This is a genomic window from Candidatus Kuenenia sp., from assembly GCF_039794105.1.
Taxonomy (GTDB): Bacteria; Planctomycetota; Brocadiia; order Brocadiales; family Brocadiaceae; genus Kuenenia.
Window position 1 is genome coordinate 1 of sequence record NZ_JBDIWA010000014.1, and the last position, 57,671, is coordinate 57,671.

The window sequence follows — 57,671 nt, forward strand, 5'->3', positions numbered from 1 at the left end:
ACCACAAGAATCCTTCTGCTTGCTTCTCTTACCGTGGCAAATGCTTCCGGCAAAATATCATCCATCGTTTCGCCTTTTGACAATCTTTCCTTATATTCATCTGTTTTTTGACGTAATTCGGAATCAGTCAAAGACTTCATTTTTGGTTCAAGGGAATTTATTTGCTTTACAATTGGGTATATCTTTTTTAATACCCGATCGTTCGATGTCCCGAATAATTTTGTTATCATAGTTTCAAAATAATGCTAAAAAAGAATTTTTATAATTAAACAACGACAGATTTCACCTGTAATTGTTATTTCGCCCCCCCTCGCTTTTATCATTTCAGGAAAAGAAATGACAAGAAATCTTCCGCTCAAGGCAGGAGGCGGAGAAATCCTTATTCCAAATCTTAAGATTTCCCTCTCTGCCAGGAATGACTGTCAAAGGGGTATTTCGCGCTCCTTTGCAACCAAAGGTCATAGAAATTTCATTTTAAGCGAAGATGAATGTTTATGTCAAGGCATTGTTAACAAGGCACTCAAAAAAAAAGGCTGTGGACTTCATTATCATCCGCCAGCCTTCCTCTTGTGCCCTGAAATGTGTAATCTTTTAAATCATGCTGAAAAAAATTAATACAATATATCAGAAAAGCCCTTTTACCTTTCCGGTTTCCACATCAACATCCACGCGGCGATACGCCGGATCGGAACACGTTCCAGGCATCAGTTTAATATTCCCCGCAATAGGCACCACAAACCCTGCGCCCTTAAATGTCAGAATATCCCGGATACTCAGCCTCCAGTTCTTTGGCGCTCCCTTTATATTAGGATTATCCGTGAGTGAAAGATGCGTCTTCACCATGCATGTCCCAAGCTTTGAAGTTTCAGGGTCAGCTTCCATTGCCTTTACTTTTGCTAAAGCGTCCGGGCTGTAATCCACGCCGTCCGCACCATACACCTGCTCCGCAATTAACTCTATACGCGTTCTTAGCGGAGTGCTGAGTTCGTACAGAAATTTAAAATCATTCGGCTCATTGCAGGCGTCAATTACCGCATCGGCAAGTTCCACCGCACCATCGCCCCCCTTTAGCCAATGCTTTGACAACGCAACGCGCGCCCCTGCCCGCTCCGCAAGCCTCCTTACAGCATTAATCTCCGCCTCAGTGTCCGTATAAAATGCATTAATACACACTACCGGATTAATCCCCGCCTTTTTCACAACATTAATAAGATGGACCAGGTTTTCCGTCCCTTTTTCCACCCACCCGACATTCTCCTCCTTATAGCACGGGTCCAGCGGATGTCCCGGCACCGGCACAGGCGCACCCCCATGACACTTGAGCGCCCTCACAGTAGCAACCAATACAGCAGCATTCGGTTTGCTGCCAGAAAAACGGCACTTCAGATTCCAGAATTTCTCAAATCCGATGTCCGCGCCAAATCCTGATTCGGTAACCACGTAATCCCCTAGTTTCAAAGCAATCCTATCCGCCACAATTGAAGACTGCCCGATGGCAATATTGGCAAAAGGACCGGCATGCACAAAGACCGGCTGACCCTCCATAGTTTGCATCAGGTTCGGATTGAGCGCCTCCACCATCCATGCCGTCATTGCGCCGTCTACTTCCAGATCAGCCGTTGTTACAGGCTTTCCTGATTTGTCATACGCCACGACGATCTTTCCCATGCGTTCACGCATGTCTTTCAGGTCTTTGGCAACAGAGAGAATCGCCATGATTTCTGAAGAAACTGCTATGGCAAATCCGGACTCCATCATGAACCCGTCCATCTTGCCCCCTAATCCCATCACAATATGACGAAGCGACTGGGCGCAAAAATCCATGATCCATTTCATCTCAACCCTGTGGGGATCAATATTCAACCGCTTCAGGTTCTTTTTGGCAAGTGTCGCATCATCATAATTAAATTCGTGCTGCATTCTTGAGGTAAGCGCCACCATCGCCAAATTATGCGCGTTCATTATCGCGTTAATATCACCGGTAAGCCCCAAAGAAAAAGGCGTGAGGGGAATACACTGCGAAAGACCTCCTCCGGCCGCCGACCCTTTTATGTTCATCGTAGGACCGCCGGACGGCTGCCGTATTGTACCTATAACGTTCTTACCTCTTTTCCCTAGCCCCTGCACCAATCCTATCGTGGTTGTTGATTTGCCTTCACCAAGTGGCGTAGGAGTTATGGCGGTTACATCGACAAATTTGCCGTCAGGTTTGCCTTCATATCGCGTCAATATCTTCTTGTAATCAATCTTGGCTACATAGTGACCATGAGGAAGCAGCTCTTCTTTCGCAAGACCTAATTTATCAGCTAACTCATATACAGTCTTCATCCCCTTTTCTGCTTCTTCCGCTATCTGCCAATCCGCAAATTTGGTCGGATCTAATGACATAATATTAACGCCTCCTTTTAATGTAAATTTACCATTGGGAATATTAAAAATGTATTTTTACTATCCAAATGCAAACCTAAGTGTGCCTCTTATTGCTAAACTCTGTGGTATTCTGCTCTCAGCGGCACATAAATCGCCCAATTATACTAGCAAAACTGTTAAGGTCAAGAAAAATGATTCCCGAATCAATACCTTCCTGCGAATTTTGTTGACAAAAAAGTCAATAAGTGTAGAATACTCCCCTATAAATACTACGAAGTGTTGCCGGAGCATATCAACCACTCTTAATGGCAAATATATTCCATTTTATAAAAAATGACCAATTATATACTTACTTTCCATATAAATGTATGCAAAGTTTTTTTATTTTAACCTCTTTTGTATACCTATGCCATATAAGGTTATTTTGTAAGTAGTTGTATTTATTTTTTTTGCAAAAATAAGTTTAATAATAATAAATTATTCATATATGGTGATATATTATTGCAAGGGCACTCTCTTTGCTTGCTAATTATTTTCGCGGGACCAAGAAGTATTGTTTGGGCCTTTCATCTATTTCGTACATAATCTTATGTATTTTATGTAAAAGTTTTTTAATAGTAAAAAAGAGGAAGGGGAAAGGAGGGATATTTTACAACAATCTTACGTTTCATTAGAATTGGTTTTTAACAACCTTACAAGAATAGGAGAAAAGTAATTATGATACATAAAAAGTTTTCTTTTATGCTTCCACTGCTTGCTGCAGGAGTATTTTTAGCGAGTCAAACCACTTTTGCACAGGATTTTGACAGAGAAGCATTAAAGGCAGAGTTAAAAGAGGAAATATTAGCAGAGGTAAACGAAACTGTGTGGGATTCACCCTTATTAGGTGGCCTTAAAAACGTTTCTTTGAGCGGATTTTTGGATGTGAATTATTTTTACAGTTTCAGGAAACATAGCAATTCTCCTCAACAGGATGAACTTGCGAGTGGCTTGAACTTTATTGGTGAAAACGAAAATAATTCGCTTACCTTTGAGAGCTTTACGCTTTTTCTTGATAAAGAAGCCACAGCTGACCATCCAATAGGCTGGCAGTTGCATACGTATTTTGGTGAAAAGGCGAAAAGAATCACTTTTTTAGGAGAAGCAACTCCCCGGGGTACGAATGATCCTGACAGAGACGATATTTTTACCGTAGCCACAGCAAATATTTCATGGATTGCGCCAATAGGTAAAGGATTAACCATTACCGCAGGTAAGATGTACACATGGATTGGATTAGAGCTGGTGGAAAACATCGGGAACCCTAATTATCAGCACGGCACGCTTTATAACAATGCAATCCCTTTTACCCACACCGGAATTAAGGCAGGATATGATTTAACGGACAATGTGTATGCCGCACTTTATTTGGTGAACGGATGGGACTCTTTCATCGATAATAACTCAGCAAAGTCTCTCGGATGGTACCTTTCTTATACTTCACCATCAGAAAAGGCATTTGTTTCCTTAGCAGGTATTCACGGCGCTGAAGGTTGGGATCAAGAAAAGGGGCCGATTGCGAGCGATGCTCAACGAAGCAGTTCTACCGGCGGTTTGACTCAAATGTTTGACCTGGTAGCGTCATACCAGTTAACTGACAAGTTGAAGTTAATGTTCAATGCAGATTGGGGTGTTGCAGAAGATGCCGCAATGGATATTTCCAGCGGTTTGGCAACAGGTACTACCGGCCATTGGTGGGGTGTTGCCGGATATGCTTTGTATGATTTTACTGATTGGTTTCAGGGCGTAGTAAGACACGAATACCTCGACGATACCGATGGTGTGAGATTTTTTGATACTTCAGTATGGAATACAACCGTCACTGCAAACATAAAGATGAAGGAAAATCTCTTATTCAGGCCTGAATTCAGATATATTAATTTTGCCGGTGATGACAGCGCTGACGAAGAGGTAATTGTAGGGGCAGGTATAGAATACTTATTCTAGATCTAAAAACAAAGACATTCGATTATTGCTATTTGTAATGAAAATCCCCCTGAACGCAGAGTTCAGGGGGATTTTTCTTTTGCCAGGTATTTCGTTCTTATATAGCGCAGCAAAGCTGCAACCAATAAGTACCTTAGCAATCTACAATCTACAATCTACAGTCGGCAGATTGCAGATTGAGGACTGAGGACTGAGGACTGTTTTCTTGCTTGTTTGGTTCTGGCTTTTCCAGGTTCCGTGGTTGTTTCTTTTAACTGATTATGTTAAACAATATGTACGCTTCTTTCACCTTCAGTTACTTCGCCAATAACCGATACTGATTCACCGGCAACGTTTAGATCATTCATTATTTTTTTCACATCCAACGCAGAAACAATCAGCGCCATACCTATCCCCATATTAAAAACACGAAACATTTCCCGCTCGTTAATGTTGCCAATATCCTGCATTATTTTAAATATTGCCGGGATATCCCACCTGGCTTTGTTTATTCTCACCGAACACCCTTCCGGCAGGATTCTTGGTATATTTTCCAACAAACCGCCACCGGTGATATGCGCCATCCCCTTAATAACAGTTTTATTTTTATATTTATTTAATATTTTGAGAATTGATTTTACGTAAATCATGGTAGGCTTCAGAATCTCCTCTCCCAGGGTTGTTTTCAACCCATATTTCCGTAAACTCCGGGAAGGCTTCATTCCCGCTTCATCAAAAAAAATCTTTCGAACAAGTGAATATCCGTTGCTGTGAATGCCGTTGGAACCTAATCCCAATACGACGTCTCCCGGTGTAATGTTTTTACCATTAATAATCTTGTCTTTTTCTACCACCCCCACAACAAAACCAGCGATGTCATATTCTCCTTTTTGGTAAAATCCCGGCATTTCAGGCGTCTCTCCCCCGATAAGCGAACATCCGGCCTGGCGGCACCCTTCAACAATACCATCTATAACTTCATGAAGAACTTCAGGTATGATTTTGCTGCTCGCAAGGTAATCCAGAAAAAACAAAGGCTCGGCGCCCAAAACTACAACATCATTCACGCACATGGCAACTAAATCGATGCCAATGGTATCATGTTTCTTCATCATAAAGGCGATTTTTAATTTTGTGCCAACGCCATCGGTGGAAGAAACAAGGACAGGTTGCCGGTATTTTTTCAACTTGGAATTCAACGCAAACAACCCACCGAATCCCCCTGGGTTCTCAATTACCCTCGCATCAAATGTCGTTTGCATTTTCGAATAGATATTCGACGTAAAACAACCTTTCGTATCAATATCAACACCGGCATCTTTATATGAAACACTCTTTTTTGTTTTTTCTTTCATAATTTTTCCTTCCCCTGTTTCCTCTTCCATGAAGGTTTCAAGGCGGATGACTTACCTTTACAATAACCAAGAAACATGCCGTACACATACGCAAATTCCCGAACAATAGGCAAGATTGCCAGTATCGGCAACGTTTTTGCCAAGCCGGTATCCCCCGTTCTTATCATAACAATTGCGCCTATCGGGACATATACTAATGTTAATGCACTCAACAATGTTCCAAAAAACAATCCGGGCACAAAGTATACCCTCATTCCGCAGGGTATCGTTGCCAAAAATACAATAAGGCTCACAAAAAACGCCATAAATACGGCGGGACGTATCCATAATTTCAGTCTGAAAGGCATGTGCTGACGGAATTTCAATCCCATTGCATATCCCCAGTAAAACTTCCTCATCCATATGCCTTCCCATGTATCAGGATATTGTGTATATACAACATTCTCCGGATCATAAATGACCTTGCCGGTTTTATCCAGCTTCCATCCTAATTCGGAATCTTCGCTCCACCATGCGCTTTCATTAAATCCGCCCAAATCCAGTAGGATGTCTTTGCGTATCGCAGAGTTTACGCCGGATACTTTATTCGGAATGAACGATTTTCTGAATGTGCCGTTCAAAATCTGATCCAATACGCTTGTTGCATTTGCCAGCAGATTACCCTTGTTTTGCGCTTTATAAGCGCCTCCAACAGCAACGACCTCTTCATCTGCAAAATGACGTTCAAACAGTGCTAACCAATGGGGAGAAACATCGGTATCCGCATCGGTAGTAACGATAATCTCTCCGGTTGCCCGGGATAATCCCGAGTTCAAGGCAGCCGCCCTTCCGCCATTTTTCTCTCTTTTTATCAATATGACGCCCCTGTTGGCAAACGTTTCGACTTCTTTTACGGTATGGTCCGAAGAAGCATCGTCAATAACAATAATTTCTTTGTCGGGATAAGTCACGGAAAGAAGTGAATCAAGGCAGGTGGAAATGGATTTTTCTTCGTTATAAGCGGGTATGAGGATTGAAAATTTCATCGTTAGAAAAGCTTTCGAAACATCGCTTTCAAAGCATCAAGCGAACCGATTCTTCTGATATTTTTAAGAACAAAACGGGGGGAAAGGAAAAATGCAAAATTGGCGCTGCGCACCGCTCTTTCAAGGTCTGTTTTGCTCAGATGGGGATAGGCTATGTTGGCTTCCTTTGCCACATTCACCGGTTTATAGTCACCATAAACAAATAAATTGTTTTCTTTCGCCGTTTTATAAAAATCAGTCCCGGGAAATGGATTTGCGATATTATACATTACCTGATCTACCTTTAACCGTTTCACTTCTTTTGTATTTTTTCTTATGGTTTCCATTGTTTCTAATGGAGAAGCCCCGAACATGATATTTATTTTTGCGGATATGCCATATTTTTTTACCAGCCGTATCGCCTCTTCATTCTTTTTAACGTCAATATCCTTTTTCACATAATCCAGTATTTCCTGGTTAAATGATTCCACGCCAAGGTCGATAAACTTGCAATTTGCCGCAGCCATTGCCCTTACTATGGGTTCCGTCAGATGATCCGACCTTGCGGAACACCCCCATACTATGCCTAAATCTTTAATGCCCTCACAAATTTTAATCGTCCTTTCTTCTCCCCACACGAATTGATCATCTTGCATATTCACTGCCTTATACCCCTGCGATTTCAATAAGGCAAATTCCTCAATGATATTCTCAGGCGACCGCTTCCTTACGGGGGGTTTTTTGTCAAAGTAATGCTTGTATTCAAGTTCTCTTGAGAAGCTCAGTGAAGAAGGAACGCAGTAAATGCAGCGGTAGGAACAACCCCGTGAAGTACAAACGGCAGTAAAAGGCCGCATCCCCAGTTTAGGGTTATAATAGACGTCCTTCTCTTCCAAAAGATGTCTTGCAGGAAAGGGAAGTTCGTCCAGATTTTCTATTGGCTCTCTGGTATTATTATGGATAATTTCATTATTGCTTCTGAAAGACACGCTTTTGATACCGTTAATGGCTGATTTGTCCTCTAATGCCTTTACCAGTTCAAGTATCGTGTATTCCGGTTCACCCCTGACGACATAGGTATCGTCGTCCGCAACAAATTCCATCGGTCTGTCTGATGGTGCGGGGCCAAAAAATACAACCGGCATATCGCCCCTTATCTCACGGATGTCATGCAATGCCTGCATATCGGTCTTTTGTGAGAGATTGACTGAGTAGAAGCTGTAAATATCACTCAAATCCTCCCTGAGGAACGTCCGGAATTGTTTTCGGTCCCATTTTTTAATGGTAGTTTCAATATATCGAACTTCGCAACCAGCCTTTTCCAGAACAGCGGCGGCGCTGAGCAGAAATATATTCGGGACATAATAAAGCAGGTATGCACACCCGGCAACCCGCTCCGGGATATTTCCATCGATAGATGGCGGTACGAGAAAAGTGATTTTCATAATGGTATTTATTAATCAAATTCAGGAATAATGGTTACCTTCATCTTATACAAAACAACTTCTTTAGTTTATTATTTACTTCACTCAGAAATTTGGGAGATAACTCTCCCAATTCACGTTGGCATAGTGAAGTCGTTACCGTCATTAAACGATGCAATCGCAAAGTTGAAGCCACCTTTAAACCAGTTCCACTAAAGCCTTCGTGTGATGTATCTATTATTAAATCTGTTTCGAGTAAATCTGATTGAATTCTGCTACTTATAAATGCAAGTATCACATGAGAGTGTGAACCAATTGGATTCGTCAAACATACTGCTGGTCTTACTTTTGATGTTGAAAGATCGTCGAAAGGAAAATTAACTAATACTACTTTACCCCTAGTCATGAAATGATTTTCCATCAAAAGAAGTATAAATATCCTCTTCAGGTTCTTTTAAAAAATCAAACGCATTATTCACACTTGCCAACTTGAGCCATTCCTTTTCATCTATGTCTGTTTCTTCTTGCAATAATATAATAACACGAACTTTTTGGGGACCAGCAACAGGTAATGGTTCATCTAATACAAGTTGTCTTTTTGCATTAATAGTAGCAGTTGTTTCAATAGCTTTTTCTATTTTGTCCATGATATATACTTTCCATTGTTGTAATTATCCGATATCTTTTACTTCATAACCATGTTCTCTGAGAATTCCAGCATTCGTAAGAATTATTCGGTTTAAACTTAAAGGGATTGGCATCCCCCTTTGCCCCCCCACTGGGAAGGGGATTTAAAGATTTAACGAAATATGTCCCATGGATTTTTCAAAAAACTAAAGTGTTACTAAAATTATCATCCAAGCTGTTTCAGCCGCAATGCGTCACAATTGCCGCAAATATCATTCTGGTTTTTGCGAAAATACTGCATATTTTCACTATTCCAGATTTCGTCAATGTCTTCTTTTAAAATATTGCCGACTTCATGCCTGGGAAGGTCGCAGCATGGAGTAACCTTGCCGTCAATATTAATATACAAGTAATCATATGGCTTAGGGCAATATTTATCAAACCGGTACATTGCCGGACGCATTTTTTTATAGAGGAAACGGAACAAAATATTGTCAAATGCGGTATAATTGTTGTCCACCTGTAATCCATATTCCCTGGCTATCTGCTCCGATTTCTCATAAATTTCCAGTTCTTCTTTTAAGCCAGGCCTTTTAAAACCGCTTTTATCCATAGGCATATTTAACCGTATTAAATAAACACGGTCTGCGCCAATTTCTCCCGCTAAACGAACAGCATCCAAACACTGTTTCACGTCATGCATGGTGATTTGTATGGTAATAACAGGGCTGGATTTTTCCCCTCGCAACTTAATAAGCGACTGTACATTCTTTTGCACTACTTTGCTGGACGGGTGTCCCTCTTTTGCGCCAGATTCATCATCGATACTATCCAACGAGATGGTAAGTTTATCTAACCGTATTTCTATGAATTTTTCTGTATATTGCGCCAGCAATAAACCATTCGTCGTTAATCCGACTTTATGCCCTTTGTTTTTTGTATAGGCAATCATTTCTGTTAATTGCGGATGCAACAAAGGTTCTCCCCAGCCGGTTAGCGTAACGTTATAACGGGAATCAATCCTGTCAATGATATGTTTAAAGAGGCCAAAAGGAATGTCTTTTTCCGGCAGGTTGAATGTCTCTCTCGGGCACATACCGCAGCTATAATTACAGCGGTTGGTAATTTCTATCTGAATACGTTCCGGTCGTTCCGGAAAGATATAAAATGTTCTGCCAAATATACCTTTTATCAGGTAGAAGGGACTTATGAAATACATTTACCTATAATCCAGGGGAGAGTTTATTTAATTACACAATGTGCCGGTCTTTCCGCTTCATCAACGGAAAAACTATCCGTTACATTATCCATTTCTTCATTAACGTTTGTTGGGTAATCACTGGTAAAACACGCGTTGCAGAAATTCTGCCTCGGCTGCGTGGTACAGCTCATCATTCCTTCCACGCTAAGATAACTCAGGCTCTCTACATTCAAAAATTTCCTTGTCTCTTCAACCGTTTTATTGGCTGCAATAAGTTCGCCTTTTTGCTGAAAATCAATTCCATAATAACAGGGATGCCTGTGGGGAGGACAACTAATCCTCGCGTGTATTTCCTTCGCACCTGCTTTTCTTAATAAACCAAACCTGGATTTCGAGGTAGTACCCCGCACAATCGAATCATCTATTACAATAACACGTTTCCCAGCCACTGTCTCTTTCAGCGGATTTAATTTCAGCTCGACAAAACGATGTCTCATATCTTGCTGAGGCAGGATGAAAGTCCTTCCAACATAATGGTTTCTGATAAAACCTCTGTCAAAAGGTATTGATGCGGCGTGCGAATATCCAATTGCTGCGGAATTTCCCCCTTCAGGCACAGAAATTACCACGTCAGCATCGACAGGCGACTCTTCCGCAAGCTTCGCGCCTAATCTCTTACGGAACAAATGGACGCTTTCCCCGTACACGCTGCTATCGGGTCTGGAAAAATACACCAACTCAAATATACAGGCGGCATATCTTTTTTGATTACTATAAAATTCACTGCGAAGGCCGTCTTTACTTATAGTGACTATTTCCCCCGGCTGCACATCCCTAACGTATTCTGCGCCAATCTGGTCAAGGGCACATGTTTCGGAAGCAAAGACATATCCGTTATTCAGTTTCCCCAAAGAAAGCGGCCTGAAGCCATACGGATCACGCACCCCAATCATCTCATTTGGGGTTAAAATCAACAATGAAAATGCCCCTTTAAGTTGATTTAATACGCCTGGCAGCCCGCTTTGCCTTGAAACCGAAGGCTTCGCCATCAGGTGCACAATTACTTCAGTATCAGAAGTTGTATGGAATATCGACCCATTTCCTTCAAACTCATCCCGTAGTTTTTTTGCATTGGTCAATTGTCCATTGTGGGCAATTGCCACTTTCCCCCGATAATAATCCACCAGCATAGGCTGTGCATTTTCAATATTGCTCGAACCAAAAGTAGAATATCGCACATGCCCGATCGCAACAGGGTTTCTTAAGGATTTAAGCATACGAGCATCCAGGGCGTCACTAATCAACCCCATTCCTTTACGGCAAATGATATCTTTGCCGTCCGTTGAGGCAATCCCGGCACTTTCCTCCCCGCGGTGCTGTAAAGAATATAATCCATAATACACCTTCTCTGCAGCATCTTCACAACCGTAAACACCAAACAAACCACAATGTTCTTTTATGTAACCCATTTATCTATAAGCCCGTTAAAGTTGTTAAGTATTTTATAAAAATCCAGTACGATTTACGATTTACGATTTTAGATTTACGATTTATGATTTATGATTTATGATTTATGAATATTCCCCTCCCTCTTGGGGGGGATAGGGGGGGTCGTCTTACGATGAATTTTTCGGCAGGTTTGGTAACGAAATGAAATTATATCAAACATACGTTTAGTGTCAATATTATAATTATGTCTCAGGAGCGGGTACATGGAGAATAGTACGATAAAATATAAAAAAAGGTTTTCGGACGTCCTCCTGTATGTCATAATAAGCCCCACTCTTGTACGGAAAAACGGAGGAAACATCCTGCAGGAAGTCATCCGGGGCGGCGCAGATGCGGTACAACTCAGAGAAAAAACAATGCCAGACAATGAATTCCTTGCCATTGCAAAAGATTTCAGGGAAATAACCGGACAGACAAATACACTATTTATCATAAATGACCGGGCGAAAATCGCCGGCAAAGTAAATGCAGATGGATTACATATCGGGCAAACAGATATGAACATCAATAACGCACGCAAAATCATTGGAAATGACAAAATAATCGGACGCTCCACACACAACATTTTCCAGGCACGCCTGGCAGAACAGGAAGGCGCTGACTATATTAGCGTTGGTCCCTTATTTTATACCGCCACAAAATCCCATGAACCCCCCGTAGGCCTACGCTATTTGCAGCAAGTCCGTCAGGAAATTTCTCTTCCTTTTGTAGTGATTGGCGGCATTACTGCAAACAACGCGGGCGAAATAATACATGCGGGCGGAAACAGGATTGCTATTTGTTCTGCAATTATTTGCAGTAAAAATATAACGCAGGCAACACGCACCCTTAAAGACCTCTTAGTCAAAAATAATCCCTTTTCAGGACAGGAGAAAAAATGGCCTTTATGAAAAAACCGGGAAATATTTCACCATTGATGTTTTTTCCGCCGTCACGAAATGCAGGAATGAAGATTTCAATACAAGGCTGGAATAATATCATAAGTGTCTATTTTTGTAACAATTAAAAAATATTTTCAACCAAATGGCAAGGTAAGACCCTGCCGGTACTATTTAAGGCATTCTATTTGCTTCGCTATTTTGGTATTATTTTTCTAAGTGTAGGGACAGAAGCATTTGCTATAAACGGTTGCTGCTCATTCCTCACTTAATATCTAAGGCCGCTAAATCCATTTGTAGTGCGACGAGGTTCGTCGCACTACAAATGACGATTTCCAGTTTCGAAAGACTAAAGTGTTACATACTTTTTGATTTGGTACATAAAAACATCTACTTTACAGATAAGATTTTACATTAATAAGGAATACACCATGCAGAAATTTTTATTTTTACTTTCTCTGTTATCTTTTACGCTCTTAACCTGCCTAGGTTGTGAAAGCATTATGAAATCTTCGCTTTCAACGGAACCACCGCCCCCTCCGCCAAAAAGCAGTGGATATCTTACAGAAGGGGCTACCGTAAAAATAGATACCGGCTACAAAACCAATAGACTCTCTGTTCTGGAACAGCTTGATCAGGCAAATAAAGACCTTATAATGGAAAAAGAAAGGGTAGCTTCACTCGAAAAAGAAATAGCAGAGCAAATGGAAATTCGCAAGATGCTTGAATACAGGATTGAAGAAAACGAGCGGCACTTGCAGTTTCTGGAAACACTTCAACAGGAAAATGAACAACTGAGAAAACAACTTGTGAACGCCCAGGCGCCTTATGAGGATAAAATTAAAGAACTGACTCTGGAATTAGCCAGGTCAAGGCTCGAGGAAACAAAAGCGAAACAAGAGCTTGTTGGCCTAAAAATAGAATTACTGGTGGATAAAAAGAAAAACCAGTAAATGTCGTGTAAATCTCTTTAAAAATAGTGTAGGGTGGAGTCGGCAGTCAGCAGTCAGCAAATTGCAAATTGCTGATTGTGGACTGTGGACTGTGGACTGTGGACTGTGAACAGCCACTACTTTTTATAACGCATCTGGAGGTGTTTGTGTATCGTAGAATCAGCGTAAGTATCATATTTTTAATCCTTTTTTCCGGTTGTATAAGCAGTCCTAAAATTACCCGGTATTCAGGATTGAGTTATAACAAATCCGACGAATTAAGAGTAACCCATTTGCAACGGGTATTGCTTTTGCCCTTTGAATACACCATCGACCGGGAAGCCGTTATCGATGAAATTGCAGAAGCATTTTCTGTAGAGCTAAGGAAAATAGGCAGATTTGAAGTTGTTGTGCTTGAAGGAAAGGCAAAAATGTTATCGGAAAATAAGATATGGGATAAAGGGTCTATCAACCTCGACACTGTATTGCAATTAAGGAAAAAATACGACGTTGACGCCATTGTTTTTGGCGCCATTACTCATTATCGTCCCTATGAACCAATGCTGCTTGGAGTTAAAGCGGGAATGGTTTCCACCGATACCGGCACTGTTTTATGGAGCGCGGACGGTGTATATGACAGCAACGAAAATGAAGTCGCAGAACTGGTAAAATATTACTTTGAAAGCACCCACCAAAAAAGCGCTCTCTACGGCTGGAAGCTTATCCTGCTTTCCATGAGACGTTATTCTCAGTTTGTCGCCAACCAGATTACAAAGACGCTATTATATTAAATCAATCGGCTGTAGAGACAACGCATGCGTTGTCTCTATGCATCAAATCCTCTCCTTTTCAATCTGTGAAATCTGTGGTTTCAGTTTTTCATCATCGTACATCGTAAACGGAAATAATTACCTGCTCATAGGAAAAAAACGCCCTTGTTTCCCCCTTGTTTTCCCTACTCCACAAAAAAGTCCTAAAATTTTTCATGTAATTTTATATCTCCGGACAAACTATTTTAATACCTGAGAAATTCCATTAAACCCGCGATTTGTACTCAGGGGTATTTCGTCCTGGCAGCAATAATATCAAGGGTATCAGGAGTAAACCACCGTCAACATGGGAAAAGATTATTAAGGCTGATAGCGCTTTTTCTCTATCAAAAAGAACTGCATATGAAAGGATAAAACCGTGCATCCCCCCGCTCTTTTTCCTGAAAAAAATCATGGCATTATTCTTGCTCATGTTCATAAACAGGAATTTCAAACTGTTCATGCAGTTGCTACAAAGAAAAAAGAATTTTCCGTGTATTCCGTGTATTCCGTGGTTGTAACACTATACTCATTTTAACCAAAAAGGGGAAAAAACATGTCTGCAATACTCGAACTTTTTAACAGCGGCTATTCCTCGCCAAAGATGCTCAATGAAGCACGGCAAGACGCAACCAATGCCAACATCAGCACTAATGGCTCAAATACCGGTCTCGCCGATGATGAATTAGACGACCTTGCAGAAGGCGAAACCCTCCAGTTTGAAGAATTGCTTACACAGCACACTTCCCCGTCCGCAAAAAAGCCAGAGGGGAAAAGTGCAAAAAACACCGTTGAAACCCTGTCAAAAACAATTACTGAAAAAATCGCTAAAGGCGAAGAACCGGAAGGCGACACGATTTTTGCAAACATGTTAAATCCGGATACTCTGGCAAATACAATAATCAACGTACTTCAGGGAAATGCAAACACTGCGGAATCCGAAAAGCTTTATAATTTTTTTAATACACTTACCTCAGAAAATGCGTTGTTTTCTGATACTGATAAAGGGGAAATACTTGCCGCATTGAAACAGTTATTAAACTCACTAAAATCCCCCCCCTCCCCCCCCCAAAGGGAGGGGATTAAGTTGCTCGACACCTTAACGTCATTCTTTCAAACAACCCCCTCAAAGAACGATTGCGTTTCTTTGCAATCAGGTGTATTTGCAGAAAGGCTTCTCCCTGCTTTTGCCGGAGAGAGTTTCTCTTTGCATCCAAATATACTTGCGGATAATGATGGAAATACAAAAAATCCCCTCCTGGGCGGGGATTCAGGGGTAGTCGAACTATTACCACAAAACAAATCATTTGATACACGTTCAACCCCTTTAGAATCATTCATTTTTAATGCCTCCACTAAGAAAATGGCCTCATCAGGGAATTACTCGATAACAAACATGCCGCCTGCTACCGGCGAAGGTGTTGTTTCGCAATTGAATGGATTGCTCAATAATTATGAGGGGAATGTTACTGTATCAGAGATTTCTCTCACGGATTCAAAAACAAGAGAGGCACACAATGCGCTAAAATCCCTCCTGAAAACAATGGTAAACGAAGGCAGGAATAATGTATTCTCGTTTAACACACCTATGGACGCCGGTATTTCCATGCATGAGTTTTCAGGATTAACCATGAACAGGGCGTCAAAAACCTCTGAAACACAGAAGGCATTTTTACAGAATACCACAGGGGAAAACAATGGATTCGCACAGAAAATAACAAACGACCCCAATAATTCCGCGGGGAAGAATGAAGCAAAGGACGCCGGTACAAAAGAACAGACCTCTTCCCCTCTCAACACGTCTTCCGGTTCAGGTTCATTCATGGGAAATGAGGAGGGTAATTCATCCGGCAATCTTTCACAACAAGGGAAGGATACGTTTGCTTTTGCCCCCAATAATAATCAACAGGAAAAGACGCCGGTAAATAACGTACCTTTAAACAACCCTGATTTCCGGCAAAATATATCAGAACCACTCACTGGTTCAGCAACTACGATATTGTCTTCCGCTGAAAATCCAAAGAATGTTGCGTCCCCCTTGTTCCAGGGCAATATCCCTCCCGGTACAAATACCCTGCAAAACAACGTAATGGAACAACTATTGGAAAATATCAAGACGTTACGCAACGGCAATACGTCTGAAATCAAACTACAACTGACTCCCCCTGCGCTGGGTACGGTAAGGCTTCATTTCACCGAGGAAAACGATGAGGTCAGGGCAAAGATATATGTGGAAAATGCGGAGGTAAAGGCGGCAATACAAAACAATATCCATCGCCTGAAGGAATCAATCGCCACAAATGGCGTTGAGATACAGAGGGTAGAAGTGTATGTACAAAATGAAAGCAAAAACAACCACGAACGGCAATCCCAGGCATATTTTGCCGAAGGCGATTCACCGCGCCGGGACGGAGCCAGAGACGGAAGCCATAAAGAAGAAAACCCTGCAGGAGAAAATGAAAATAATCATAAAGTACTATCAATTAAAAATAAAATCGCATCGTCATCAAATTTAACCATAGATTACATTTTTTAAGGAGATTACCCATGAGTACTACTAGTACCACAAGTTTAGGCTCTGAAATCACAACGGATAGCTTTCTTACGCTTTTTACCACGCAGATGCGCTATCAGGACCCGCTAGACCCACAGGACAATTCAGAATTTCTGTCACAGTTGGCGCAATTCACCACACTGGAGCAGACATCGCAGCAGACGGAATACCTTGCTGACCTGGCGTCACTTGATACCGCTTCACTGCAACTGGATCAAATCGGGATCGCTTCCGGATTCATCGGCAAAACCATTACCTACAGCGATGAAAATGGAGAAGGAGAATATACCGGCGTGGTAGAAGGGGTAAAGCTTGAAGAAGACGGTACGGTATCGTTTGTCATAGACGGCGAATCCGTTTCCATATCGAATTTTATACAAGTGGAAAGCACCGCCGCCACCGTAGAAGGAGAAACCGAAACTGATTCAGGCGACGGGATATCATCCGTAGTTGACGACACAACGGAAGAGACGACAAATTAATTTACGATTTACGATTTTTTCAATCTGTCCAATCTGTGAAATCTGTGGTTTCTTTTTTTATTAATCCACAATTTACGATTTTGCCTAAACAGTTACAATATTTTTAATCGTTAAACGAAAGGAGGCACACAATGGGTTTAGGAGGAGCATTATACGCGGGTGTAACGGGTATCCGTTCACACCAGAGCTGGCTGGATGTTATCGGAAATAACCTGTCCAATATTAACACTTACGGATATAAATCATCCCGGTTGCTGTTTTCAGACCTGATCAGCCAGGATAAAGGGAGCGGCGGGGTTAATCCTATGCAGATCGGCATGGGCGTAAAGGTCGGAAGCATTTCTTCCCTTTTTAGCCAGGGAACCCTTGAGGCAACGAATAATGAATTCGATTTTGCCATTCAGGGTGATGGGTTCTTTGTATTGAACGGCGGCAATAAAAACTTCTTTTCCCGGGTAGGGACGTTTGCCACAGACGCCAGTAACCAGCTCGTTGACTCAACCACCGGTTATCAGATATTAGATTCATCCGGCAAAACTATTACCATTCCCTACGGTTCATCGGTTTCAGCGACAAAAACATCAACGATGACCCTGACCGGTACCCTGGAATCCACCCCATCTAGTTCTTCGGGCGAGGTATTGTTACTGTCCAGCGCCCTTACTAGTAGCGACGTAGCTGCAACCGGAGCAACCACATTAAACGCCTTGGATACCAATACGACAGATTACACCGATGGAGATATAATCACTATCTCTTACACAGAACCTGATGGGACTTCGGGTTCTGTGGATTTTACTTATGGTGCAACAAATGACGGCACCACGGTAGCCGATTTGCTGGCATATATAAATGAGAATGCGTTTGGTGATTCCACCGGAACAGCAGAAGATGGTTCTGCATTTGCCACTCTTTCTTCCAGTGGAAAAATTATTGTAACATCAAGCACCGCGGGCGAAGATGAACTCTCTCTTTCGATATCAGATAGCAGCACTGCTACCGGCACATGGACAAATTACAGTTTAAAGGCTTCAACTTATACGACCTCCACAACCATTTATGACTCACAGGGAACAGGACATAACGTAACGCTTTCCTTTATTAAGAAGGATGATGGAGAATGGGATATGCGCGCAAGTATGCCGAGCGCTGACGGCACAATTACCACAAATACCATAAGCGCAATTATTTTTAATGATGACGGCAGCCTTAAATCATCAGGGGACACCACCCTTACCTTTAAATTTGATGGAATAACCACTTCACAAACTGTGAAGTTTAAACTTGGAACATTTGGAAAAACTGACGGCATTTACCAGAGCGGCAAAGGTTCTTCGGTTACCGCATCAGAGCAGGACGGTTCCGAATCGGGTAGTTTCAGTAGTTTTTCGGTTGATACGGATGGCACTATGTACGCATTATATTCAAACGGAACATCGAGCAAAATTGCCCAGTTGCAACTCGCCACGTTTGGCAATGTACAGGGGTTAAGAAGGTCCGGAGATAACTTATATGAACAAACAGACTCTTCCGGAGAACCGCTTTACACCACTGGCGGAACAGGAAGCGCCGGAGATATATACAATGGATATTTAGAGGCGTCCAATGTGGACATGACGTCGGAACTGACGTCGCTCATCATGGCGCAAAGAGGTTTCCAGCTTAATTCCCGTGTTATCAGCACCGCAGACGAGGTGCTCGCGGAAGCCGTTAACCTTAAGAGGTAATTTTCCGGCCTTTTAGATAATAATTTGGGACTCCTCTCTCTTTTTCACTTGCCCACAAAGAGAGGAGTTCTCCAGATTAACATTTCCCAATATCCGCTCAATAAATAGAAGAAAACACATACCAAGGTAAACATCTATCAGGTTTAGACGGGGAATGTAAATGTATTACCCCTATTTATTGAGCCGATACTGGAAATTGTCATTTGTAGTGCGACGAACCTCGTCGCACTACATGAATTTAGTGGGCTTCGCCATGTAAGGCAGGCAATGCCATCGGAAAACTACATTCGCGGGTTCAGGTTTGTAACCTGAACCAAACGTTTTATACTTTCAATCCCGCCTTCTATATTCTAAACAGGGATTTTGGGATTTGGGCATTGGAATTTTACCGCAGTACATGGCCCCATTATACGCATAAACCAATAGGTTCAGGTTGCAAACCTGAACCCGCCAGGAGTTTTTGTTTTTTCAAAAATCTAAACCGTTACTCCCATCCCAACCGTGCTAAACCATTCACCATTCACCATGAGCTATGAACCTTTTTCATGTAAGTTTTTTCAACAATACCCTCTCGCACCAGGAAAATTTATTCACCCCCGACGGGAAATAATTGCCCTCTTCTTTCACAGCATATTGAAAATGTATTATTCCATACCCGGCGCAACGATATTGTAACAATTTGCAGATACACATCTTAAATGCACGCACCATGCATCACTTTATTTATTACTGCTTTTGGTATTGGGATTGCTACCTTAATGCAGCAACAGTAGGGGCGAAGCATTTGCTATAACTGGCATACATGCGTTCATGCCCAAACATACAAATGCTTCGCCCCTACACCGTGCGGCAAACATTGTTATTATTGGAATTTTTCAAAAAACTAAATTGTTACTTTTTTTTTGTAACCATGGAGGAGAGAGGGAAATGATTAGCGGCTTATACACCGGAGCAACGAATATGATGGGACAGGGGGAATATCAGGCCGTTATTGCCCGGAATCTGGCAAATGTAAATACCGTCGGATACAAAAAGAATATTGCCGTATTTGAGTCTTTCGTTGCCGGTGCAAAAAACCAGACAAAAGAGGCTTCAGAAGGGACGGGCAGTACTTTAGGAAAAGTGGCGACCGATTTTTCACCGGGGGTGATGCAATTCACCGGCAATGAACTTGACCTGTCAATAAAGGGCGATGGTTTTTTTGAAGTTCAAACCAAAGCGGGGATCGCTTATACCAGAAGCGGGCAATTTATGCTTTCCCGCGACAGGACAGTGGTAACCCCTGAAGGCTGGCCGTTGATGAGCAGTGGGGGCCCTATTCAAATACCGGCGAATGCACAATCATTCACCTTTAAAACAGATGGTTCTGTTTCCGTAGATGGCAAAACGATAAGCAAACTCAATATCGTTAATTTTTTGAACCCTGACGGACTTAAATCAATCGGCGGAAGCGCTTATGTCGCATCGGATAAAGCAAACCCGACCACTGCGGAGGGAACGGTTGAGATTGCACAGGGTTATCTGGAAAAATCAAATGTAAACGTTATCGATGAAATGGTAAATATGATTGCCAATATGAGAAGCTTTCAATCCGGCAATAAATCAACTGACTCCATAAACGATTCTTTGAAAAAACTTATCGGACTTGTCTCATAAAAATCTAAGGAGAATATAACATGCTACGAGCGCTCTACACAGCAGCAACAGGTATGAAGGCACAACAGCTTTACCTGGACAATGTTTCAAACAACTTATCAAATATTAATACCACAGGGTTTAAAAGGAGCCAGGTCAACTTTCAGGACCTCCTTTACAGCAAACGGTATATAGCGGGTTCTGAGTCTGCGCAGGGTTTCGAAATCCCGGCAGGTATTCAGCTTGGAGGCGGTGTGAGAACAATTTCCATTTCCAAGGTGTTTTCCCAGGGTAATCACGTAAACACCGAGAGAGATTTAGACCTCGCTATCCAGGGAAAAGGGTTTTTCCAAATCCAGCAGTCTGACGGCAGCATTGCATACACGAGGGACGGTTCATTTGAATTAAACAGCAAAGGGGAAGTCGTGACAGCGGACGGATTGCCATTATCGCCCTCTATTACGATTACTGACGCAACGGAAATTTCTATTGGAACAGATGGAACAGTCTATGTGAAAGGTTCAGACCCCAGCGGGACGCTTCAGAACGTCGGGCAAATCATGCTGGCAATGTTCCCCAATTCTTCCGGACTAGACAGTCTTGGCAAAAATCTCTATCTTGAAACTATGGCGTCGGGTTCCCCTATTGTAGCGGTACCGGGAGAACAGGGAACAGGAGAGATTTATCAGGGATTTCTTGAAAATTCCAATGTTGAAACCGTTACGGAACTCGTAAGCCTTATCACTGCACAGCGTGCTTACGAAATTAACTCCAGGGCAATATCGGCAAGCGATGAAATGTTATCCACCATTAACAGTATGGCCAGGTAAAGAATGAGGGACGAAGAATGAGAGACGAGAGACGAGGGACGACGGACGACGGACGACGGATAATTCCCCTCCCTCTGGGGGGGGCTAGGGGGGGGATATTCATAATATTCATAATGTTTGCAATCGTTTCAGTATCCTTTGGACAACAGATTACGGTCGGGTTGAAAGAATCCGTATCACTGCCCGAAAAGGAAGTTACCCTTGGCGATATTGCAGACCTGTCATGCAGTGACGCAGGCCTTTTAAACAAACTGCATAACGTATTTATCGGAAACACCCCGTTGCCTGGCAATGTCAGAAAAATAGAAAAGAATATTATCGCTTCCCGTCTGCTGGACGCAGGAATAAACCCCAATGAAGTCTCGTTTGGCGGGAATGATTTTACCATGATATCCGTAGAATCATTCACCATTACCGGCGACGAGATTTTACAAACCGCAAAAGAGTTTGTCATCTCAAAGCTTTCTTACTCAGAGAGAAATGAAGAAATCGTTGTCGAAGCCGAAAGGCCTCCAAACGATATAATGCTGCCACTGGGCGGAGGAATTATGCGCATAGAGGTTTCACAGGTAAATGCAAACAAAAGCAGCGGCAGGGTTCAGGTAGTGGTACGGATTTATCTTGATGAGAAACAATATCATAAAATACCCATGTATTTTACTATACGGCGCTATGAAGAAATCGTAGTCGCCAACAGGAAAATCAGCAGAAACGATATTTTAACCGCTAAGGATATTTGTATAAAACGTATCGAGACAACAAACATGCCGGGGTTTACTACCATTGACAGTGTAGAACCTCTTTTGGGGAAACGTGTCTTATATACAATTCCTCCGGACAAACCTCTTACGCAAAACATGGTAGATGACCCCGCAGTGATAAAAAAGGGCGAACTCGTCAAGATTCTTGTAAAAATCGGCAATCTCAGTATTCTCACAAAGGGAGTTGCGAAAGAAGACGGTTACAAAGGACGGGCAATTAAGGTTATGAATTTAGATACAAAAAAGGAATTATACGGCGAAGTGAAGGATGATTGCACCGTTAAGATAATCCTTTAGGGCAATCGGCAATCGGCAATCAGCAGTCGGCAGTCGGCAATCAGCAAATTGAGGATTGAGGATTGCGGACTGAGGACTGAGGACTGCTTTTAACACTTGGTCAAAACATTTTACATCAGGACAACCACTGGCGGAGTCTATTATGAAAAACAAAACTATTCCCTATCTTATTGCGTGTTTCGCCTGTATTGCATTCGTAACCAATGCTATGGGAGAATCTCTCTGGCAAAAACGAATTACGTTAAATACAAACCTTTATAATGACAACAGGGCAATGCGTATCGGCGACATTGTAACGGTTATGATCAATGAGTCAACGGCAATTACCGGAAAAGAAGATTCCAGCGCAGATCAAAGCACTAGCCATAACATCAATATCGATGCTTCAGATTTTTCAAGAAAATTAGGGGCATTGCAAGACTATTTACCCAATATAAAAACAGACACTGAGCACGCTTTTGGCGGCAAGGGGCAATACGACAGCAGCCGCAGCCTTCAATTGGAAATCACCGCGGTGGTAACGGAAATATTATCAAATGGAAATCTTATTATTGAAGGAAACAGAGAGGTGGACATTAATAAGGAAAAATACAATATAAAGGTATCAGGGATCATACGGCCAATCGATGTAACTGTGGATAATGTAATTCAATCAAGCTCGATTGCAAATGCCAGTATAAGCCTTGAAGGCAAAGGATTTTTGACAAATGCCGCCAAACGGGGCTGGTTTTATCGTATAAAGGAATTTGTATCACCATTTTAAGCTAGTTATGAAGTACGGTTTAAAATCCTAGAATAATAAAAAAAGAGAAACCACAGATTACACAGATTACACAGATTTAATAAAACACTGAAAGAGAAATTATCTATTAACAACTTACGGTGAATGCTATGGAAAGAAAACAATTTACAATAAGATTTATGCAGAAGTGTGTTATAACGTCTTTTATTATCGCAGGCACAACACTGATAAGTCCCTTTGTACATAACGTACAGGCTGCCGTACGAATTAAAGATATTGCGTATGTTCAGGGCGTGCGTGAAAACCAGCTTTACGGATATGGCATAGTTATCGGACTCCAGGGAACGGGCGATAACAGTCAAATCTTCAAACTTACCAGCCAAATGGCAGTAAATGTATTCGAAAAACTGGGGGTGCTAATGGATGAAAAAGACTTCTTTTCCAAAAACACCGCAGTGGTCATGGTTACCACTAATATCCCTGCATTTGCAAGGCCTGGCGATAAGCTGGATATAACGCTTTCTTCCATTGGTGATTGCAAAAGCCTGGAAGGTGGCGTGTTGCTTCAGACCGCATTGCAGGGCGCAGATAATGAAGTATATGCCGTAGCTCAGGGCGCTCTCACCGTAGGCGGCTACAGCATCGAAGGCGACGCACAGTCTGTAAGGAAGAACATAGCCACTACCGCCCACATTTCAAACGGAGCGATCGTTGAAAAGGAGATTCACACCACCTTTTTGAAGGGACAATCGCTGAATATTGTGCTGAGAGACCCTGATTTTACCACCTCCACAAGGGTAACAGAGCTTATTAATAATATTTATCCAAATTCTTCGGTTGCGGTTGATGCGGCGGTTATCAATATAAGACCCCCGCAGGGATTTCAGTCCGATGAGACTATAGTAAAATTCATCTCTACCCTGGAAGAACTTTACATTAAAACCGACAGCGTCGCTAAGATAATTATTAATGAACGCACCGGCACCATTGTTGCAGACCAGCATGTCAGAATATCCACAGTTGCAGTTGCCCATGGAAACCTCAGCATAACGATCAAAGAAGAAAAGGAGGTTTCACAGCCGAATATGCTGGGCGCAGGTGAAACAAGGGATATGGAGCGCACGGATATACAGGTAAGCGAAGAAAAAAGCAGATTAACCGTACTGCAGGAAGGCGTCTCTATTTCCGATGTTGCGCGTGCACTTAATGTATTGGGCGTAACCCCAAGAGACCTCATATCAATATTCCAAGCCATTAAAAAAGCCGGCGCATTGCATGCGGAACTGGTAATTATGTAAATGTGAAAACAAAATAAATACCATCGGCAATCGACAATCCTCAATCGGCAATCCTCAATCGGCAATCGACAAATTGCAGACTGTGGATTGTGGATTGTGGATTGTGGATTGTGGATTGTGGACTGTGGACTGTGGATTGTGGACTGTGGACTGTGGACTGTGGATTGTGGACTGTGGACTGTCGACCAGGCGCGGGTTCAGGTTTGCAACCTGAACCAAACGTTTCATGCCCACTACCCAACCTTCCATTACCAGAACAAATGATAAATAAATTCCACATGCCAAACAGCGACTTTGTGATTCAGGCTTTGGAATTTTACCGCAATACATTGCCCCACTATACGCATAAACTCAATCCACAATCCACAATCCTCAATCGGCAATCGGCAATCTACAATCGACAAATTGCAGATTTCAGATTGTGGATTGCCGACTGTGGATTGTCGACTGTGGACTGCTGACTTCTGGCCTCTGACTTCTTCAACTCGTCTCTCTATTTTCCGTTTCCTTCTCTTCCGTATTTTGATATACTTTCGCTTTAATTTTACACGCATTAAGTTGGGGTATAAAAGCCAAAAACCTTACCCATTTTTTCACCTATGGAAAAACTCAGAATAGGAATAGTTAGCTCATGGTGGAATCGGGGACAAAGTACGGTTTCCCGTTATCTCAGGTCTGTTTTTGACAGTTTGGGGCATCACACATTCGTACTTGCCCGCCCAACAAGCGATACCGATGATTTGCCAAATTTTATCTCTACGGCCGACGTATGGAACCAGAGGGACGTTACCAGGGCATCACGTTTTTTCATCCCCTTAGAAGAATATCTCTCATGGGTAGAAAAAAATGCCATCCGGATCATTTTTTTTGATGAAAACAATGAGTATGACAAGATTAAATATCTGCGGTCACATGGCATAAAAACCTTTGGCCGTTTCGTCTGGGAAGGTTTTGGGGAAAAACATGCAAAAGGCCTTAAAGCAATCCTCCGGACACGGGATATAAATGCTTTTTACCGGTATGCGCGGGAATGCTTTACCAATAAGGACGTCATTGGCGCAAAGGAGGCATTTGATATTGTCTATTCTCTTACAAAATGTGAACAGGCGCGATATAAAGACTTTGGGATTGACAGCCCCTGGATACAGTGGGGCTGCCATCCGGAACTCCTTGCAGTAAAACCGCAAAAACGTGCGGATGCTATTTATTTTTTCTTTCCGGGCGGTTTTCAGGGGGCTAGAAAACCGATGAGAAAGACGGTTGAAGCCTTTATGAAGGTAAAAAATCCTGACATTCGCCTGATTATTAAAGCACAGGGAGCAAGGACAACTACCGAGAATATAGATGACTTTTCAGATGCACGGCTCATAAAAATTGTGAAAGACCTGCCCGCAAAGGAATATTATGATTTATTCTCATCATGTCATGTATGTTTGGCTCCAAGCAGATGGGAAGGTTTGGGACAACATTTTTACGAAGCAATCTCCTTCGGATTACCCACAATCACCAACAACATCCCCCCTCACAATGAGGTCATTGAAGACGGAAAGAATGGTTTGCTTGTAAAATCGGTCAAAATTGGTTATAAACAATCGGGTATATCCATCTACGACCCTGATGTGGATGACCTTGCAAGGGCAATAGAGGAACTGTCTAACGTAAATAAAATAACGGAACTCTCAAACAATACAATACAATTGCAAAAAAAATATTCATGGAATACCACCACCGAACATATAAAAAAGACTTTTGGATTATAAAGAGAGAGAGAGGTCGCTAATGAACATTTTAACGTCAAAGCCTGAAATTGATCATATTGCCAGGAAATACAACCTCTTGTTAGTTATACTTTATGGTTCTCAGGCAAGCGGGCGAACTTGTAAAGAAAGTGATATTGATATTGCTGTTTTGGGAACAAGACCCATCACCTTTGAAAATCTGATTGATTTGAATAACGAATTTGCTGAAATATTTAAAGTTAAGGAAATAGATGTAAAATCCCTTCATAATACCAATTCCCTGTTTCGTTATCAGGTAATGAGTAAAGGAGTTCTGCTTTACGGTAAGAGTTATGATTATAATTCTTTTAAATCCTATGCCTTCCGCGATTATTATGATAGCCAGGACCTTTTAAGATTAAAAGAAGTGCTTATTAAGAAACGGCTGCAAAATTTAGGCGTTTAGTATTTTAGATGATTGATAAAGAATTTTTAAAAGAAAAACTGAATTTAATTACCCGTGATTTGGAAAGATTAAAGATATTCTATGATTTTACAATTAGCCAGATTGCGGAAGATTTTATAAAGTATGCGGCGCTAAAAAATATCTTAATGGAGATCATTGGCAGGGCTATCGATATTAATGAGCACCTTATTTCTGAATTGGCCCGACCGGATATGGAAGCGCCAAAGACATATAGAGACACATTCTTACTCCTTACGGACTTGAATGTTTTGCAGAGGGATTTTGCCGGAGAAATCTCGAAAAGCGCCGGATTTAGAAATGCAATTGTTCATGAATATAACAATTTAGATAAAAGTATTATCTATAAAACAGTCGGAGATGCTATAAATCAATATGCAAAATATTGCAATTATATTTTGAAATTCATAGAAAGAACCTCTTGAGAACAACTGCGGCACAGTTATATAAAAAATAAAACATCCGAAAGCAAGAGAACTCATTGTACACCGCCGGCATTAACGTATCCTTAGCTTTTACGATTTGTTTGATGATAGTAAAATAAAAGAAAGGTAAAATGATGCATATCGGAATAGTCAGTACCTGGCTAAACAGAGGACAGGCTACTGTTTCACGCTATCTGCGCTCTATATTAGATGAACTTGGACACAAGACCTTTGTGCTTGCAAGGCCCACAAGGGATAATGACGCCCTCCCGAAATTCATTGCAAAATCAGATGTATGGGAACAAGAAGGCGTCTCCCATGCCTCTAATTTTGTAATCCCCTTAAAAGAATACAAAGAATGGGCTGCCCGCCATTCACTCGATATGATATTCTTTGATTCAAATTTGCAATTTAAGGAAATTGCGGCGTTACGCGCAATGGGGATAAAGACCATCGGAAGATTTATCTGGGAAAGTTTCGGGATACAACACCTTACCGGTTATAAAAAAATACCGCGAAAACCATTTATGTTGAAATTTGTTGGAAGATGTTTATTAAGCAATTCAGGCATACGCCCCATGAAAGGCGCAATAGACGCATATGACATAATTTATTCTTTAAACAAATGCGAATGCACACGATACGCTGACTTTGGCATTGACAGCCCGTGGGTGCCGTGGGGATGTCATCCGGAACTTCTCAATTCCGTGTCGAAAAAACGGGAAGACGCCATTTATTTTTATTTTCCCGGGGGCTTTCAGGGCGGCAGAAAACCCATACGAAAAACAGTCAAAGCCTTTACGCTGGTAAAAAACCCCAATATAAGGCTCATTATCAAGGCGCAGGGAGAGCGGTCAAATACCGAACATATCGATGATTTTACTGATAAAAGAATTATACACATTAAAGAAGATTTATCTGCAAAGGAATATTATGATTTGTTTTCTTCATGCCATGTATGCCTCGCCCCAAGCAGGTGGGAAGGGCTAGGGCAGCATTTTTATGAGGCAATCTCTTTTGGATTGCCCACAATCACCAATAACATCCCGCCGCATAATGAGGTTATACAAGACCGGTATAATGGCATTCTCGTTAAATCACACAAGACCGGCTACACCACTTCAGGTATTCCCTACTTTGACCCTGATGTTGAAGACCTTACACGTGCAATAGAGGAATTATCCGATCCGGAAACGGTGAAAGCATATGCAGGAAATACGGTGGCCTCACAAAAAATCTTTTCATGGAAAAATACGATAAGACATGCAAAAGATGCCTTTGGCCTGTAAAATATTATAGATTACCGCCTCCTTACAGTCATTAGTCATTAGTCAGTAAATCCCCCTCCCTCTGGGGGGGGTTAGGGGGTCGTCTTACGATTCTTTTTTGTGGAGATATAAGTGAATGGAAGTTTATTTTAGCACGGTGGTACGGCAGGGGCCAATTGCACAGGGCGGGGAATTGGTTAGCATTGACTGGGCAACAAAAAAAATAAAGGGCAAAACAACGTTATCGCCTACCGACCCGCTTATTACAGAAAAAGACGATGCTAACCCACGGGGCAACTCAAGGGGAGGAAGAGGCATTGTTAAGATTAATGATACAATCTATGTCGCAACCTATCATAGCCTGCTGCTTTTTGACCCTTCCCTTACTCCAAAAGGGAAGATATCAAATAATTTGTTTGTCGGATTGCATGAGATTTTTCATCATGATGACGTAATTTGGCTTACCTCCACCGCAATAGATTGCGTGATTGGCATTGATACACAAGGAAATTCCATCAAATCCTGGTGGGCAAGGGAAAGTCAAACCCTGCTGAAGCATTTTTCCCTCACACAGTTGAAGATTGATAAAACAACCGACAACAGACTGCTGTGGCTGAAAGTCTTACCAGCCAGACAGCCAAGCCATACGCATTTAAATGCAGTTGCAGTGCATAATGATGAGTTATATGTCCTCCTTAACCGGTTTGGCGCCGTTTACAATACGACAACGAATCGTCTTGTACTGGAAGACCCCTCTATAAAAGGATGCCATAACCTTGTGTTTTTTGAAGATAAAATAATAATTAATGATACCCAGGGAAAAAGGGTGATGGTCTATGCACAGAACGGCACACTAATCAAGGCTTTATCTTTATTAGACTTTCCTGAAATAAATGCCATATACAAACTTGCAAACAACGCTTCCAAGGCAAAGTCATCTTCCTTTTTCAAAGGCATTAACTTTTTTTCACGTTTTTTAAACAGGGAGCATGAGATTAAAAGCCCGTTATTCTTGCGCGGACTTTGCCCTGCCGGTCAATCCCGTATCCTTGTGGGATTTTCTCCCGCAACTATTGCGGAAATTGATATTGAAAAAGGAAGGCTTCTCGACCTGTTTCCCTATTCTCAGGATATTGCCGTATGTGTGCATGGATTACTGGCATGTAGTTGATGTATAATTTTCAGAAGGATGTTCCCCTATGCAAAAAAAACCCTTTATTTACATCGCCTCACTAAGAAGAACGGGCGGCACTGTACTCAGCGAGGCATTAACCATGCTGCCTTATTCTTTTATTCTTCGGGAACCGAATTTGGGGAAGAACAAATTCCGCATACAGGAAAATGATTATACATTGTTTTTACAATTTGGGATTGATCTCAAGGCATTTAAACAAAAATATCTGAATGAAGAAGATAATTCCCTTATCAATGCCTTGAAAAGCCAAATAATACCAAATCTTACCCCTCACATCCATCAGTTGGGAGTAAAAGAAATCCATCACCGCGGCTGGCAAAATTATTATCAGGTATTTGAAGACATACGGTTTATCCTGACAGCAAGAGACCCACGGGATATATATGTTTCCATTTATTACCGGAAAAAGCAGGGAAAGGGAAGCTGGAAAAAAGAATTAACACCGGAAACATTATCGACACACCTTAACAATGAGTTCAACAGACAATTGGAAATGGTTGAACAGGCAAACTGCATAAAGGTAAAATATGAAGAATTATGCACAAATACAGAAATATATCAAAAAATAAAGACCTTCCTGGAAAGTGAAATTCCCGATACCGGCGCTATCGGGCGTTTCAATGCGGCAAACGTTAAACGGAAGGATGAATATGAACTGCATGGCAACATCATTACTGACAAAAGGGTACATCGCTGGCAGCAGGAGCCGGATAAAAGGTTAGTTGCCGAGGCAACCAAAATTATCGATTTAATGCCGCACTACTGCGATTTCTGGGGATATAAAAAATAAAACGCCCTCCCCCTTTCTACATTTTCTCTGCATTCCTTTATTCAATTACACTATGAACATCTACTGCTTTTTAAAGACACGATACAACGGTTTTATGAAAACCTTCGATCAGTACCGTTTGGTGCTTAAATGGCTAATGGGAGATTCTATCTGGCGGTTCAGAAAAGAATCATTCCTCATCCTTTTTACCAATTTTATCGGGGTATCATTTCAGGTATGGACTATTGGCCTTGCAATTTATTACGCCAAGGCTATGCAAAGCGGCAGCACCATAAAACTCCTCCACTATGAATTCAATGCACGGACATCTAATGTATTCCTTATTTTATGCGGATTATCAATCCTGTTCTCACTGCTGATCGCCGCATGGGCTATTTACTTCTCAAAATCCAGGGGATTAACACTGCGGAGAAAATACGAAGAATTTTGCACAAAGAGAATATTTCTGCACTTCGGCTCAGGCTTTAAAATCGGAACACCCCTTGAGCAGGATTTCAGCGACGACAAAATTATCGTGCGGCTGGCAAGAAGGGATTCAAGGTTCTGCAGCAGGGCATTATGGATGATACTTGATACGGTCATACCTTTGGTCACCTTCATGGTCGCCATTGCTACATTATTATACATCAATGCGCTTTTAACACTTTTAAACTTTACCCTTATGGGCGTCTCTGCCATATTTCTTTATAAAGTAAGTGTTTATGCAGCGAGAAATTCGTCATCACTGGAAAAATTCGCAAAGGGAACAAGCAGGGAATATTTAAGGATTATCCAGCGGCAAAAGGCATTGAACGTCTCAACGCATGAAAACGAACAATGGCTCGAAAAAACCTTTTTTTCTTCCGGGGCAATAAAAAAGTTTCACGACGCCTATGAAGGAAGGTTGAGATCCCTGGAGTATAGCCAGTTAATCAGCAACATTGTCTTCGCCCTGGCGATTTTTTTAATATTGCTCATCATGGGCAGATCTATTATTTCTGAAGGCAAAGGGTGGGGCGAATTAATTGTCTATTTAATAGCGCTGCGCTTTATGTTGACAAATATGCGGCAGGTAAACAGGAAGGCAACCGGTATCAACCGCCTCTATCCGCAAATCAGAAGATATTTCCAGTTTCTCAGCGCTACAGTCATTACCCCAAAGACGGAGGCAGTTCCACCGGCAAGTTATATCGTTGCCCCAACAACTATTCATCCTGCAATAGAAGGTTCTCTTGAATACGGGGAGCTAAAGGCAGGAAGCCGTATGGGACTCCTGAGCACGGTTACATTAAATCGTTATACATTGGGATTTTTGACCGATTGCATACTCGGGCATTCTGTGGAGAAGACAAAAACCGCCCTTGAATCAATGTGGTTTGTGACTGCGGATTATGAATTTCTCCAGAACCGTTCTTTACGGGAATCCCTCGGTTTCTCAGAAAAATACACCACCGATGATTTACAAAAAGATTTAACAAAAATGGGTCTGTCGGATAAATACAACGCACAGATGCCTGACAATTTGGATACATCTTTATCGCCTGATATTTGGAGAAGGATAGACCCAGGCCTGAAATTTTCGCTGGCATTACTCAATGCGTTGCAATCAAATTGTCAGTGGATAATGATTGAGGAAAAGGGGTTAAGAACCTTGCCGGATAGCGCCAGAAATTATATACTTGACCGCTGTTCCGATAAAATAACAACAATCGTCTTTTTTGAAGACTATGCCGCTGCGGGTAATTACGGGGAAGAGGTTATAGCGGCAATGGGCCATGGCGAAATTATAGGTTTGGGATCAATAGACTGGTTTAAAAGGAATCAGGACGCCATCAAAGAAATACAAATGCCGGAATATAACAGAAACACTGAAAAAGGAGCCGATGACTTCGACCTTGATGACGACCTGGACGATGATGATTTTTAAAAGCCTTTATTCCCTATAAAACAAAATGAAACGACCTGATTTTTTTATTGTGGGCGCACCAAAATGCGGGACGACATTTTTATATAGCCACCTTAAAAACCACCCTGAAATTTTCATGCCGGAGAGAAAGGAATTGCATTATTTCGGGACGGATTTATATCATCCTGATTTTGTCAGGGACACAACAACCTATCTGTCTTTTTTTCAGAAAGCGGAAAATGAAAGGAGAATAGGAGAGGCGTCCGTATGGTATCTTTATTCAAAACGGGCGGCATGTGAGATAAAGGCTTTTTCCCCTTCGGCGCAAATTATCATTATGCTGAGAAATCCCGTCGATATGATATACTCCTTACACAGTCAATACCTGTATAATGGATGCGAGGATATTGTTGATTTTGAAGATGCCCTGGGAAAAGAGGATTTGAGGAAAAAAGGGCTGTTTTTACCGAAAAATGCTTATCCTGTGGAAGGCCTTTTCTATCGTGAAACGGCAAAATACACGCAACAGATAAAACGATATTTTGAAATATTTGATAGGAAAGCCATTCACTTCATTATTTTTGACGATATAAGGAATAATCCCCAAGCATCCTTACGGGATACCTTCCGTTTTTTAGGGGTGAATGAAGATATCCGCAATGATGCAAAATTGGTCAATCCAAACAAACGCGCAAAAAGCGTTTTTTTAAGAAATTTACTGCAAAACCCCCCTCCCTTTTTACTGAATATGTCAAGAAGATTAATACCCCATGCCATTCGCAGCAGAATGAGAAAGGGCATGTGGGATTTCAATATCCGGTACGAATCCCGTATTCCCATGAGGCCCGAATTACGAAAGAGATTGCAGGATGAATTTAAACCTGAAATCAAACAGTTGAGCGATATGCTGGGAAGAGATTTAAACTATTGGTGTTCACATTCATCGTTTGCGAATTAAATGAAAATAGCCGTCCTTACACGCCCTGAAATTCCTTTTAGTTTGGAAACATACCGCGAAAGTATCAGGAAGGAGTTGTCAATCCTTGGTGTAGAGATCATTCCCTTTACGAAATCCGGCCCTGACCCTGAAAATTGCGACATCATCTGGGAACCTGGCCTGGCGGGAAACCATACCCCTCCTGATTTATATAAAAACTTCCGCACCACGATTGTTGCAACCGTTCACGGGGCGGCGCTGTTTACCCTGAAAAGGAATGAGATGGACCTCTCTTTTTTACAGGCAATACGATGCAAATTTAAAAACCGTAAAACATTATCCGCGTGGAAATGGTTTAAGGGCAAAATATCCGCAGTCATTACCGTTTCCGAATTTGCCGCACGGGAAGTGTCGCATGTCTTTGCGCTTCCACGCGGAAAGATACACCCTATCTACCATGGCGTCGATCATGAGACGTTTCATCAGGATGGCGATATTGCAAAGGTATCAGAACCCTATTTCCTACATGTCTCACAGTATAGTCCAAAAAAAAATGTTGACAGGATTATCCACGCATATGAAAATCTTTCAAATAACAGAAAGCCGGAACTTATCATGATAGCGCCCGGATACACAAAAACCATCCGCGTTAATGGAATAAGGCATATTCGGGAAAAGTATTCTCCCTACGAATTGGCAAAATGGTACAGAGGGTCAATTGGATTTGTATTCCCTTCCCTGCATGAAACGTTCGGCATGCCTGTTTTAGAGGCATTGGCATGCGGCTGTCCGGTAATAACATCAAACGCCACTGCATGCGCCGAAATAGCAAACGACGCCGCCCTTCTCGTAAATCCGCGTTCAGAACACGATATTACCTGCGCAATGCAGCGCCTGGGAGAAGATGCTTCACTGCGCGATGCGTTAAGAAAAAAGGGATTAGCCCGCGCACAGAATTTTTCATGGCAAAAAAGCGCAAGGGAACATTTGGACGTATTTGAAAAAGTACTGAAATCAAGATAATGAATACAACCTCTCTTCAACCTGTAATAATAATGGGTATGCACCGCTCCGGCACCACAATGCTTGCTTCGCTGCTGGAACAATTGGGACTATTCATCGGCGCAAAGAAGCAGGAAAATGATGAATCTTTATTCTTTTTCAAATTAAACGACTGGCTGCTGCGCCAGGCAAACGCGACATGGGATAATCCGCATAATTTCACCTTTATAAATGCCGTCTTTAAGGAGAAGGTTATTCGCGTGCTAAAGCAGCACCTGAAGGGCATGAGAAGGCTTGAATATTTAGGTTTTGGAAAATTTCTGAGATATGGCGACATCCGGCATATTGATTTTCCATGGGGATGGAAAGACCCAAGAAACACCTTTACCATTGATATCTGGAAAGATATCTTTCCCCATCCAAAACTATTGCATATTTACAGAAACCCCCTTGACGTTGCAAACAGCGCAAGAAAAAGGGAAATTGAGATTCAAAATAATTTTAAGCATAACTGGAAGTGTTTTTTAAAAGAACGTTTGGTGTTCGGAAAGGCTTTCTACCAAGACTCCGTAAGGCTTCAGAATATTTCTGAAGGGATTCAATTATGGAAGGAGTATGTGCAAAAAGCAATTTCCTTAGATGAAGAATGGAAGGAAAACATACTCCATATACGATATGAAACATTTCTGGACAGTCCGGCGGACGCCCTTGGCAAAATTGTGGACTTTATCGGCCTGTCCGCCGATGCTTCATCCGTCAATGCCGTTTCGAAAAACGTGCTGTCCGGGAATAAATTTACCTTTATAAAGGACAGCAACCTAAGGGATATTTACCGGCACATACGGGAAGAAGATATCATGAAAAAACTCGGATATGATACTATCATTGAAAAATAATCCACCATACCTTATTAATCAATAATCTCTATGGAAAAACATATTGCTCCTGAACAACAGGATACAGGTAAAATCTCTGTTATTATCGTAACGTGGAATGCGTCTTCATGGATAACAAATTGCCTGAAAATCCTTAAAAGCGATATTGGCGCCTTTTCTCATTCAATCATCATAGTGGACAATGCATCCTCTGACCAAACCGTATCGTATATCAAAACACAATTTCCGGAGATAATTCTTATCGAAAACAAAACCAATAACGGTTTTGCGCAGGCGTGCAACACGGCGCTGCAAAAATCACGCTCTGAGTATGTGCTTTTTTTAAACCCCGATACAGAAGTGATTCCAGGCATGACGGAAAGCCTGTTGGCATTCATGGAAAAACATCATGAAGCAGGCGCAATTGGCCCCACGCTAATTAACCCGGACGGAACACTCCAGTTGAGCGGCAATACCTTTCCCAATCTTAAAAATATTCTGAGCGAATCATTTTTCCTTGATCGTCTTTTTCCAAACAGCCGTTTTTTTGGGTCACATAAGATGAGCCATATCGACCGTTCAAAGGTATTGAAGGTTGACTGGACTATGGGGTCGTGCCTCTTTGTACGTAGAGAAGCGCTCGATAAAGCGGGAAATTTTGACAGCAATTATTTCCTCTTTTTTGAAGAAACAGACCTGTGCCTACGGCTGAGAAATACCGGCTATGAGATATACCTCCTGCCCGAGGCCAGACTCATACACTTTGGCGGGGCAAGCAGCCCTGAACTTTATAATGCAGAAAAAATCATATATTATCACAAAAGCCTCTTTTATTATTTCAGTAAACACATGCCACGCCAGTTGATTTTTCTGAAGATGATACTATTTTCAAGATCACTGCTTCGCATTCTTCTCTGGCTGGCGCTGTACCCTGCAAATACAAAAACGGCGGCAGGAAAACTATCCGGCTACGGCAAGGTATTAAAATTATGTTTTTATTAACAGTTTAGATTAAGGGTTACAGGAATAGCTATGTCTATGGTGGTGGTAAATAATTCTCATACATCTGCTACAAAATTTCAGGCTTACAAAGTGGCTATGGTCACCGGGAGCTTTCCTGATGCGCCATGCGGCGTAGGCGATTATACCGCAAAGTTATCGCAGGAGTTAGCCAGACAAGGGATACACGTTTGTGTACTGACAACTGATCTGCCTGAAATCAAGTCCCCTCAGCCTTCAATAACTGTATGTAAAGTCGTTAAATCATGGCGATTGTATAATACATTTCGATTTGTTCGATTCCTGAAGGCAATGAAACCGGACATTATCCATATCCAGTATCCTACGCGGGAATATCGGTGGTTTCTGTTGCCCAATTTTCTTCCCCTTATTTGTTGGGTGATCTTTCCCAAATTATGTAGAATAGCCACAATCCATGAATTTAGCATTGCACATAAGTTTCGCAGGATTGGAATGATCTTTTTATTGCTCCTTTCAAACAAGATTATATTCCCTGACCAGCGTGAAGCATCCGCCGTTTTAAAGTGGTTTCCCTGGCTTAAAGGACGATATACGGTCATCCCGATTGGCGCCAACATTGAGCCGGTTCCTAATACTGTTTCCAGAAGGCACACAGCAGAAATACCGTACATCGTTTATTTCGGTTTTGCCACAAAGTCGAAAGGCGTTATTACTTTATTCCATGCATTTAAACAATTGCTCTTACACGGGGTTCAATGTAAATTGGTAATGATAGCCCATCTTTCGGCTGATGATCATAGCCTTATGAAAGAGTTAGGCATTGAACATGCAATAACTGTTACCGGCTATTGTACACCTGAACAGGTATCTGTTTATTTTACGAATGCAACGGCCTGTGTTCTGCCATTTAAGGATGGAGTCTCTTTGCGGCGGGGAACATTCCTCACTGCGCTTCGGCATGGTCTCCCCGTAGTAACCACTATGGGTGAAAATGTCCCGGAGGTATTAAAAAATTGGGAAAATGTAATCTTAACGCCAATCGGCGATTATCAGGCCATGTCCGATGCCATTTTAAAACTGTTCCAAGACCCCGCCTTGAGGAATAAAATCTCAGATAACGCCACAAAGTTGGGAAAGTGTTTTTCATGGGATAATATCGGACTTCAGCATGTAGCGCTATATTCGTCTATACTTACTTAAGGAGAATAAAGGAATGGAATTTTATACAATGGTGTTACGAAAGAGTAGAAACTATTGGGTAGCTTTATGTTTGGAAAACGGTATTGTAGGACAAGGGATTACAAAAGAAGAGGCGATTGAAAAACTTAAAGAGGCCATTGATTCTTTTGATGCCGTACACAAAACAGAGAACGACATCTATACTTCGCCATTATCTGTTAAAGAACTCCACGAATTTTTAACCGTTGATGGGGAAGAACCAACTACAGAAACATACGAATTAAGGGCTGTACATGCCTAAAAATGTTCCTTCTCTCAAGCCAAAGGAATTAATTCGCCTATTAAAACGTGGAGGCTGTATGTTTCACAGGGAGGGCAAAGGAGATCATCGAATATATGTTCGCTATTGTCAAGGCAAGAAAAGGGTTGTTCCTATTGATATGGGAGCAGGAGAACTTTCTCCCCCGTATGTGCTTCGTATTTTCCGACAATTTGGTTTTACCGATGATGAAATAGAAAGACTTTTATCATAATAATTCAATATGAAAAAAATTGCCATTATTCACGATTGGCTCACCGGCATGCGTGGCGGGGAAAAGGTGCTGGAGTGTCTCTGTGAGCTTTTCCCCCAATCAGATATATTCACATTGCTACATATTCCAGGGTCAGTATCGCCCTTAATAGAAAACAGGACTATCTACACCTCCTTTTTACAGAAATTACCCCTGATAAAGACGCACTACCGCACATATTTGCCATTGTTCCCACTTGCAATAGAGAGTTTCTCTGTCGATGCCTACGACCTCGTAATCTCCAGCAGCCATTGTGTCGCAAAAGGGGTAATTACCCCCCCTTCCACGCTTCACGTATGTTACAGCCACACCCCCATGAGGTATGTGTGGGAACACTACCATACGTATTTTGGAAAAAACAAGAAGGGATTTATGACAAGGACGGCAATGAATATCTTTGCCCATTATCTGAGGATGTGGGATGTATCGTCTTCAAACCGGGTGGATTATTTTACCGCCAACTCGTACAATGTGGCAAACCGCATTAAGAAATATTACCGAAGAACCGCAAAGGTAATTCATCCCCCCGTGGATTGTTCATTATTTACTCCATCGGATACCTATGAAGAAGGCGGCTACTATCTTATCGTATCCGCATTTGCCCCTTACAAGAGAATTGATATTGCCATTGAGGCATTCAGGGAATTGAGGTTACCCCTTGTGATTATCGGAGGGGGACAGGAAGAGCAACAAATTAAAAACATGGCAAAGAATAACATTAAGTGCCTCGGCTGGCAACCGGGCGAAGTATTGAAAGATTTTTACAGAAATTGCAAGGCGCTGATCTTTCCCGGAGTGGAAGATTTTGGCATTGTGCCCCTTGAGATACAGGCATGCGGAAAACCGGTAATTGCCTATGCTAAGGGAGGTGTGCTGGAAACCGTACGCGGAATTTATCCTGACTCTGAATCCAGACACGAAATGAAACAAAAACAGACAGAAACACCAACAGGGGTGTTTTTTACAGAACAAACAACAGAATCCTTAATAAAAGCCATCGGATATTTTGAAAAAAACAAAAATATCTTTGATGCTTCATATATAAGAAAACATGCAGAGAATTTTGATCGCGAAGTATTTAAGGCAAAATTCAAACGCTATATAGATGAAGTACTTTTATTACAACGGCACAAAATATCTTAAAATAAACGGGGAAAACCCATTTCCCTTGTCTTATAAATTTTTTCTTAAGGGAGGATATAAATATGTTTGACCGAATTTCGGTAGATCATGAGATCTGTGGGGGAAAGCCATGCGTTAAAGGTACGCGCATTCCTGTATACATGGTACTTGAACTCATAGAAGCAGAAATAGGCTTTGATAAAATTATTAAAGATTACTATCCTGATCTGACAAAAGAAGATATAAAAGCTTGTGTAGAATACGCAAAGATGCTCGTTAAAGAAGAAGAAATTCATTTTGCTGCGGAGTTAAAGGAATGAAATTCCTGGCTGACGAATGCCTGTATTTTTCTACAATAAAACTCTTGAAGAACCATAACTACGAAGTGGTAACCATAAAAGAAAAAGGATTTTTAGGAATTAAAAATGGAGAAGTAATCGATCTTGCCAAAAAAGAGCATTGTATATTATTAACAAGGGATATGCATTTCTGCAGTATATTGAAATTTCCTCCAAAAGAACATAATGGAATCATTGTGCTTAAAATTAACCCAGCAAATGCATTAAAGGTACATGACAATCTTTTGAATTATCTTAAGAAATACCCAGAAAAAAAGATAGAACATACTCTTGTAGTAATCGATCACAATAAGGTTAGAATCAGGAGGTAAGTAAGCAAATTATTTAATGGGTTATTTATTTAATTCTTGTGCTCAGAAATTTCATTTTTATTTTATTTCACTACAATATTCACCAATTTTTTGGGAATAATAATGGTTTTGACCACTGTCTTTCCTTCAATGTATGAAATAACACGTTCGTCTTTCATTACACATTCTTTTAATTTTTTATCGCTAATATCCACCGGTACTGAAATGTGGCTTCTTACCTTGCTGTTGACCTGAATAACAATCTCAACCTCTTCTTCCTGAATCGCATCCTTGTCGTATTCTGGCCACTTATTATGGAAGATACTGGGTTTATGCCCCATCGCCTCCCATAATTCTTCACAAATGTGAGGAACAAACGGGGCCATGAGCAACAGAATCGTTTCCATAGAATACCTAAAAACCCGGAACTCCAATTCTTCTCCCGTATTGCGAGGCGCAACAACCTTAAATGAATCAATATTGTTTAATAATTCCATAATCGAGGCAATCGCCGTGTTAAAATGCCACGAAGTGTCTAAATCATCCGTAATCTTTTTAATTGTCTGATTCGTTTGACGGTAAATTGCCTTTGCCTTCGGGGGAAGTTTTTGCATGTCAATTTGTGTGCGCCCAACCTTTGCATAACTCTCTTCAAATTCGACAACCTTTTGCCAGAGCCGGTTCAGGAACCGGTGCGCTCCTGGCACACCCCGGTCGTTCCATTCTGCATCTTTCTGCGGCGGCCCTATAAAAAGGGTGTAAAGACGCTGGGTATCCGCGCCATACTTTTCGATAAGTACTTCAGGGCTTACCACATTCCCCTTCGACTTCGACATCTTCGCGCCATTCTTAATAATCATCCCCTGTGTAAAGAGATGGTGAAACGGTTCTTTACATCCGATGAAATCAAGATCATAAAGAGCCTTCGTAATAAACCGTGAATATAAAAGGTGCAAAATGGCATGTTCCACACCGCCAATATACTGATCCACCGGCAGCCACTCATTAACCTTTTTTTTATCGAAAGGCTGATTATTATCCTTCGGAGAAAGGTATCGGAGGAAATACCAACTCGAATCAACAAAGGTATCCATCGTATCAACCTCGCGCTTTGCAGGCGCTGCACATTTAGGGCAAGTCGTGTTGACAAACGAATCAATCTTTGCCAGAGGATTCATGCCTTGGGGCAGAAATTCTATTTCTTCCGGGAGAAGCACAGGAAGCTGTGATTCCGGAACAGGAACCGTTCCGCACGTCTCGCAATATATAATAGGAATAGGCGCTCCCCAATAACGCTGCCTCGATATAAGCCAGTCGCGCAACCGGTACGTCACTGTCCTTTTCCCAAGCCCCTTCATTTCAAGATGCTCAGCAATCGCAACCATTGCCCTCGTATTGAGCATGCCGTTAAATGCCTCAGAATTAACCTGAACGCCTTCACCGGTAAAGGCCTCCTTCATCGTTTCGGCATACAGTGATTCCCCTTCCGGTTGAATAACGGCCTTAACCGGCAAATGATATTTTTTTGAGAAAAGAAAATCACGCTGGTCATGCGCAGGCACCCCCATAACGGCGCCCGTGCCATATTCCATGAGCACATAATTTCCTATCCACAGGGGAACTTTTGTATTATTAACCGGATTGATAACATACGTTCCGGTGAAAATTCCCTCTTTTACGGCATCTTCCGCCGTACGTTCCACCATTCCCTGGTTTCTCGCCCTTTCAACAAACGCCATCACCTCGCCCTCGCACGGAGAACCGGTGACCAGTTGCTCAATTACGGGATGTTCCGGCGCCAAAGAGACAAAAGTAACGCCGTAAAGGGTATCGGGCCGTGTGGTGAAACATGGCAATATCTCTCCCGAACCTTCCAGCCGGAAATCAATGCGCACCCCCTCGCTTCTCCCTATCCAGTTCGCCTGCATTGTCTTTACCCGCTCCGGCCATCCTTCCAGCAATGAAAGATCGTCAAGAAGCTTCTGGGCATAGTCGCTGATACGAAAGAACCACTGCACCAGATCCCTTTGCCTAACAGGGCTGTCGCACCGTTCGCAGCATCCATCTACCACCTGCTCGTTGGCCAATACCGTACTGCAAGAAGGGCACCAATTAACCGCCGCCTTCTTTTTATATGCAAGGTCATTCTCATACAGTTTCAGAAAAATCCATTGCGTCCATTTATAATAATCAGGATTGCAGGACGTAACTTCCCTGTCCCAATCATATCCGACTCCCCATCGGCGAAGCTGGTGCTTCATGGCTTTTATATTTTTGTGCGTCCATGCGGCAGGATGCGTACCTCCTTTGATAGCGGCATTTTCAGCGGGAAGCCCGAAGGCGTCCCATCCGATAGGAGAAAGCACATTGTATCCCTTCATAATTTTGTACCGGGCGACAACGTCTCCGATAATATAATTCCTGCCGTGTCCCACATGCAATGTGCCGGATGGATACGGAAACATTACCAGGCAATAGAACTTATCCTTTTTCTTTGAATCATCCGTATGAAATAAACAGCAGCCTTCCCAGTAGCCCTGCCACTTCGTTTCAATATCGGTGAAATTGTATTCCCTTTGCGCCATTGACTACTCCTTAAAAGCAAGGTGTTGCATGCAAAAAAACTAAACACAATCCTCAGTCCTCAGTCCTCAGTCCTCAATCTGCCGATTGCAGATTGCAGATTGCAGATTGCAGATTGCAGATTGCCGACTGTACCATATTCCATATTGAAAAAAGACGGCAAGGGGACAACCAGGCATCTTGCATCTGGTTCTGCGCCTTCCCTTCATCTTTCGCAGCGATACAAAAGAGATTCAAATTCTAACAGAATTTCATACGTAATCAATTGAAAAGGTCATTGATTCCTGTTGAAAAACCTTGACAATCAGCAAGTATCATGGTAGCTTTTTATCTCATCGATATATGACACTTACCAACACTTCATCTAAAAAACTATCACCTATTCTATGTGGGGCTGTGGCGCAGTTGGGAGCGCGTTTGAATGGCATTCAAAAGGTCAGGGGTTCGAATCCCCTCAGCTCCACCATTATTTTCCAGGAAAGGAGGCGGTTAAAGCCTTTCAAAAAGCTGGTTGGCAAACTATAGGACAAGTAGGAAGCCACCTGGTAATGTAAAAACCCGGAATTCGTGTTAACTTATCAATACCACAACACAAAGAATTATCTATTGGTACTCTACGTTCTCTGATTCGCAATGCAAACTTATCTGTTGAAGATTTTTTAAGTTTATTATAATAATATTTCTACTGTATAATTTTTGTATACCAGAAGAACAAATATAATAAAATTCCACACAATACATTACCACCCCAAATTTTTTTTCCGTATCCTTGCCATATATCCTCCATCTCCCTTGTTTATTTCCGGGAAATAGCAATCTTCCTTATCAAGGCAAAATTGTGGTTCATTTTTAAGGAATTTTTGCACTACCTCCTGGTTTTCTTCCGGTTCGATACTACAGGTACTGTATACCAAAATACCGTCCTGTTTAAGCATGGTGGAACCTGTTTTTAGCAGAGAATATTGAAGTGCTGCCAACTGTTTTATATTTTTTTCCGTGATCCTCCACCGGGCTTCTACCCGACGTGAAAGCACTCCGGTGTTGGAACATGGCACGTCTGCAAGCACACGGTCAAATTTGCAGCGAAAGGGGATTTTTCCTTCTGAAGCATCACCGCAGATGATGGTAATGTTTTTGGTGCCTAGTCTTTGGCAGTTTTCTTTTACACGATACAGCCTTTTCAGGGAAATGTCTAAGGCGTAAATGCTGCCTTTGTTTTGTATTATTTCGGCAATGTGTGTAGTTTTTCCCCCAGGCGCTGCGCACATGTCCAGTAGAGTGATTACGCCGTCGGTGGGTGTTTCTGCAATGAGAAAGGTACCAACTTTCATGGAGGTTATATCTTGCACCGAAAATAATCCATCAGAAAATCCAGGTATGTCAGAAACAACACTCTTATTTACTATCAATGCATTGTTGTCTATTACACGCGCAAGAATGCCCTTTTGTTCCAGGAGGGAAGCAAATTCACTGATTGAAGTTTTGTTATGATTAATACGCAGAAATAATGTCGGGATGTAATTGTTAGCCTTGCATATTTCTATTGTCTTGTCTTTCCCGTATCTGGTGAGCCAGCGCTTTATCAACCATTCCGGATGGCTATAATTTTTTGCGATATATGATGTAAGGTTTTTCCCCTGATCTGGAAAGATTGGCTCGCTGAACTCACACCAAACGTTTTCTTTCTTGTACAACAATTTTTGCGGATTGACATTTTCATTAATGACTGAATATTTATTCTTTATGGTTCTGTCCACTGCACGCAGTATCGCATTGGCAAACCGTGCAGCATCCGGGCGCCGTATCAGATTTTTAACGAGTTCTACGGAGGTATTTACCGCGGCTGAATGGGGGATTTTATCTAAAAAAACCATTTGATAGATTCCCAGACGCAATGCATATAGTAACCAGGGTTCTATTTTTTTTGGCGGAATCTTAGAAAAGAAAGAAAGAATGGTATCAAGGGATAATTGATGGCGGGTAATGCCGTTTACAAGTTCAAGGAGAAGGTGTTTGTCTAGCCTTGATACATTCGCTTGTTGACATCGCTCCTCAACAAGTTCTTGCAAGAAAACATCTTTTTCATCAACCTTTCGCAGAATACGAATACTTTCAAGGCGTACATCAATTTTATTTGAGGAATTTTTCAACTGCTTCTTTTACTTCATCCATATATACGTCAGTATCTTTGCAGTATCCATGTGGCCTGAGATTTGGCACTGCAAAAATAGTTTTTGGGGCGGCGGCCATTAAACCGGTTCTTAATTCTTTTTCGCAGGCAATAGCAACAACTCCATGTATCTCTTCTGATTTTACTTTTTGAAGGGCAACACGTCCCCCGGTGGCAAGAGATATGTGGACGCCGTATTTTTCAGAAAATTCTATCAGATCTTTTATCTTGCATTTTCCGCAGCGCTTACATTCGTTCAAGTCGTTCTTTACATTTTGTTTGCACTCAGAGTGTTGAATACAATGCGGGAAGAGAATCAGTAAGTTCTTTGAAGAGCATTTTTTCTTCCTTAGTTTTACCATAAGATTATTGATAGAAACAAACTTCTTATCAATAAATTCCATAATTATCGGCCTCTTATAAAAATGTTAGTGTTTATGCAGTAAAAATGTCCTGAGATGCAACTTTGTAACCACGAATAAAATCCTGCGCATCCATTGCGCGTTTCCCTTCAGGTTGCAATTGCGTGATACAAATAAAGCCATCCAATGTTGCAACATGAATTCCACAGGTTGCCGTTTCTACAACTGTTCCCGGTATAATAGATTCATGCATGCGACATCCCTCATGAATACGTGTCTTTAACAAAATAATCCTCTTTCTCGTTTCTAGCAGGTTGTTCTTATTGTAAAATGCATATGCCCCGGGAACAGGTGTAACGCCGCGTATTCGATTATGAATTTCCTGGGTTTTTTCCGACCAGGAGATCAATCCGTCTTCTTTTTTCAGTTTTGGAGCAAAAGTCACCTTTTCTTCCTCTTGTTTCTTATAACGCGCTGTTTCTGTTGCAATACTATCCAATGTTTCCAATAACAACTCAGCGCCCATAAATGATAATCTTTTTTCAAGTTCCCCTGCGTTTTCATCCGGAAATATTGAAGCGCTTTTTTGCGCAATAATATCACCTGCATCCATTTTGAGGGTCATCACCATAGAGGTTACGCCACTCATAGTTTCACCTTTTATAATAGCCCAGTTTATGGGGGCGGCTCCACGGTATTTTGGTAACAAAGATGAGTGTATATTTATACATTTGAATCGTGGAATGTCGATTATCCGGCTGGATAAAAGTTGCCCGAATGCAACAACAACGATAAAGTCAGGGGCATATCTTTTCAATTGTTTTATTACAGGTTCGTCATTTACGTTGGCTGGTTGTAATATTTCCCATCCCAATTCCAGCGCTTTGATTTTTACCGGCGAAGGGCAGGGTCTTTTGCTTCTTCCTTTTGGCCGGTCTGGTTGTGTTACCACGGCAACAACATTATACCTTGATTTTGCCAAAAAACTCAGGCTGGGAACTGCAAATTCCGGGGTTCCCATAAAAATAACGTTCATAATTTAACCAACTGTTCCTTTTCTCTCTCTTTTTCAGATTTTGCAAAAGAGTGTATTAAACCGGAACCCGGTCTTTTTTATATGACCGCTCTAATTCTTTTAATTGTTGAGATGCAGCAAGTCTGCTGGCAGGGCTCATTCTGTCTATGAAAAGACATCCATTCAGATGGTCAAGCTCGTGTTGCCATGCACGGGCAAGTAAATCTTCCAGAACAACCTCAATTTTCTGCCCATTAAGATTATACGCGCATGCCTTAATTTTGCGGGTTCTTATAACCTTTCCCATAATGCCTGGAAAACTTAAACATCCTTCTTCTTTACTTGTTTCACCAGCTTCTTCCATAATTGATGGGTTGATAAATACCTTATCGTCTACATTATTTCCAACAACATCAATAACGAACAAGCGTACAGACCAGCCTACCTGTGGCGCCGCCAATCCAATACCATGCGCACGGTGCATCAATTCAACCATTTTTTCCGCCTTTTTATACACATCTGCATTGATTTCTGTCAGGGGTTTTGCCTTTTGGCGCAATACAGGGGCAGGATAAGTAACAATATTCACTTGATTATTTTTTCTGAAAAATACAAAGGTTTAAAAAAAGGCCAGGAGTTAACAAGCCCTTTTAAAAAAACTAAAATTTACGGTAATATTTTAGTTTTTTTAAAATCCGTCCATGCGTTAAACCGCACCGCGTAGAGAATAGCCTAAAGCCCTGGCTAAAGTGTGAAAATGTGTTATTTAAGAGCGAATTAAATTCGACCAATCGACTTTACAGAATATAATAAAAACAAACAATAATTGCAAGCGGCAAAAAAGCTTGATATCGGCATTCCCTGGTAAATTTTCACCTATTTCTTTGCTTGACATGTTATATAATCGTTGGCTATAATAGTTTCTTAAATATTGTGATTGACGGCACTATAACAGCATTGAATTAAGGAGGGGTTTTTGGAAAATATTTTAAATAAAGAAATAAAGGGGATTATCGACAATTACCCGGAAGTAGGCAAAATTCTTGAAGAGTATGGCATAGGTTGTGCGCCATGCTCTGTTGGAAGTTGCTTTATGAAGGATATCGTTGGAATTCATAATCTTGATCCTCTGCAAGAAGCAACACTGATGTATAGGATAGAAAAAGCTATTTATCCGGACAGGGATATTCCTGAGCCAAAGGTGGATTTGACAAAGACGGCTATTCCAAAGAAAATTACTTATTCTCCTTCGGTGAAAAAACTTGTCGATGAACATGTTCTCATTAAACGGCTTTTGGCTCTCATACCTTCCATTGTTGAATATGTTGAAAGTAGCATGGAAGTAGACGAAGATCTTGTGCTAAGTTGCGTTGATTTTATACGTAATTATGCTGACAAATATCATCATATGAAGGAAGAAGATATTTTATTTAAATACGTTGATGAAAATGCTGAAATTATACAAATTATGTATAAAGATCACGATACGGGAAGAAACCATATCCGGCAAGTAGTAGAGGGGGTTAAAAGAGGTGACAAAGCTGCGATAAAAGAACACCTTTTTGGATACATGGATTTGCTTACACAGCATATCAAAAAAGAAGATGAAATCCTTTATCCTTGGATTGATCGTCAATTATCTGACGCACAGGTAGGTGAAATGTTTCAAAGGTGTAATGATGCGGATGCTTCTGTTGGGGATGAATTGCCAAGAAAGTACGAGAATTTTATTATTGAATTGGAAGAGAAATTTTTAAGGGAGGTTGTAAAATGAGTGGTTGTCCAGGATCAAGAACGATAGATTTTAGTGAAAAGGAAGAACAGAGCGAGGGTGAATCAGGCAAGCGCCAGTCTCAGTTAAGGCAGTGGCCGATACAGTTTCACCTTGTCTCGCCCCAGGCGCCTTATTTTCAGGAAAAAGACATTTTGTTGGTCGCTGACTGTGTTCCTTTTGCATTAGCTGATTTTCATAAGGATTATCTGAAAGGCAAAAGCATTGCTATTGCTTGCCCTAAATTGGATTCGGATCAAGAGGTCTATATAGAAAAAGTAAAGTCTTTAATTGATGACTCAAAGATTAATACTTTGACCGTAATGATCATGCAGGTACCATGTTGTTTTGGGTTAGTTCAGGTAGCAAAAGAGGGGGCAGAAAAAGCGACCCGTAAAATACCGGTTAAACAGGTTGTCGTAGGTATTGAAGGTGGAGTTTTATCTGAGGAATGGATTTAATATTTCAAAAATCCCTATTTTTACTAAAGAAAAAAATCCCTGAGTTGAATTTCTCAGGGATTTTTTTTTATATTTGAAAAATCAGACGTTGCGCGTTGGTACTTTCACCTCGTTTTAAATCAACTATTAATTCTTTTCCCGTTCCCAAAAATTCATATACCAGCTTTCCTCCACCAGAATCTGAGTGACTATTAAACAAAGTTTTGCCAGAAACGGTTTTGCCGTCAAGACTTGCCGCCAATATTTTTAACGGAAGGCAACACGCTGCTTGAAAAATCAAATGGCCCTTCAATTCAATAAGATGGGTATAGTGTGGTATTTTCCTGTCGGTTGGTCGATTGTTATTTGCGTTAATGGGTATTGTATTTTGCAGGATATTGTTGTGTTGAGGATGAGTTTTGATCATATGCTTTTCTGAAGCTTGAATTGCATTTTTCAGGTATTGGTCATTGAGCAAATTTGCACAATGGAGAACCGACATTGCATCTACCCTGTCCAGTGCATAATCATGGAGCGTCTTATCGGTATTTTTTCTCTCTCGAGTGCTTGCAACCTTTTGAGCGAATAAATCAATTAATGGAAGTTCTTTGTAACTTAAATTCATAGGATATTTTTAAAATGTCTCGAAGGACACGAAGAAACCATACAAAAATAATGGTTTTTACAGAGTTGACGACAGCGGTTTTATGACTTTGCAGATTAATCCCAATTTTTGTCCTTTTTATGAGAAATGGTTGTCATGATTAATTGTTATTGTCAGGCTAAAAATATGCAGATTTTGTAATACTTTAGTTTTTTGGAAAATCCATCTATTTGTGTTTCACCGCATGGGGTATAATTGAAGGTCATGGCTAAAACCGGTGTATTTTATCACTGATATCCCCACACTATAGTGCGGAGTTAATGGAGGTAAAATTTGTACCAGCCACCAAATTTTTAAATACATAGTAAATCATCGGGGTTATTTATTAAACAGAAATACTGTTTTACGCTAATTTTTGTATGTTTTGACTATTTCCCTTTTTCTGATTTCCAGCATTAAGCGATTAATATCGTCATTTTGCGGCTCCTGAAACGTTTCTCCTACTTGATAGTGAGATATCGTACTAATACAGTCAATGAACATGTCTTCCGTTAATTTGTCCATATCCAGCAGTTTTACATCAATACCACTGAGCAAAAAAGTTATTTGATCAAAAAGCACGCTGGTTGAGACTCCGGAGTGGACAAATGATTGTTGGTATAGAGAATCTTTAATTGCATGAATAAATCCTGCTATTTGACTAATTTGGTTTTGTATAAGAATAATTGCACCTTCCAAACTCTTCCTTGTCACTATGGAATTTTTTAAATAATCAACGTATTTTACGGTTTCTTTAGATATTCTATTGTTTTCATTCATCGCGCTTGAAACAATGCGGTTTTCAATATCGCTTACCTCTGCAATCAATTGGTCAAATTTTTGTTCGATTTCTTCAAAATTTGATTTGTTGTTCCAATAGCCGTTTGCTTTCAATTTTTTATTAAATATTATTATTTCTTCAAGAAAACAGCCCAGTTCTTTGCTGCTATAAGAAAAAAAATCACCCTCTTTTTTAAAGGTTTCAATTTGCAAGAACTTCCTCTCTATCTCAAGCATCTTTTCAATTTCCGTTTTTATGTCAATTATATTTTTTAAAACGGTATTCTGACTAAATTTTTGAGTGAAGGTATGTATTTTATCAACACTTTCAAGATGTGGTTTGTTTTTGTTTATTACAAAATCCTCCAAAGCGCTAATTTTATCTATAATTTTTGTATAATTGTCTTCTTTTAAAGGTTTACTATAAAGGAATTTTTGTAAATCGGCCAATGTTTTACGGACAAATTCCTTTTCGTTTTCATCGTCAAATGTAACTAAGCGGCCCAATTCATTAAATAGAGTAGTGAACTTATTCAATTTCGATTTAAGAAAAACATTTTTATATAACTCCTTAGTATTCTTGCCCAATTCATCTTTTTTAACTATCTCATTTAGCTGATCTAAAATATCGGACAAATAGGTGAGCAATGGTATGCATGTCCTGGCTTCCATATAAGCATCCCTTCCAGAAGCAGTTTTTAATTGGGATAGTTCTTTCAGCTTTTTTGTCAGTTTTTCTATGAGCTTATGGGCGTCGTCCTCTTGTTCATTCGCAAAATCTTCATTTTTAGAAGGTAAGGATTTTGTAGAATTAGTGGTCGAACGACCAAAAACAGATGTTACAAATTTTTCTATGCCTGAAATAAATCCATTTCCCTGTCTTTTTAGGAAAGACACTTTTTGCCTCGTGTTTTCGGTGCCATGATATTTGTTTTGCATGGACATAAAATCAATGTATGCCAATAATTTACTAAAATAATTCAATAACTCCAAATAGGTATGCTTTATTGAGGGGTGCCGGGATAAAATATGTAGCTTTTTTAATTCATTGTAGTTTGCATTCAAATCATTTTTTTCATTTTTAAAGTCTGATTTCTGCCTGAAAAGCTTCTTGTGTAATTTTGCCAAAAACTTTTCAATACAGTTGGCGTAAGTTAAAAAAAGATTATATTCCTCCATGATTTTGAAATGTTCGTTAAGTTTATTTAATGCTGAGTAAATATAACCTCCATATGCAGGAAGTGATTTCCAATCTTCTTTTTCAATAATATGTTCAATCCTCATTAAATCGATGAACAAATCTTTGTTGAACAATAATGGATTATCTTCACTTGCAATATATTGAAAAATATCCGCAAAAAAACCAAGACTGTCAATTTTTTCCTCGACAGATTTGAGATGTTCTTCCTGTGCGCTAAAAATTCTAAGTTTCAAATAGTGTTCTTCCAAGTCCAACATAAGGATAAGGTTTAAAAAATTTAAATTTAAGTAAATTTCTTTTAAACCGGTACTCGTAAAAACTTTATTTTTTGTTTCAATTTTGTTAAAACGAAGCTCCCGACCGAGTTTTTCTGTTGTTAAGGGCAAACTATTAAGAATAAGATAATCGTTCAGCCTTCCGGTGTATTTTTCAGTAGATTCAACAAAAGATGCATAATTACAGCAAAGTGAATCAGGAATAAAACTTCCTAATTGATTTTGTTCATTCTCATCGATTATCAACATATTACTGATATCTTTTGACGTTTTTTTCTTACAATGCAAGACAACATGGCGTTTCATGAGAAAGCGAATGAGTTTTTCCACTTCAGTTTGTGTTGCCGTCGCATCTACTTCTACCGAATTTTTATCCCTTAATGTTAAAATATGATTAACTACTCCTTTGCAAAATAAGCGTTTGGCAATTATTTTCAGTGTTTTTTCAAAAGAACATCCAATGACCTCTCCTTGAAAGTTAATAGTAAACCCTTTTAACGGCTCTCTTTGTACAATATTTCTAACTTTTTCCTTCGTTTCTATAATTTGCGCACGTATTTTTTCCGAAGTATGATAATTTTTTTTTAATAAGGTGTAAAAATAGTTTTCAGTAGTAATTGAGTTTGTTTCCATGAGAAGAAGCTTGATAAATCTTTAGAAAGTGGTAAAAAAATTGGGATGGCACAATGTTTATTGTTGCGATGAGACATCAATTAATATATCAAAACACCAGTAATATAAGAAAGCATATTATCGTATTTGAAATAAAAAGGGCATATGAACGTACTGTGTTGTTCATATACCCTTTGATTTTTGCGTCTCTAAAGTTTGTTTACTATCAACCCAACCGCGAGAATTTACTTTGCAGCAAAATTTCTCACAATACCAACCATTTTCTCAATCATTTCAGGAGACATCTTTCCCTGATAAGAAGGACATTTACCCTTCCCCTGATTAATATGGGCTATAAGCTGTTCATCTGTCCTTGATGATTGAAATTCTGCGCTAGTGAAATCAGGAACACCAAAACTAAGCCCTTCGGTAGTTCCTTTCCCGCCATTTCCATGGCAATAATAACAACTTTCTTGTACTGCAAAACCAAGACCAGCATATATAGTATATGGACTCTTTGTTGTATCGCCTGCGGTGTGTTCATTCAAAGCCCAAGTTGTACTTGTCAAAGACAAACCCAACCCTGCAACAAGCGGTAATACATATTTTAAACGGAACAACTTCATAATAATCCCTCCTCACTATATGGAAATTAACGTAGGCATTTTATATTACGGAACGAGTCTTTGCTCTGACTTGTAAATCTTATGACAATTTCTGCATGCAATGGTCATTCTCCTGAATTGCACCTGAACTTCCTCCAAATCATTCGCTTTTGATGCAGCATCAATGTTCGCAGCATGATAAGTAACCTCATCATTCAAAACCTTATAATTTTTATCAACCGAAATACTGTCATGGGATTCTTTTGCACCAGCCAAAATAGCCGCTGCATCCTTTGATAATTGTGTACACTGTTCTGGTGTAAGTTCCATCAATCCCGTCACAGCCCTCATTGACTGAAAAGGATCCCACATATTCTTACATAACTCTTGTTGCGTTGCGCCGTATCCAATCGACGCCACCCCTGAAATAACCATTGCACAAATCCCAGCTAAAATGCCTTTTTTTAGCTTCATTTTTCCTTTCCCTCCTCACTTATTTATATTATATTAATCAAAAGTTTACCTACTTAGCGCTTACATTCCAGAAATCTCTGAAATAGAAAAATTTGCTGTTAACTTAGATACTTCTTCACCCCCCTTCGCACAAAAATATTTGAAGCAGCATGTGTTTACAAAACCCATCAAAGTTTTCTCACTCAGCGATACACAGAATAAAAACAACTATTCCTTCAAAAGGTATTTTTCTAATTAACTGCATTACACATTTGCAACCACCATCCAGAAGATTTTACCGCTTTGATAAAAGAATATAAAATATCGCCCGATTTGTGTGGTTACTGTAATTACCAAGCAAATTACGACTATCTATTGTATAAGCGATGCTTTTTCCCTCATAAATTCTTTGAATGACACTCCAAACCCATTTAATTTCAGAAATAGTACCGCTTCTTCAGAGCTTGCCAATATATCATTGAAAAGAAAGTGAGTCAAGCAAAAATTTGAATACCAAAACCGTCCGGAACCTGCGGAGAAACTTCGCCCTGATAATTTTAAGAAATAGCTTTAGTGACAACTCTAAAGGTTTTGATCAAATTTTTTTTCGCATGCCGGAAACTTAATTTGATTACGTTAATGACTTTTGTATGTAATTCATTTTCACGAATGAACAACTTTTTCGATGCACGATATCATCCCATACTAAACCACGGGCACATATAGTGTTTTTCATCGGCCTGAGGGTTTGGCAGAACAGATGTTTAACGCTTCATTTTACCCCCCAATCTTTATGCCCAGGATATAAATTGGGGTAGAGATGAATACCTAAATGTTTGTGGCATAACGCGCATGTTTGCCTCAAACGGCGCACCTGCCATTGTGCATCTTCTAATGCGCCAACCTGATCTCTGCGTTTGTATACTTCATGCATTTTCTCGGATTCTTCCAGCATCGTTTTATTAAGTTTCTGATATTTTTCATCATCCGTACGCGCGAATTTTTTTACAGCAATTTTGCAGAGATTTATGAGGTTAGCGCTTGCATCTCCTATAATCTTCCATTCTTCATCTTTATAGTTATAGTAACCAGAAATTTCTTCTGTTGCCTTATAGTTCTTATCTATTTCTTTCATAAGTATGGCCAATTCGCTCTTCTCTTCTTTTTCACCCTCAACCTGAGCTATTTCTTCAGCATACAAACAAGAACGGTCTTCCGATACACTGAAGATAGCAATCGAGAATATGCACATCAACAGAATTTTACTTCGCAACGCTTTTTCCCCTTCCATTACAAAAAGTCCAGGCGTACTATAAAAATTGTCAACTATAAGCACCTAATCAAAAATTAAACCACAACCTATCCCTGTTCCTGAATTAATGACAATGTTAATTACGTCAGGCTTTTTAAAAACATCAAAAATTTAGTGGCGCTTTATCAATTGGCTAAAGAACCAATATTCTTCAAAGATGAGTGTTTTTTGGGCACAATTAACAGGGTTATTCATGGACAAACATAAGGTTTAAAATTAAAAATCACATTATAATTCGAAAATGTAGTATGTCAAATATTTTCATCATAGCCGAACGGTTAATTATAAAAGTGTAACTCGCTTTTTATAATAGAGACATAGTATATTTTTATCTCTTGAACGCAAAGAATAAGGAATTATAATGTTTTCTCATGGCAGTTTGCTGTTAAAACCATATACTAAACTAAAAATTTATCAAGGAATAACAAGAAAATGAAATGGTCTCAAACATTAATTCCTACATTAAAAGAAAGTCCGTCAGAAGCAGAAATAGACAGTCACAAGCTTATGATTCGCGCAGGTCTTATCAGGCGAATAACTTCTGGCGCGTATGCTTACCTGCCGTTAGGAACGTTAGTTCTCAACAAAGTTATTGCCATTGTGAGAGAAGAAATGAATCGTTCCGGAGCGATAGAGGTATTTCTCCCCGCACTACAACACTTAGACCTGTTAAAAGAAAGTGGACGATTACATGTTTTCGGCGCAGACCTGATTACTTTTCAGGACCGGCATGGCAAAGAAACCGTGTTAAGTCCTACCCACGAAGAAGTTATTACGTATATAGTTAAAAATGAAATCAATTCTTATAAGCAACTTCCTATTACTTTGTATCAAATTCAAACGAAATTCAGAGATGAAATGAGGCCCCGTTTTGGTGTTTTGCGGAGCAAGGAGTTCATTATGAAGGATGCGTATAGCTTTGATCTCGACGAGAAGGGCTTAAACAAAAGTTATCAGTTAATGTATGATGCGTATTGCCGTATTTTCGACCGATGCAGACTTGATTATATTATTGCAGAAGCAGATTCCGGGGCAATGGGAGGGGATGCTTCCCATGAGTTTATGGTCCCAAGTTCCGTGGGAGAAGATATATTGATTTTGTGCCGGAACTGTGGTTACAGCGCAAATCGTGAAAGGGCCGAAGCTGCCCCCTTACCACAACAAGGGAATTCTTCCCTGCGAAAGCTTGAGGAGATATACACTCCGGACAAACGCACTATCCGGGAAGTAAGTGATTTTTTGAATATCTCACAACATCACATGGTAAAGACCCTAATCTATACTTCACAAGAACAACTGTTTGCCGTTCTCCTGCGAGGCGATCATGAAGTGAACGAAGCAAGATTGTCAGGTGTTCTTGGTTCGAAATCTGTTGAATTAGCAGGCCGTGAGACTATTGAGCGCGCTACTGGCGCAAACGTTGGTTTTGCAGGTCCTGTAGGTCTAAAAATGAAAATAATTGCCGATCAGGCGGTGACAACGCTCTCTAATTTCGTTACGGGGGCGAATAAAACAGATTATCATTTATTGAACGTTAACCCTGAAAGGGATTTCAAAATTGATCAGATTGCAAATATTCGTTATGTAACCCAGGGTGATAATTGCCCGCATTGTAATCATGCTCTTGAAATCTCGCAGGGAATTGAAATAGGCCATGTTTTTAAATTGGGAACAAAATATACGAGCGCTTTAAAAGCGCATTACCTTGATGCGGATGGAAAAGAAAAGCCAAAAGTTATGGGATGCTATGGTATCGGAGTAAATAGGATTATTGCGGCGATTATAGAAATATCACACGATGAAAACGGGATTATATGGCCTATGTCACTTGCTCCTTACCATGCTATCATTATCCCCGTAAACGTCAAAGATCCAACATGTATGGATGCGGCAAGGAGTATTTATGACGATATGACGGATATGAAAGGAATCGATGTATTATTCGATGACAGAGATTTGCGGCCGGGGGTAAAATTCAAGGATGCCGATTTAATAGGCATTCCCGTAAAGATAATTATCGGGAAAAAATATACTGAAACAAAAGAACTGGAGATAAAATTAAGAAAAAGTGGTGAAGTTTTTTTAATACACATCGAAAATACCAAACAAGAGCTTGAACGCATACTGCAGCATCTGATAAAGACAGAGAGGAGTGCGAATTAACATAATGTGGGTGAGATAGGAAGGCCAAAACCGGCAAATTTAATTATAGGGGTATTGTCCGGTGTACAAGCACTTTTTGTTCAAATAGGCGAAACACTCGAAGGATATTTTGGGAAAATTGATCTTCACAGCAATATTTACCCTTTTCACTATACCAGATATTATAATGATGATATGGGCGAAGGCATTTTGAGACAGTTTTTTAGTTTTGAAAGGCTTATCATGCCGGATGAAATCGCAGCCATAAAAATACAAACAAACGCATTGGAGGAGGTTATTGCCTCAGAGGAAAAGTATGTTGTAGCTCGTCCGGTGAATATAGATCCAGGATATATCAATGAAAGCAGGCTTATTTTAGCTTCCACCAAAGATTTTTCTCATCGCATTTATTTACGGGATGGCATATATGCTGAAGTTACATTGGATTATCGCCGGGGTAAATATGAATCTTTCCCATGGACGTTCCCCGATTATAAATCGTCTGAATATCAGGAATTTTTTCTTTTGGTCAGGGCGCGTTATGTTAAGAAACTTAAGGGAATGAAAGGACAGTAGTACATGGAAAAGACGTTAATTATATTGAAACCGGATGCCATTCAGCGCCGTCTGCTTGGCAAGATCATTTCCCGGTTTGAAGAAAAAGGATTGCAGATCGCCGGGATGAAGATGATGATGATCCCTGAATCTTTGGCACGAGCGCATTATGCATCCCATAAAGGGAAGGATTTTTTCGAGCCTTTAGTGCGCTATACCACTTCTTCTCCCGTAGTTGTCATCGTGGTACAGGGGAAAAATGTCATAGAAATAGCACGTAAAATGATGGGCGCCACTTTCGGGTCAAAGGCAGAACCGGGAACTATTCGGGGCGATTACGCGGTAAGTAACCGCTTTAATTTAATACATGGTTCGGATTCTCCTTCTTCCGCAGAAAAAGAAATAGCTGCTTTTTTTACAAAAGAAGAGATCGTTGATTATCAACCAATAGACCTCCCATGGGTGTATGATATTTCTGAAGGTGACATGGTGTAACCCTTTCTGCGCTATTATATTTGAATACATTGAAAGTCTTTATCAATCAAGTATTAATGATGGTATTTGGCTATTATGAAAATTCAAATATGAGAGAATTGCCTTTCTTCTCCACGTTGTAGTCACACGGTATAAGGCATGAGGGGAAACATCTGATCATCGATATATTTTTTAAAAATCCCTTTTTATTTTGTTTTATTGGGTGATTCTAAAAGCCTTATCAAAGGATTCTTTTCCGAAAAATATTTTAATGACCACTCAGACGGGAAAAGAATAACCATCCGGCCTTGTTCATCCGTACCTAACGCAGCACCATGCGGTAAAGACCGTTTTAAATCCGTATCGTTCAAAGGTGCATCCAGCCATCTGAGAACTTCCCATGGCATGGACTCTAATCTGGATTCAACCCCATATTCATCCTTAAGGCGATACTGCATAACTTCAAATTGCAAAGGCCCCACCGCCCCTAAAAGGAGGAGATTGCTCCTATGATCCTGCAAATGAAACACCTGCACAATATCCTCGGCAAGAAGATGTTCCACGCCTTTGCGAAAAGATTTATAACTTGATGACAAAGAATTATGCAAAAAAGCGAAACACTCCGGAGCGAACCGCGGAATTTCCTCGAAAACCAGGTTTGGATCCGTGCTTATTGTGTCTCCGACACGAAAATCCGCTCTCGTTACAAAACCGATGATATCACCCGGATAAGCTTCCCAGGCTATTTCCCGGTTGCGGCCAAAAACACTATGGCAACCGGATAATCTTATTTCTT

Annotated in this window: 55 protein-coding genes, 1 tRNA gene and 1 pseudogene (1 of these 57 running past the window's edge); 36 read left to right on the forward strand and 21 right to left on the reverse strand. The window is 40.7% G+C overall.

Annotated elements, in window-relative coordinates:
• Nucleotides 1-230 (reverse strand): annotated as a pseudogene (locus tag ABJL82_RS08645) (preprotein translocase SecA); the annotation flags it as partial.
• A gap of 106 nt (nucleotides 231-336) precedes the next feature.
• On the opposite strand from ABJL82_RS08645, the gene ABJL82_RS08650 reads away from it, so the two are divergent.
• Entirely contained in the window at nucleotides 337-615 is a 279-nt protein-coding gene (locus tag ABJL82_RS08650) for a hypothetical protein (RefSeq protein ID WP_347274332.1), read from the forward strand.
• A gap of 9 nt (nucleotides 616-624) precedes the next feature.
• Here ABJL82_RS08650 and ABJL82_RS08655 read toward each other — a convergent pair whose 3' ends face one another.
• Nucleotides 625-2,388, reverse strand: a complete 1,764-nt coding sequence (locus ABJL82_RS08655; protein WP_347274333.1) for a formate--tetrahydrofolate ligase — start codon at nucleotides 2,386-2,388, stop codon at nucleotides 625-627.
• Nucleotides 2,389-3,087: 699 nt separating this feature from the next.
• Between ABJL82_RS08655 and ABJL82_RS08660 the strand changes: the two genes are divergently transcribed.
• Nucleotides 3,088-4,356: a carbohydrate porin gene (locus ABJL82_RS08660; protein WP_347274334.1), complete on the forward strand. Its 1,269-nt coding sequence runs from the start codon at nucleotides 3,088-3,090 to the stop codon at nucleotides 4,354-4,356.
• Nucleotides 4,357-4,619: 263 nt separating this feature from the next.
• Here ABJL82_RS08660 and purM read toward each other — a convergent pair whose 3' ends face one another.
• The 7 genes from purM to purF all read right to left on the reverse strand — a co-directional run bounded on the left by purM (nucleotide 4,620) and on the right by purF (nucleotide 11,415).
• Nucleotides 4,620-5,690: a phosphoribosylformylglycinamidine cyclo-ligase gene (gene purM, locus ABJL82_RS08665; RefSeq protein ID WP_347274335.1), complete on the reverse strand. Its 1,071-nt coding sequence runs from the start codon at nucleotides 5,688-5,690 to the stop codon at nucleotides 4,620-4,622.
• Nucleotides 5,687-6,715, reverse strand: a complete 1,029-nt coding sequence (locus ABJL82_RS08670; protein WP_347274336.1) for a glycosyltransferase family 2 protein — start codon at nucleotides 6,713-6,715, stop codon at nucleotides 5,687-5,689. The genes purM and ABJL82_RS08670 overlap by 4 nt, the downstream gene beginning before the upstream one ends.
• A 2-nt stretch (nucleotides 6,716-6,717) precedes the next feature.
• A complete protein-coding gene (locus ABJL82_RS08675) occupies nucleotides 6,718-8,139 on the reverse strand; it encodes a radical SAM protein (protein WP_347274337.1) in 1,422 nt (473 codons plus the stop codon).
• Between the two features lie 40 nt (nucleotides 8,140-8,179).
• Nucleotides 8,180-8,539 carry a type II toxin-antitoxin system PemK/MazF family toxin gene (locus ABJL82_RS08680; protein ID WP_347274399.1) on the reverse strand — a complete coding sequence of 120 codons (360 nt, stop codon included), beginning with the start codon at nucleotides 8,537-8,539 and terminating at the stop codon, nucleotides 8,180-8,182.
• Nucleotides 8,517-8,765 (reverse strand): hypothetical protein, encoded by a 249-nt coding sequence (locus tag ABJL82_RS08685; RefSeq protein ID WP_347274338.1) that lies wholly within the window; start codon nucleotides 8,763-8,765, stop codon nucleotides 8,517-8,519. Before ABJL82_RS08685 ends, ABJL82_RS08680 begins: the two co-directional genes overlap by 23 nt.
• A gap of 206 nt (nucleotides 8,766-8,971) precedes the next feature.
• Nucleotides 8,972-9,964 carry a radical SAM protein gene (locus ABJL82_RS08690; protein WP_347274339.1) on the reverse strand — a complete coding sequence of 331 codons (993 nt, stop codon included), beginning with the start codon at nucleotides 9,962-9,964 and terminating at the stop codon, nucleotides 8,972-8,974.
• A gap of 23 nt (nucleotides 9,965-9,987) precedes the next feature.
• Entirely contained in the window at nucleotides 9,988-11,415 is a 1,428-nt protein-coding gene (purF, locus tag ABJL82_RS08695) for an amidophosphoribosyltransferase (protein ID WP_347274340.1), read from the reverse strand.
• 243 nt (nucleotides 11,416-11,658) lie between these two features.
• Between purF and thiE the strand changes: the two genes are divergently transcribed.
• The 3 genes from thiE to ABJL82_RS08710 all read left to right on the forward strand — a co-directional run bounded on the left by thiE (nucleotide 11,659) and on the right by ABJL82_RS08710 (nucleotide 14,056).
• Entirely contained in the window at nucleotides 11,659-12,345 is a 687-nt protein-coding gene (gene thiE, locus ABJL82_RS08700) for a thiamine phosphate synthase (protein WP_347274341.1), read from the forward strand.
• 491 nt (nucleotides 12,346-12,836) lie between these two features.
• Complete coding sequence (locus tag ABJL82_RS08705; protein ID WP_347274342.1) at nucleotides 12,837-13,286, forward strand: hypothetical protein; 450 nt, start codon at nucleotides 12,837-12,839, stop codon at nucleotides 13,284-13,286.
• Between the two features lie 98 nt (nucleotides 13,287-13,384).
• Complete coding sequence (locus tag ABJL82_RS08710) at nucleotides 13,385-14,056, forward strand: hypothetical protein (RefSeq protein ID WP_347274343.1); 672 nt, start codon at nucleotides 13,385-13,387, stop codon at nucleotides 14,054-14,056.
• Nucleotides 14,057-14,300: 244 nt separating this feature from the next.
• Here ABJL82_RS08710 and ABJL82_RS08715 read toward each other — a convergent pair whose 3' ends face one another.
• Nucleotides 14,301-14,528: a hypothetical protein gene (locus ABJL82_RS08715; RefSeq protein WP_347274344.1), complete on the reverse strand. Its 228-nt coding sequence runs from the start codon at nucleotides 14,526-14,528 to the stop codon at nucleotides 14,301-14,303.
• A 102-nt stretch (nucleotides 14,529-14,630) separates the two neighbouring features.
• On the opposite strand from ABJL82_RS08715, the gene ABJL82_RS08720 reads away from it, so the two are divergent.
• The 25 genes from ABJL82_RS08720 to ABJL82_RS08840 all read left to right on the forward strand — a co-directional run bounded on the left by ABJL82_RS08720 (nucleotide 14,631) and on the right by ABJL82_RS08840 (nucleotide 39,503).
• Nucleotides 14,631-16,610, forward strand: coding sequence for a flagellar hook-length control protein FliK (locus ABJL82_RS08720; protein ID WP_347274345.1), 1,980 nt, complete (start codon nucleotides 14,631-14,633; stop codon nucleotides 16,608-16,610).
• Nucleotides 16,611-16,621: 11 nt separating this feature from the next.
• Nucleotides 16,622-17,110: a flagellar hook capping FlgD N-terminal domain-containing protein gene (locus ABJL82_RS08725; RefSeq protein WP_347274346.1), complete on the forward strand. Its 489-nt coding sequence runs from the start codon at nucleotides 16,622-16,624 to the stop codon at nucleotides 17,108-17,110.
• A gap of 131 nt (nucleotides 17,111-17,241) precedes the next feature.
• Nucleotides 17,242-18,837, forward strand: coding sequence for a flagellar hook-basal body complex protein (locus tag ABJL82_RS08730; protein ID WP_347274347.1), 1,596 nt, complete (start codon nucleotides 17,242-17,244; stop codon nucleotides 18,835-18,837).
• 927 nt (nucleotides 18,838-19,764) lie between these two features.
• A complete protein-coding gene (gene flgF, locus ABJL82_RS08735) occupies nucleotides 19,765-20,493 on the forward strand; it encodes a flagellar basal-body rod protein FlgF (RefSeq protein WP_347274348.1) in 729 nt (242 codons plus the stop codon).
• Nucleotides 20,494-20,513: 20 nt separating this feature from the next.
• Nucleotides 20,514-21,302: a flagellar basal-body rod protein FlgG gene (gene flgG, locus ABJL82_RS08740; RefSeq protein WP_347274349.1), complete on the forward strand. Its 789-nt coding sequence runs from the start codon at nucleotides 20,514-20,516 to the stop codon at nucleotides 21,300-21,302.
• A 17-nt stretch (nucleotides 21,303-21,319) separates the two neighbouring features.
• On the forward strand, nucleotides 21,320-22,360 hold the full coding sequence (gene flgA / locus ABJL82_RS08745) for a flagellar basal body P-ring formation chaperone FlgA (RefSeq protein ID WP_347274350.1): 1,041 nt from the start codon (nucleotides 21,320-21,322) through the stop codon (nucleotides 22,358-22,360).
• A gap of 142 nt (nucleotides 22,361-22,502) precedes the next feature.
• Nucleotides 22,503-23,123: a flagellar basal body L-ring protein FlgH gene (locus ABJL82_RS08750; RefSeq protein WP_347274351.1), complete on the forward strand. Its 621-nt coding sequence runs from the start codon at nucleotides 22,503-22,505 to the stop codon at nucleotides 23,121-23,123.
• Nucleotides 23,124-23,251: 128 nt separating this feature from the next.
• Nucleotides 23,252-24,400, forward strand: a complete 1,149-nt coding sequence (locus ABJL82_RS08755; protein WP_347274352.1) for a flagellar basal body P-ring protein FlgI — start codon at nucleotides 23,252-23,254, stop codon at nucleotides 24,398-24,400.
• A gap of 599 nt (nucleotides 24,401-24,999) precedes the next feature.
• On the forward strand, nucleotides 25,000-26,160 hold the full coding sequence (locus tag ABJL82_RS08760) for a glycosyltransferase family 4 protein (RefSeq protein ID WP_347274353.1): 1,161 nt from the start codon (nucleotides 25,000-25,002) through the stop codon (nucleotides 26,158-26,160).
• Nucleotides 26,161-26,179: 19 nt separating this feature from the next.
• Nucleotides 26,180-26,584, forward strand: coding sequence for a nucleotidyltransferase domain-containing protein (locus tag ABJL82_RS08765; RefSeq protein WP_347274354.1), 405 nt, complete (start codon nucleotides 26,180-26,182; stop codon nucleotides 26,582-26,584).
• Nucleotides 26,585-26,592: 8 nt separating this feature from the next.
• Nucleotides 26,593-27,027, forward strand: coding sequence for a DUF86 domain-containing protein (locus ABJL82_RS08770; protein WP_347274355.1), 435 nt, complete (start codon nucleotides 26,593-26,595; stop codon nucleotides 27,025-27,027).
• A gap of 131 nt (nucleotides 27,028-27,158) precedes the next feature.
• Entirely contained in the window at nucleotides 27,159-28,316 is a 1,158-nt protein-coding gene (locus tag ABJL82_RS08775; protein WP_347274356.1) for a glycosyltransferase, read from the forward strand.
• 115 nt (nucleotides 28,317-28,431) lie between these two features.
• Entirely contained in the window at nucleotides 28,432-29,466 is a 1,035-nt protein-coding gene (locus tag ABJL82_RS08780) for a hypothetical protein (RefSeq protein WP_347274357.1), read from the forward strand.
• Between the two features lie 28 nt (nucleotides 29,467-29,494).
• Nucleotides 29,495-30,280, forward strand: a complete 786-nt coding sequence (locus tag ABJL82_RS08785; protein WP_347274358.1) for a sulfotransferase — start codon at nucleotides 29,495-29,497, stop codon at nucleotides 30,278-30,280.
• 94 nt (nucleotides 30,281-30,374) lie between these two features.
• Nucleotides 30,375-32,186, forward strand: coding sequence for a hypothetical protein (locus ABJL82_RS08790; protein ID WP_347274359.1), 1,812 nt, complete (start codon nucleotides 30,375-30,377; stop codon nucleotides 32,184-32,186).
• Nucleotides 32,187-32,211: 25 nt separating this feature from the next.
• Entirely contained in the window at nucleotides 32,212-33,123 is a 912-nt protein-coding gene (locus ABJL82_RS08795) for a sulfotransferase (protein WP_347274360.1), read from the forward strand.
• Entirely contained in the window at nucleotides 33,124-34,125 is a 1,002-nt protein-coding gene (locus tag ABJL82_RS08800; protein ID WP_347274361.1) for a glycosyltransferase family 1 protein, read from the forward strand.
• On the forward strand, nucleotides 34,125-35,000 hold the full coding sequence (locus tag ABJL82_RS08805) for a sulfotransferase (RefSeq protein ID WP_347274362.1): 876 nt from the start codon (nucleotides 34,125-34,127) through the stop codon (nucleotides 34,998-35,000). Before ABJL82_RS08800 ends, ABJL82_RS08805 begins: the two co-directional genes overlap by 1 nt.
• 30 nt (nucleotides 35,001-35,030) lie before the next feature.
• A complete protein-coding gene (locus tag ABJL82_RS08810) occupies nucleotides 35,031-35,981 on the forward strand; it encodes a glycosyltransferase family 2 protein (RefSeq protein WP_347274363.1) in 951 nt (316 codons plus the stop codon).
• A 30-nt stretch (nucleotides 35,982-36,011) separates the two neighbouring features.
• Entirely contained in the window at nucleotides 36,012-37,160 is a 1,149-nt protein-coding gene (locus ABJL82_RS08815) for a glycosyltransferase family 4 protein (RefSeq protein ID WP_347274364.1), read from the forward strand.
• 13 nt (nucleotides 37,161-37,173) lie between these two features.
• Complete coding sequence (locus tag ABJL82_RS08820; RefSeq protein ID WP_347274365.1) at nucleotides 37,174-37,440, forward strand: type II toxin-antitoxin system HicB family antitoxin; 267 nt, start codon at nucleotides 37,174-37,176, stop codon at nucleotides 37,438-37,440.
• Nucleotides 37,433-37,672: a type II toxin-antitoxin system HicA family toxin gene (locus ABJL82_RS08825; protein WP_099326160.1), complete on the forward strand. Its 240-nt coding sequence runs from the start codon at nucleotides 37,433-37,435 to the stop codon at nucleotides 37,670-37,672. Before ABJL82_RS08820 ends, ABJL82_RS08825 begins: the two co-directional genes overlap by 8 nt.
• Nucleotides 37,673-37,681: 9 nt before the next feature.
• Complete coding sequence (locus ABJL82_RS08830) at nucleotides 37,682-38,854, forward strand: glycosyltransferase (protein ID WP_347274366.1); 1,173 nt, start codon at nucleotides 37,682-37,684, stop codon at nucleotides 38,852-38,854.
• A gap of 62 nt (nucleotides 38,855-38,916) precedes the next feature.
• Nucleotides 38,917-39,153, forward strand: coding sequence for a DUF433 domain-containing protein (locus tag ABJL82_RS08835; protein WP_347274367.1), 237 nt, complete (start codon nucleotides 38,917-38,919; stop codon nucleotides 39,151-39,153).
• Nucleotides 39,150-39,503, forward strand: coding sequence for a DUF5615 family PIN-like protein (locus tag ABJL82_RS08840; RefSeq protein WP_347274368.1), 354 nt, complete (start codon nucleotides 39,150-39,152; stop codon nucleotides 39,501-39,503). Before ABJL82_RS08835 ends, ABJL82_RS08840 begins: the two co-directional genes overlap by 4 nt.
• A gap of 62 nt (nucleotides 39,504-39,565) precedes the next feature.
• On the opposite strand, the gene leuS is transcribed toward ABJL82_RS08840, so the two are convergent.
• Complete coding sequence (leuS, locus tag ABJL82_RS08845) at nucleotides 39,566-42,067, reverse strand: leucine--tRNA ligase (protein WP_347274369.1); 2,502 nt, start codon at nucleotides 42,065-42,067, stop codon at nucleotides 39,566-39,568.
• Nucleotides 42,068-42,455: 388 nt separating this feature from the next.
• Between leuS and ABJL82_RS08850 the strand changes: the two genes are divergently transcribed.
• A tRNA-Ala gene (locus ABJL82_RS08850) sits at nucleotides 42,456-42,531 on the forward strand.
• Between the two features lie 274 nt (nucleotides 42,532-42,805).
• Here the strand turns inward: ABJL82_RS08850 and rsmB are convergent.
• The 4 genes from rsmB to def are packed head-to-tail and all read right to left on the reverse strand — an operon-like array spanning nucleotide 42,806 to nucleotide 46,201.
• Entirely contained in the window at nucleotides 42,806-44,215 is a 1,410-nt protein-coding gene (rsmB, locus tag ABJL82_RS08855; RefSeq protein WP_347274370.1) for a 16S rRNA (cytosine(967)-C(5))-methyltransferase RsmB, read from the reverse strand.
• Nucleotides 44,196-44,639 (reverse strand): DUF116 domain-containing protein, encoded by a 444-nt coding sequence (locus tag ABJL82_RS08860; RefSeq protein WP_347274371.1) that lies wholly within the window; start codon nucleotides 44,637-44,639, stop codon nucleotides 44,196-44,198. Before ABJL82_RS08860 ends, rsmB begins: the two co-directional genes overlap by 20 nt.
• Before the next feature lie 31 nt (nucleotides 44,640-44,670).
• Nucleotides 44,671-45,633, reverse strand: a complete 963-nt coding sequence (gene fmt / locus ABJL82_RS08865) for a methionyl-tRNA formyltransferase (RefSeq protein ID WP_347274372.1) — start codon at nucleotides 45,631-45,633, stop codon at nucleotides 44,671-44,673.
• A 55-nt stretch (nucleotides 45,634-45,688) separates the two neighbouring features.
• Nucleotides 45,689-46,201 (reverse strand): peptide deformylase, encoded by a 513-nt coding sequence (gene def, locus ABJL82_RS08870; protein WP_347274373.1) that lies wholly within the window; start codon nucleotides 46,199-46,201, stop codon nucleotides 45,689-45,691.
• Nucleotides 46,202-46,588: 387 nt separating this feature from the next.
• Between def and ABJL82_RS08875 the strand changes: the two genes are divergently transcribed.
• Together ABJL82_RS08875 and ABJL82_RS08880 are read left to right on the forward strand one after the other, a co-directional pair.
• Complete coding sequence (locus ABJL82_RS08875) at nucleotides 46,589-47,386, forward strand: hemerythrin domain-containing protein (protein WP_347274374.1); 798 nt, start codon at nucleotides 46,589-46,591, stop codon at nucleotides 47,384-47,386.
• On the forward strand, nucleotides 47,383-47,844 hold the full coding sequence (locus ABJL82_RS08880) for a 4Fe-4S ferredoxin (RefSeq protein ID WP_347274375.1): 462 nt from the start codon (nucleotides 47,383-47,385) through the stop codon (nucleotides 47,842-47,844). Before ABJL82_RS08875 ends, ABJL82_RS08880 begins: the two co-directional genes overlap by 4 nt.
• A 67-nt stretch (nucleotides 47,845-47,911) precedes the next feature.
• Here ABJL82_RS08880 and ABJL82_RS08885 read toward each other — a convergent pair whose 3' ends face one another.
• The 5 genes from ABJL82_RS08885 to ABJL82_RS08905 form a co-directional block, all read right to left on the reverse strand.
• Complete coding sequence (locus tag ABJL82_RS08885; RefSeq protein ID WP_347274376.1) at nucleotides 47,912-48,448, reverse strand: hypothetical protein; 537 nt, start codon at nucleotides 48,446-48,448, stop codon at nucleotides 47,912-47,914.
• A 387-nt stretch (nucleotides 48,449-48,835) separates the two neighbouring features.
• The gene (locus ABJL82_RS08890) at nucleotides 48,836-51,355 is read right to left on the reverse strand and encodes a hypothetical protein (protein WP_347274377.1); all 2,520 of its coding nucleotides are present in this window, start codon (nucleotides 51,353-51,355) and stop codon (nucleotides 48,836-48,838) included.
• 224 nt (nucleotides 51,356-51,579) lie between these two features.
• Entirely contained in the window at nucleotides 51,580-51,960 is a 381-nt protein-coding gene (locus ABJL82_RS08895; protein ID WP_347274378.1) for a cytochrome c, read from the reverse strand.
• 45 nt (nucleotides 51,961-52,005) lie between these two features.
• Nucleotides 52,006-52,413 carry a hypothetical protein gene (locus tag ABJL82_RS08900; protein ID WP_347274379.1) on the reverse strand — a complete coding sequence of 136 codons (408 nt, stop codon included), beginning with the start codon at nucleotides 52,411-52,413 and terminating at the stop codon, nucleotides 52,006-52,008.
• Nucleotides 52,414-53,164: 751 nt separating this feature from the next.
• Nucleotides 53,165-53,665, reverse strand: coding sequence for a hypothetical protein (locus ABJL82_RS08905; RefSeq protein ID WP_347274380.1), 501 nt, complete (start codon nucleotides 53,663-53,665; stop codon nucleotides 53,165-53,167).
• A 471-nt stretch (nucleotides 53,666-54,136) separates the two neighbouring features.
• Between ABJL82_RS08905 and ABJL82_RS08910 the strand changes: the two genes are divergently transcribed.
• From ABJL82_RS08910 to ndk, 3 genes are read left to right on the forward strand one after another with little or no spacing between them, the layout of a single operon-like run.
• Complete coding sequence (locus tag ABJL82_RS08910) at nucleotides 54,137-55,867, forward strand: proline--tRNA ligase (protein ID WP_347274381.1); 1,731 nt, start codon at nucleotides 54,137-54,139, stop codon at nucleotides 55,865-55,867.
• Nucleotides 55,868-55,873: 6 nt separating this feature from the next.
• Nucleotides 55,874-56,422 (forward strand): DUF4416 family protein, encoded by a 549-nt coding sequence (locus ABJL82_RS08915; protein WP_347274382.1) that lies wholly within the window; start codon nucleotides 55,874-55,876, stop codon nucleotides 56,420-56,422.
• Between the two features lie 3 nt (nucleotides 56,423-56,425).
• Nucleotides 56,426-56,896: a nucleoside-diphosphate kinase gene (ndk, locus tag ABJL82_RS08920; protein WP_347274383.1), complete on the forward strand. Its 471-nt coding sequence runs from the start codon at nucleotides 56,426-56,428 to the stop codon at nucleotides 56,894-56,896.
• A gap of 185 nt (nucleotides 56,897-57,081) precedes the next feature.
• Here ndk and ABJL82_RS08925 read toward each other — a convergent pair whose 3' ends face one another.
• Nucleotides 57,082-57,671: the 3' end of a peptide chain release factor 3 gene (locus ABJL82_RS08925; RefSeq protein ID WP_347274384.1), read on the reverse strand. The gene runs 1,057 nt beyond the window's last position; 590 of the gene's 1,647 nt are visible here — the last part of the coding sequence; its start codon lies off the right edge, out of view; it ends in the stop codon at nucleotides 57,082-57,084.

What these genes read in the sequence shown, in the direction of transcription:
- ABJL82_RS08680 (WP_347274399.1), bottom strand. Translation starts at nt 8,539, where the DNA reads ATGGAAAATCATTTCATGACTAGGGGTAAAGTAGTATTAGTTAATTTT.
- ABJL82_RS08750 (WP_347274351.1), top strand. Translation starts at nt 22,503, where the DNA reads ATGAAAAACAAAACTATTCCCTATCTTATTGCGTGTTTCGCCTGTATT.
- ABJL82_RS08755 (WP_347274352.1), top strand. Translation starts at nt 23,252, where the DNA reads ATGGAAAGAAAACAATTTACAATAAGATTTATGCAGAAGTGTGTTATA.
- ABJL82_RS08815 (WP_347274364.1), top strand. Translation starts at nt 36,012, where the DNA reads ATGTCTATGGTGGTGGTAAATAATTCTCATACATCTGCTACAAAATTT.
- ABJL82_RS08795 (WP_347274360.1), top strand. Translation starts at nt 32,212, where the DNA reads ATGAAACGACCTGATTTTTTTATTGTGGGCGCACCAAAATGCGGGACG.
- ABJL82_RS08760 (WP_347274353.1), top strand. Translation starts at nt 25,000, where the DNA reads ATGGAAAAACTCAGAATAGGAATAGTTAGCTCATGGTGGAATCGGGGA.
- ABJL82_RS08800 (WP_347274361.1), top strand. Translation starts at nt 33,124, where the DNA reads ATGAAAATAGCCGTCCTTACACGCCCTGAAATTCCTTTTAGTTTGGAA.
- ABJL82_RS08770 (WP_347274355.1), top strand. Translation starts at nt 26,593, where the DNA reads ATGATTGATAAAGAATTTTTAAAAGAAAAACTGAATTTAATTACCCGT.
- ABJL82_RS08910 (WP_347274381.1), top strand. Translation starts at nt 54,137, where the DNA reads ATGAAATGGTCTCAAACATTAATTCCTACATTAAAAGAAAGTCCGTCA.
- ABJL82_RS08655 (WP_347274333.1), bottom strand. Translation starts at nt 2,388, where the DNA reads ATGTCATTAGATCCGACCAAATTTGCGGATTGGCAGATAGCGGAAGAA.
- ABJL82_RS08825 (WP_099326160.1), top strand. Translation starts at nt 37,433, where the DNA reads ATGCCTAAAAATGTTCCTTCTCTCAAGCCAAAGGAATTAATTCGCCTA.
- ABJL82_RS08830 (WP_347274366.1), top strand. Translation starts at nt 37,682, where the DNA reads ATGAAAAAAATTGCCATTATTCACGATTGGCTCACCGGCATGCGTGGC.
- ABJL82_RS08670 (WP_347274336.1), bottom strand. Translation starts at nt 6,715, where the DNA reads ATGAAATTTTCAATCCTCATACCCGCTTATAACGAAGAAAAATCCATT.
- ABJL82_RS08660 (WP_347274334.1), top strand. Translation starts at nt 3,088, where the DNA reads ATGATACATAAAAAGTTTTCTTTTATGCTTCCACTGCTTGCTGCAGGA.
- ABJL82_RS08805 (WP_347274362.1), top strand. Translation starts at nt 34,125, where the DNA reads ATGAATACAACCTCTCTTCAACCTGTAATAATAATGGGTATGCACCGC.
- flgF (WP_347274348.1), top strand. Translation starts at nt 19,765, where the DNA reads ATGATTAGCGGCTTATACACCGGAGCAACGAATATGATGGGACAGGGG.
- flgA (WP_347274350.1), top strand. Translation starts at nt 21,320, where the DNA reads ATGAGAGACGAGAGACGAGGGACGACGGACGACGGACGACGGATAATT.
- ABJL82_RS08880 (WP_347274375.1), top strand. Translation starts at nt 47,383, where the DNA reads ATGAGTGGTTGTCCAGGATCAAGAACGATAGATTTTAGTGAAAAGGAA.
- thiE (WP_347274341.1), top strand. Translation starts at nt 11,659, where the DNA reads ATGGAGAATAGTACGATAAAATATAAAAAAAGGTTTTCGGACGTCCTC.
- ABJL82_RS08860 (WP_347274371.1), bottom strand. Translation starts at nt 44,639, where the DNA reads ATGGAATTTATTGATAAGAAGTTTGTTTCTATCAATAATCTTATGGTA.
- ABJL82_RS08705 (WP_347274342.1), top strand. Translation starts at nt 12,837, where the DNA reads ATGAAATCTTCGCTTTCAACGGAACCACCGCCCCCTCCGCCAAAAAGC.
- ABJL82_RS08675 (WP_347274337.1), bottom strand. Translation starts at nt 8,139, where the DNA reads ATGAAAATCACTTTTCTCGTACCGCCATCTATCGATGGAAATATCCCG.
- ABJL82_RS08685 (WP_347274338.1), bottom strand. Translation starts at nt 8,765, where the DNA reads ATGGACAAAATAGAAAAAGCTATTGAAACAACTGCTACTATTAATGCA.
- ABJL82_RS08885 (WP_347274376.1), bottom strand. Translation starts at nt 48,448, where the DNA reads ATGAATTTAAGTTACAAAGAACTTCCATTAATTGATTTATTCGCTCAA.
- ABJL82_RS08730 (WP_347274347.1), top strand. Translation starts at nt 17,242, where the DNA reads ATGGGTTTAGGAGGAGCATTATACGCGGGTGTAACGGGTATCCGTTCA.
- ABJL82_RS08810 (WP_347274363.1), top strand. Translation starts at nt 35,031, where the DNA reads ATGGAAAAACATATTGCTCCTGAACAACAGGATACAGGTAAAATCTCT.
- ABJL82_RS08725 (WP_347274346.1), top strand. Translation starts at nt 16,622, where the DNA reads ATGAGTACTACTAGTACCACAAGTTTAGGCTCTGAAATCACAACGGAT.
- ABJL82_RS08650 (WP_347274332.1), top strand. Translation starts at nt 337, where the DNA reads ATGACAAGAAATCTTCCGCTCAAGGCAGGAGGCGGAGAAATCCTTATT.
- leuS (WP_347274369.1), bottom strand. Translation starts at nt 42,067, where the DNA reads ATGGCGCAAAGGGAATACAATTTCACCGATATTGAAACGAAGTGGCAG.
- ABJL82_RS08720 (WP_347274345.1), top strand. Translation starts at nt 14,631, where the DNA reads ATGTCTGCAATACTCGAACTTTTTAACAGCGGCTATTCCTCGCCAAAG.
- ABJL82_RS08775 (WP_347274356.1), top strand. Translation starts at nt 27,159, where the DNA reads ATGATGCATATCGGAATAGTCAGTACCTGGCTAAACAGAGGACAGGCT.
- ABJL82_RS08890 (WP_347274377.1), bottom strand. Translation starts at nt 51,355, where the DNA reads ATGGAAACAAACTCAATTACTACTGAAAACTATTTTTACACCTTATTA.
- ABJL82_RS08820 (WP_347274365.1), top strand. Translation starts at nt 37,174, where the DNA reads ATGGAATTTTATACAATGGTGTTACGAAAGAGTAGAAACTATTGGGTA.
- ABJL82_RS08840 (WP_347274368.1), top strand. Translation starts at nt 39,150, where the DNA reads ATGAAATTCCTGGCTGACGAATGCCTGTATTTTTCTACAATAAAACTC.
- ABJL82_RS08835 (WP_347274367.1), top strand. Translation starts at nt 38,917, where the DNA reads ATGTTTGACCGAATTTCGGTAGATCATGAGATCTGTGGGGGAAAGCCA.
- ABJL82_RS08765 (WP_347274354.1), top strand. Translation starts at nt 26,180, where the DNA reads ATGAACATTTTAACGTCAAAGCCTGAAATTGATCATATTGCCAGGAAA.
- flgG (WP_347274349.1), top strand. Translation starts at nt 20,514, where the DNA reads ATGCTACGAGCGCTCTACACAGCAGCAACAGGTATGAAGGCACAACAG.
- ndk (WP_347274383.1), top strand. Translation starts at nt 56,426, where the DNA reads ATGGAAAAGACGTTAATTATATTGAAACCGGATGCCATTCAGCGCCGT.
- purM (WP_347274335.1), bottom strand. Translation starts at nt 5,690, where the DNA reads ATGAAAGAAAAAACAAAAAAGAGTGTTTCATATAAAGATGCCGGTGTT.
- ABJL82_RS08790 (WP_347274359.1), top strand. Translation starts at nt 30,375, where the DNA reads ATGAAAACCTTCGATCAGTACCGTTTGGTGCTTAAATGGCTAATGGGA.
- ABJL82_RS08900 (WP_347274379.1), bottom strand. Translation starts at nt 52,413, where the DNA reads ATGAAGCTAAAAAAAGGCATTTTAGCTGGGATTTGTGCAATGGTTATT.
- ABJL82_RS08785 (WP_347274358.1), top strand. Translation starts at nt 29,495, where the DNA reads ATGCAAAAAAAACCCTTTATTTACATCGCCTCACTAAGAAGAACGGGC.
- purF (WP_347274340.1), bottom strand. Translation starts at nt 11,415, where the DNA reads ATGGGTTACATAAAAGAACATTGTGGTTTGTTTGGTGTTTACGGTTGT.
- ABJL82_RS08780 (WP_347274357.1), top strand. Translation starts at nt 28,432, where the DNA reads ATGGAAGTTTATTTTAGCACGGTGGTACGGCAGGGGCCAATTGCACAG.
- ABJL82_RS08690 (WP_347274339.1), bottom strand. Translation starts at nt 9,964, where the DNA reads ATGTATTTCATAAGTCCCTTCTACCTGATAAAAGGTATATTTGGCAGA.
- ABJL82_RS08895 (WP_347274378.1), bottom strand. Translation starts at nt 51,960, where the DNA reads ATGAAGTTGTTCCGTTTAAAATATGTATTACCGCTTGTTGCAGGGTTG.
- fmt (WP_347274372.1), bottom strand. Translation starts at nt 45,633, where the DNA reads ATGAACGTTATTTTTATGGGAACCCCGGAATTTGCAGTTCCCAGCCTG.